Raw genomic sequence first — 51,628 nt, forward strand, 5'->3', positions numbered from 1 at the left:
GAAATGTACGGCGCTGTCGAGACACGAAACCCTCCAGAAAGTGGCTTGAAATGGTGTCCACCAAAAATAGGTGGACACCATGCCGTTATCTGGAAGAAGCGGGGAGATGGGTTCGGCGGACGGTTACTTTGGCCATGAATATTCAGAAGAAACAGGTCAGATCGGCCGAGGGCATCTAAACGGCAGTCGTTCTTGGCCTGCGAGAGGCCGTGGAAAAACCTGCGATGCGCATTTCATCAATCGGATCTGTGAAGCCCTCGCGGGGCGAAGGTTTCAGTAGGACGATGCATCTTCATCGGCCGCAGAGCATATCTGGCGAAAACCTAAATTTCAGGAGAAATCGGTATTTCCCTATATCTAAGCCCTCTGAAAACCACGTGTGACGCGGGGTACCCCTGATATGGAGTCAAATTGACCAGTGTGAAGCCAAAAAAATGGGAGCTTGGCCGAAAACCTGAACTAGAAAGAAAGGGAAATATATGTGGAAAACCGTTGACCAGATCGATGCGGAGTTGGCGGCGCATGATGCGTTCATCATGGGGGGGGTTGGTATCTAGCGTGGTTGCATATCTAGCGGGGTTGGTACGCTGATCCCATCAATCGCCCCAGGAGGCACCCCTCTCATGTCTAACGCTGAACTCGATAACTGGGCAGACATCTACGCTCAGGCCCGGATCGGTGAAGTGGTCAGCATCTCCTTCAGCGAGTTCATCCAGTCTCCCTGGGCACATCTCGCCAGCGCCGGCCAGTAAACGGCCCCCGAGTGTATCGAGGAGGGGTTCCGTCCTCTGCTCCCTGCGCAAGCTGAAGCTTCGCGCCGAATCCAGGGCGACTGGAATGCGCAATCGAGAAAAGCCGCCGGCTCCAAATCGCACCTGGTACTGGTAGCCAGCAACTGAGCTCCCTGCTTACTCCGAACCCGCATGCCCCGGCGACATGGGATTGGGAATAGGCGACTGGAAGCCTGAGTCTGACCCGGCGCTGAAGGTCTGAGGGGGATGGGGATCAGAAAACGATAGGCATATTCGAGACGTCTGTCGTACTCGAACCACTAAGCATGTCAGCTCGCGGTTTCCACTTATCGGACGCAAGGGATCGGACGAAAGCCAGTGAACCTCGTCCGAACTAGTCACTGATGCGCGCGATGAGTGTCGGAACATGACAGCCATCGACATCGTGCGGTTCGAGCAGCGACTGCTGAGAAGTTCAGCTGGGCTTGGCGATGCCTATGAGGCAGATACCTGCATCGTATGCGCTTCATTTTGTGTAAATCGCCCCGACTTTAGCCGAGACTCAATGACCGGCTTCTGGCCGGCAGCTGCCTTTCGGCGGAGTCCGTTTTCGGCCAATAGCAGTCATCGACTGCCTACAAGATCAGAGGCGACTCAAGTGGCACTTATTTCATCCCTCCCCCCCTTGATTTCCAATTCAGCGACCTTATCTGATATCAAAGGGCTATCGAATATCAGTGCTTCTGATATTTCAAGGAGGAGTCGTGGGCAAACAAGAAAAAAACAATCCTGCTAATGGTCGCTACAACACCGACAGCACGACAAAAAATGTCGTATGGATTCAGGCAGCAGGCCATTGTGAACTTTGCGGCACTGACCTCATGCACGACTACCGTGTTGGCAAAACTATGAGATGGGGCGAGGTGGCTCACATACTGCCGGCTAGCCCAAAGGGGCCACGGGCTCAATCAGACCATGACGAAGCCAAGGCCGCATCTCTGACCAACGACACAGCTAACCTCATGCTTCTCTGCCCCGGCTGCCATGACAAAATCGATCGGGATGCTGATGGATATCCGGAAAGCGACCTTAGCGGCCTGCACCAAGCATACCTGGAGCGAGTCCGGCTAGCGGCAACCACTCCTGACGGTGGAAGAGCGATTCCCGTAATTGTCCAAAGCCAGCATTTCGCAACAAACAACGACATCCCCGTTCGTGATCTGTTGGTGGCAATGTCCTCAGAGGGACTGACTGCATTCGATCATCCCATCAAGATCACTTTTCCGGCCCCGAGCCATCGTGGCAGGGATGCCCACTATTGGCAGAGCATTAAGGACAACATTCAGCACGAATTAGAGCAGCAGCTAAAGCGCCGCGGAGGAGCCTATGGTGATGCTCCTGCGCTGGCCGTAGTGGGCGTGGCAGACATACCAGCGTTGATCATGCTGGGGCAGTCCTTAGGTGATCGATCCAAGCGCCTGCTTTTTTCGTTCAACCGCGAACACCAACTACGTTGGCCTGACCAGTCAGCCGAACCTCCCGAGTTTGTATTCACCCCGCCCACGGATGGAGAAGGCCCGCTGGCTCTGGTGTTGTCTATCTCCGCACAAGTCCCAGCTCGCGATGTCGAAGAGGCACTACCTGGTGCACGTATCGCTGAGCTGAGCATCCCAGTGCCCAGCTATGCGATGGTTCAGAATCGTCGCGTGATACACGCGTTTCGCGACGCTCTACAAACGCACTTGAGCCGGCTTGAGGCCATGACTGCAGACACAATCCATGTGTTTGCGGCGATTCCCGCTGCTTTGGCAATTGAGTTCGGGGCCTTGCTTACTACGCAACACCAACACGCTTACCTGATTTTCGATCGAGATAAAGACAACCAAAACAGGTTCACGCCAACACTACAGTTGGGCCACCAAGCCCAGGAGGTTCGTTGATGTCCATGAGCAATGAACAGACCAAGCGCGGAAGCTGGGAGCACTTTCTGCTCCGCGCCGCGAAGGAGATCTCACTGTCTGAAGCACAGTACGAGAAGATCAACGACCGATACTCCCAGCTTGAGAAGATCCTCAACGCTTCCGACAATCCACTACTGGCGGAGGCGCACATTTTTGTCCAAGGCTCCATGCGCCTGAAGACAACGATCAAACCCGTTTCTGGCGCCCCAGAGGATCTGGACACCATCGACGCGGACGCCATTATTTGGCTCCCTCATGCCCAGGGTGCTGGAGCTCAAGAGGTTCTGGATGCCATTGAGGAACGCTTCAAGGCTGGCAGCCGTGTCCAGGAGGAAATCAAGCAACTACGCCGAGGCATCCGGATCATTTATGCTGACGAAAACCCTGGATTCCACATTGATGTCACGCCCGCGCGAGCCATCAATGGGAACTCTCAAGGCAATGGCGAAGGTAAGCTGGAAGTACCGGATCGGGAGACTGGGTGGAAGGCGAGTAGCCCGATCCCCTACTCAAAATGGTTGCAGGTCGCGTCAACGCAAACCATCTCCTTGGCGGAACATATGGCTGTCGCGAAAAGCCAGCGCGCTTTTGATGCCGCCACTCAGGATCCGCTGCCGCAGTATCAGGACTATCTCGATCAAGACCCACTTCGGGCTACGATCAAGCTGCTGAAGCGACATCGGGATGAGTGGGCCATCCGCACCAAAAATACGGATCATCGTCCGATTTCAGCAGTCATCACTACTCTCGCTACCCACGCCTACCTTGATGTGGCGAAAGACTCCCAGTCGACGCCGCTAAGGCCGCTAGATGCCATCCTCGAAATCGTCCGAAGGATGCCGGATCACGTTAAGTACCGGGGCAACGAATGCCAGGTTTGCAATCCGGCAGATAGCGGCGAAAACTTCGCTGAAAAATGGAATAGGCCGCTCGATGGACATCGCTACCGTAGGGCATTCCAAGAATGGCACGAGAATGCCAGCGTATCGGTCTCGCTGGGACTTGAAAGCTTCGAGTCCGCAGAAGCGTTTGCCAAGGCCGTGAACGAAAACTTCGGCATTGGCCCTACCTTCATTTCGGCAGTGAATAGCGAAATTCCGCCCAATTGGACGATGCCTGGCCGGCCTGATGGCACCACCCGAAACGCCATGTTAATGGGCACCATGTTTGGAGGCGTGAGCGGGACTGCGAACTCTCAAGAGGATGTGAAGCCAGTTGGGCGTCTTGGTTGATCAGACGGATACGTCTCTGCAGCGTGGTATAGCCGCGCTGCGACGTGCTCTTGGCGAAGATGCCGCACACGCGCTGCTTCAGCCGGCAGTCGCTCGGACCGGTGAAGCTGCGAGCTACTACTTCCCTCTGCCAGTTGACTATACGGGCACGGAGCGGCGGCTACGCATAAGCTTTCCCAAGAATTTCCCCCGCGGAGGGTTGAGGCTGACAGTCGAGCCTTCGCCGTGGCTTGTATGGCCTCACGCTATGGAAGTCGGGCTCTGCCTACATGGTTTCCAGGAGCGCCCAGTGATGGGCACCCCTGAATACGTGGTGTCGGATAGCCTGGCGCGGTTATGCAAGATCGTAAATTTGTCGCGAATGGGTTCATGTGCGGCTACCCGGGACGCCGAATTTCGTCGCGAAATCACATCGTACTGGTCTAGGCAGCAAGGGCTATCTCTACAGAACCTTATCCTTTTGGATCGCCCTCAAGCTGCCTCGAAGCTGTATGCCCTTAGCGATCCTCGACAAACGTTACCATCTGGCCAAGAAACAGTCTGGCTCGCCACGGATTTGGCATCCTTGAAAAGACACTGCCGGCGGACGATTGGCCGATCTCCAAGGATGCGAGCACCGGAGGCCCCAGGTTTCTACGCAAAGCTTCGGAGCTATCCGGACCTGCGTCTTCCCGCCCCTGAGCTACTGCTCACATGGCTCTTGCCGCATCTTGCTCCTAATGACAGAACGCAGCTGGTAGCTTGGTTCAATGAGCGTGGCTCACTGCCCAACCGCTGGATCGCTTTGGAGCTCCCCGGGGATGCCAGCGCCCCAATCTACTGCCTGAATGTTCGCGCATACGGCCCACAGCTGGATCGAGGATCGAGGTTTTACCTGCGATCAGCGCGGCGCCAGCCTGCAGTTGCAGTCAATCATCCCCCTGTTCTGATCCGAGCAACGACGCTGGATGTGCTGGATCGAACAGAGATTTTGTCCCGTGACCTCAGTGGCGTGGCGCAGAAACTAGAAGGGGCTCGCGTCGTTTGCATCGGGGTAGGTTCATTGGGTAGCACCGTTGCCCTACAGTTGGCGCGTTCGGGTGTTGGTCATCTGACACTCATTGACCCGGACCACTTGGTCTCGGCAAATCTTGGCAGACATGTGCTCGGTGCCGATGATCTCGGTCTCCCCAAGGCAGAAGCGCTTAAGGAGAAAATTCGCAAAGACCTGCCCACTACGGAAGTCGCGGCGTTTGCCACCTTCGCCGAAGTGGTGATGTACAAGAATCCAGAGGTTTTTGATAAAGCGGATCTGGTAGTGGTTACTACCGCGGACTGGCAGTCCGAGGTGGCGCTGTGGGGGGCCAAGTCGAATGGCACCTCCTGGGGTTTACTCCAGGCCTGGAGTGAGCCTCATACACAGGTGGGGCATGTGCTCCTTGCACCACCTGGTGCATTTGATGCTCGGGGCCTATTCACAGACAACGGTGATTTTAAGCACAAGTTCACCGAGTGGCCGGAAGGTGGGGTCGTCGCCCTTCCCGCCTGCGGGGAGAGTTTCATCCCAGGAGGCTCACTTGGGATGGTGAACATTGCGTCGATGGTTTCTCAAGCTGCATTACGAGTGTTGATTGGCAGCATCGGCAGCCCGAGCTGGGTCAGCAGCATCAATAGACCTGATGACGTGGTTACGCGGGGAGGTAACTACCTCGGGCCTGAGCTACCTGCCGGAATGCAGCAGGCTCAGTTGGAGCGCGATTGGCCGGAAGCATCGGACAGAAGTAAATGACGGCGATCGCCTGGCAATGGACCTGGCCCGGGCTAAACACTCCTCTGTTGGTATCGCAGGAGGTTGCGAGCCTGCTGGAGAGCTACAGACAGAAGTACTTTGATGTGGAGCGTGGAGGACAGCTATTCGTCGACCCCTCAGGTGCTGCCGGATTGGTACTGGCCTTGGCGACTCCTCCTCATAAAGATGATCGGGCTGGTAGGACCTGGCTGGATTTGAATGCTCGTCGCTGTCGAAAGGAAATTGCGCAGGCTAACGCCGCAGGTCTCCGTCTGGTGGGGTACTGGCATACGCACCCGCAAAGCATCCCCATGATCTCCCCCGCTGATATCGGGAGTTTTTCCAGGTTCGCGGCGTGCTACACCCAACAGCTGCCGCACCCGCTGGCCATCATCGTGGGCAACTCCAGCAGCCACGAAGGCATAAAGGCTTGGTCTTTCAGGGATGGGCGTTATGTTGAAGCCGTCTGGGGCAGTTGGCCAGATTAGTGGTTACGTGCCGCTGCCAGCATGAGAGCGAAAAGCTCCCCCTGGAATCGTGCGTCGTCCAACGCGTTATGGTTGGGTGCGCTTTGGGGGTTGAAACGAGCGGTCATTTGGGACGATTTAGTTTCCCTCCAGCGGCATCCGGTAACCCCCATGTAATACGCCTTCATGTCGAGTGCGGTGAACCCAAAGGGGTTCGTCCCAGAATACTTGTGGAAGTAGTAGTTGATGAACGACCAGTCAAACGGGGCATTCAGCCCCACGAAAACGACTTTCTGATCTGCCGGACATATCTGGTTCAACCATTGCTCCAGCTTGAGCATCGCAGTCTGTGGGGCTAGCCCTTCGTTTTCGAGCCTGGTGAGGTCAAGGCCAGTTACGGCGACAGCCTCTGGATCGTGTTGTAGGCCGTCTGGCTGGAGCTCGAGATAGATTGACTGAGCGGGCGCTGAGACGACGCAAGCGCCGATGGAAAGCAGGCTATAGATGCCTGGCACCGGCCCCGAAGTCTCGACATCGACGGAAACATAAAGCTCATCGCTCATCATCTTACTCCCTATTTTTCGCACAGTATGCCGAGAGTTGAACAAGGCTAATACCATCAACTCGATGGCGAAGTAGTCGTCGTGGGTGATGCGCTTGAATCACTCAAATTTTATCAATCGCTCGATGACCGCTATTGGCCGGTTAGCGACCACTGCTCTGGCTAGCCATGCTTGCCCTCCCACATGTGGAGGACTTGCCATGAAACATCATTGCTACCTGTAGCCGTCAGCCCTGGAACAAAGGTAAGTTGGTCGGGCAGAAAACCCCACTCCGACTGAGAGATATCTGGGCCATCCGAGTAAGGCTTCAAATTGCAGAAAGATCCCGGGATCTGGCTCTCTTCGATCTGGCCATCGACAGCAAGCTTCGAGCCTGCGACTTAACCAAACTCCGTGTGTGCGACGTTGCTCAGTAAGCGCGTGCGCTTCTACTCCACGGTCGATCTGGTCAATCTGCTGGAGCGCGAAAAACACGACGGCAAAGCCGGGCGGATCGCCCAGGCACTGCTGCGCATGGATCTGGTCATCCTCGACGAACTGGGTTATCTGCCGTTCAGCCAGGCTGGCGGTGCGTTGCTGTTTCACCTGCTGTCCAAGCTGTACGAACACACCAGCGTGGTGATCACCACCAACCTGAGCTTCGCCGAATGGTCGAGCGTGTTCGGCGACGCCAAGATGACCACCGCCCTGCTGGATCGGCTGACCCACCACTGCCACATCGTCGAAACCGGTAACGAGTCCTATCGCCTGCAACACAGTAGCTTGGCGGCCCAGGCCAAGATCAAATCACGGGAGCGAAAGCGTAAGGGCGGCCAAGAACCGGAGGACGATGAGCCGTTCTGATTTCATGGCGACGACGGCCTGCTACATGGCTGCGTGTGGCAGGTCTTAAACAACTGAACTGGGCTAGCGAAGGAGTGGGGGCAACAGCAGCTGCGCTGGTAGACTTATCCACAGTTGCTGGTAACAAAATCAGCAATCCGCCCTGGGTCAAATTTCAATCGGCAGGGTGGGTCAATTTTCCATCAGCGCCAACACCAGTACCTGCAGGAAGACCCGGCGACGGTGCTGAGCATGCTCTGGCACGGCTTCCCGGTGCTGCGGCTGCTGGCCGCCTGGCTCGCGGCGAGCGCCGCGCTGTTCGCGCTGTTCGGCTGGCTGGAGCGCCGCACCCGCGCCGCTCCGGTGAGCCTGGCGAGCGCGCCGGCCCGCCGCGGCGCGAGCTGGCCGGCGCGGTTCGCGGTGTTCGGCGTGTTGCTGGTGGTCAGCGTGGTGGCCGCGCGCGGCACGCTGCGTCAGGGCCCGCCGCTGCGCTGGGGCGATGCCTTCACCACCGCCTCGACCTTCGCCAACCACCTCGGACAGAACGCCACGCTGTCGCTCTACGATGCGGCGCGCAACCGCTTCTCGAGCCATCGCGACAACAGCTGGAAGGCGACACTGCCGGTTGCGGATGCGCAGGCGATCGCCCGCGAGCTGCTGCTGACCGCCAACGACCGGCTGGTGGACGCCGAGCTGGCGCCGGTGCGCCGTGACTTCCAGCCGCCGGCGGACGGCCAGCTGGCGGTGCGCAACGTGGTGGTGATCCTCATGGAGAGCTTCGCCGGCCGCTATGTCGGCGCGCTCGGCAGTGCCGACGGCATCACGCCGAACTTCGACCGCCTGGCCGGCGAGGGGCTGTTGTTCGAGCGCTTCTTCGCCAACGGCACCCACACCCACCAGGGCATGTTCGCCAGCATGGCCTGCTTTCCCAACCTGCCGGGCTTCGAGTACCTGATGCAGACGCCCGAAGGCGGCCATCGCTTCTCCGGCCTGCCGCAGCTGCTCGGTGCGCGGGCGTTCGACGACGTTTACGTCTACAACGGCGATTTCGCCTGGGACAACCAGGCGGGGTTCTTCGGCAACCAGGGCATGAAGCGCTTCGTCGGCCGCAACGACTACGTGAATCCGGTGGTTTCCGACCCGACCTGGGGCGTTTCCGACCAGGACATGTTCACCCGCGCCGCCGAGGAGCTGGGCAAGCTGGATAACGGCGCGCCGTTCTATGCGCTGCTGCAGACGCTGTCCAACCACACGCCGTATGCGCTGCCCGAGCAGTTGCCGGTCGCTGCTGTCGAGGGGCATGGCGCGCTGGATCAGCATCTGACGGCGATGCGTTATTCGGACTGGGCGCTGGGGCAGTTCTTCGACAAGGTGCGTAACCAGCCTTGGTTCAAGCAGACCTTGTTCGTGGTGGTCGGCGACCACGGTTTCGGCGCGCCGGAGGAAGTCACCGAGATGGACCTGCTGCGCTTCCACGTGCCGCTGCTGCTGATCGCCCCGGGCGTCACCGAGCGTTTCGGCAGCCGTCGCGAGGTGGTCGGTACGCAGGTGGACGTGGTGCCGACCATCATGGGCCGCCTCGGTGGCGAGGTGCGTCATCAATGCTGGGGCCGCGATTTGCTCAGCCTGCCGGCGGACGATCCGGGTTTCGGCATCGTCAAGCCGTCGGGCAGCGACCAGACCGTGGCGCTGATCCGCGGTGATCGGGTGCTGGTACAGCCCAAGGAGCAGCCGGCGCGGCTGTATCGCTATCGCCTGGGCGGTGAACCGGCTGGCGAGCGGATCGCCGCTGCCGAGGATCAGCCGCAGCTGCTGCGCCAGCTGCACGCCTACCTGCAGACCGCCACCGCCAGCCTGCTGGCCAACACCAGCGGAGATCGCAGCGGCGAGGGCGAGTCGGAAGCGGTGGCCGCCGAGGTGCCGCTCGCGGTGAAAGCGGCCCCGCCGGCACGGCCGGACAAGGGTTGAGCGCGGCGGTCGATCAGTGTTCCAGCGGCTTGAAGCTGTCGTCGGCGAAGTAAGTGGCGTAGTCGCCCAGCGCGCCGACCACCGTCACCGCGCCGTCGCGCTGACCGGCCGGGGCGCCGCTCATGGCGTCGGCACCGGCGAGCAGCTGGGCGATGATCAGGTGCAGCTGCGCGTCGGCCTCGGCGCTCAGCTTGCAGTTCTCCACCATGTAGGCGACCTGGCCGCGCACCGTCTCGGCCAGTTCGCCGTAGCGGGCGGCGGGCAGACGGTCTTCGTGGATCGCCGGCAGCGCCTGGCGCATATCGTTGTTGATGGTGCCCATTGCCTGGCGCAGCGGCGCGTCGGTGGCCCAGCGCTTGCCGGCATCGAGTTGCAGCGCCGGCGCGCCTTCGCCGTGGCCGTGGTCATGGCTGGTGGCGGCGAGGCTGGTGCCGGCGTGGCCGAGGGTGCCGGCGAGGATGATGGCGAGGGCGAGAGCGTAAGGTTTGCGGATCATCGATAGAACTCCATTGAGCGAGCCGGCGAAGTGCGGCTCCTGATGTTCTAACGCAGGCGCGACGGTTTTGTTCCATCGCGCCGTGCAATCCGTCATTTGCGGTGCAATTGCTCGATGTTGTCGGCGCCGAACGACTGCTGCGTGAGCACCTGGACGAGCCGCGCGCGCTGCTGCGGTTCGAGGATCTCGCGCTCCTGCAGCAGCTGGTCGATGAGCAGGCGCTGCTGTTCGTTCTGCAGTTCGGCGATCTTCGCCTGCTCGGCGTCGATCACCGTGCGGTCCACCTGTTCGGCGAAAATCGCCTCGATCAGCCGGTTGCGGTGTTCGCCGAGGCTGGCGTTGGAGGCGCGCAGGTAGGCCAGGAACGGCGCCTCGGCATCGTGCCAGCGCTGCAGCTGGCTGGCGCTCAGTTGCAGCTCGCGCGACAGCTCGGTCGGTGCGCCGGAGGGAATCGGCAGGCCATCGCGACTGAGTTTCTGCCAGCCGAGGCCGGCGAGCACGCCGACGTTGACCAGCACGGACAGGGCCAGGGCGTTGCGCAGGGTGGTGTTGCTCATTTCAGGTTTACCTTCAGATAGCAGAATTCGGGACGCGCGCAGAGCGCGCCGGGTGGCGCGCTGCCGAGGACGGCGAGCAGGTCGTGGCTGGGTGAGCTGCGCGACGGCTGGCCGGGCAGGGTGTAGCCGAGCAGCAGGCCGAGCAGAACCGACGCCGCGGCACCGATACCCTGCGCCCAGTGGCGCGCCCACCCGCTGCGCGCGGGTGGCGGCGCAAAGGGCCGCTGCAGACGCGCCTGCAACCCGGCCGGCAGCTCCGGACAGGCCAGCGCACGCAAGCCCTGGCCGAGCCCGTCGAGTTCGGCCAGCGTCGCGCGACACTGCGGACAAACCGCCAGGTGGCCGTCGGCGTGGCGCTGTTCGGCGGCGTCGAGTTCGTTGTCGAGGTAGGCGGACAGGATCGCCATGTCCAGATGCTCAGTCATCGAGGGTGCCTCCGTTGGCCTGACGGTAGCCGTGCAGCAGCGCCTCGCGGGCGCGCGCCAGGCGCGACTTGACGGTGCCGGCGTTGAGCTGCAGCGTGGCGGCCAGTTCGTCGTAGGCCAGCCCTTCCACCTCGCGCAGCAGCAGGATCTCGCGCTGTTCGTGGGGCAGGCGGGCCAGCAAGCGTTCCAGCAATGCCAGATCGCGCGCGCTCTGCAGTCGGCTTAGCGGCGACGGCGCCGGATCGACCGGCTCGGCCTGCTCCTCCGGCGCCACGTCGACGTAGCGCTGCCGCTGGCGCAGCGTATCCAGCGCGGCATTGCGCGCGATCTGCAGCAGCCAGGTCTGCAAACGTGCCTCCGGGCGCCATCTGGGCAGTGCCTGGAAGGCGCGGATGAACGTTTCCTGGGTCAGGTCCGCGGCCTCGTCGGCGCTGCCGAGCAGGCGACGGAGGAAGTGGAAGACCCGCGCCTGATGGACGCGCACTAGCGTGCCGAACGCCTGGCGATCACCACGCGCGGCCTGCTGGATGAGGTCCTGTTCGCTGTCGTTCATTAAGCGCTCGTCTGGGTTGACCGCGCAGGGCGCCGCTAAAACCTGCTGCGTTGCCAACGCCTCGGTTTTTACCGGTGCCCGTGCGCTGCCGGCCGGGTTGCCGCAGGGATATAACGCAACGGTTGGCGAAATGTTCCGGCTATTTTTGTCTCAGCGCGGAATCTTCACCCGGTCCTCGTCGAAGTCGCCTTTTTCCGCGTCGCGATGGCAGGCCACGCAGTTGAAGCGGCCGCCGACCGACTCGCGGGCGAACTTGGCTTCGCTGAGCTCGTCGTGTTTGTGCTCGAACCAGCGCGTCTGGCTGATGCGTGGCGGCTCGCCGGCGGTGGGTGACGGCTCCACCGGTAGGCGGTTGGCGGCCGAGGCGCGGACCAGGAAGTCGAGGATTTCCTTTTCCTGCACCGGGTCCAGCGACGCGTTGCTGCCGTAGTGATCGCCCAGGGTGCGCATCTGCTCGCGCCAGGCATCGGCAGGCAGCAGGCCGGGAGAATAGAGCATGTGGCAGGCCGCGCATTCTTCCTTCCACACCAGCGGTGCGTCGCTGGGTACCGTCAGGCGCTTGGGCCGCTTGTAGCCCTTGCGCTCTCGATGGTCGTCGTCATCGGCGAAGCTGAGGCCGGCCAGTACCAGGGTCAGGCCCAGCCCGGCGACGGCAGCGAGGGGTGCGATCTTCATGGCAGGCTCCTTATTTGATGCTGTCGATCCAGCTGATGAAGTCACCTTTTTCCTGCGCGGTGCATTCACGGGCGTAGACGTCGTCGCAGTTGCGGCGGAACCATTTCTCGACCTTCTTCAGGTCGGTGAAGCGCTCGGGGTTGGCTGCCGGCGCCAGCGGATCGACCTTGCGATGCGCCGGCGTCTTGCCGGGCTGACGCGGGTCGGCGGTGTGGCAGGTGGTGCAGCTCATGGTCTTGCCATTGCGCTGCTCCTCGGCGAAGTACAGCGCCTTGCCGCGCTCGGCGGAGAAACCGGCGAAGTTCGGATTCTCCTGACGCGCCTGGGCGGCGTAGCCGGGCAGCAGTGGGTGTTCGGTTTCGGCCAGGGCGGGCAGGCTCAGGCAGCAGGACAGGAGGATGATCCAGCGGGCTTTCATGGTGCGCTCTCCGGTTGGGAATGAGTGCAGCCTAGGCGCGCCGCCTTACGCCAAGCTGAACCGCAGCGGCTGGCGGCGTTCAGTTTCGTTTCAGCTCGCAGGAATACAAAGGCGGCATCCATTCAATGAGGATCGCCGTCGTGGCTGCTTTCAATCGTTTCCGTCTGTTCCACTGGCTGCTGGCCGGTTTCTTTCTTGGCGCCTACCTCAGCGGTGACGACGCCGAGACGCTGCATATCTGGCTGGGCTACGGCCTGGTGGCGCTGTTGGTGTGGCGCCTGCTGATCGTGCCGCTGCGCCTGCGCGGCTTCCCACAGCTGCTGCCGCCGAAGGGCCAGCGGAGCAAGCCGGGCCTGTCGAGCGTCGGCAAGTGGCTGACGGTCGGCGCGCTGGGCAGTTTCGCCATTGCCAGCGTGGTCGGCCTGGGTATGGTCGACAACGGCGATGTGCTGGCCGCCCTGCCGGGCGTGGGGCCGGATGTCTTCGGCGCTGCCAGCGACATCGATTTCATCGGCTGGATGGGCGATGCCGAGGAGGTGCACGAGTTCTTCGCCAACCTGGGGCTGTGGCTGATCGGCCTGCATGTCGGCTATGTGCTGCTGTTCCGCCGCAAGTCGGTATGGCCGATGCTGCGCGGCGTGCCCAAGGCGGGGCCGGCTTCGACTGCACCTTCGGCTTCGACGTCGACACCGGCAACGACGTCGGTCGCGACCGCGTTCGCATCGGCGCCAGCGCCTGCCGCCGGGGAGTTCACCCGTCTGCGCATCGTCTCACGCCAGGCCGAAACCGCCGACAGCTGCTCGTTCACCCTGCAGGTGCCGGCCGCCCAGCGCGCACGCTTTGCCGCGCAGCCGGGGCAGTTCCTCACGCTGAAGGTGCCCGCTGCCGAGCCGGCGCTGCTGCGCTGCTACTCGCTGTCGCAGCGACCGCAGGCGGATGGCGCGCTGCGCATCACCATCAAGCGGGTGCCCGGCGGCCGCGCGTCGAACTGGCTGCTGGACAACCTGCAGGCCGGCGATTGCATCGAGGCGCTGCCGCCGGCCGGCGTGTTCGTGCCGCGCAACCTGGATGACGATCTGCTGCTGCTCGGCGCCGGCAGCGGTATCACGCCGCTGATGGCGATCCTGCAGGCGGCGCTGGTCGAGGGCAGCGGGCAGGTACGGCTGTTCTATGCCAGCCGCGATGCCGCCTCGCTGATCTTTGCCGAGGAGCTGGCCGAGTGGTCTGCGCGTTACCCCGATCGCCTGCAGCTGCGCATCTGGCTCGATGCCGAGCAGGGTGTGCCGAGCGGCCCGGCGATTGCCACGAAGATCGCTGACTGGTCAGCCGCCGACGCCTTCATCTGCGGGCCGCAACCGTTCATGGATGCCGCGGGTGCCGCGCTGGGCGAGCGGGGTGTGGATGCGGCGCGTATCCATCTGGAACGCTTTGCCGCCGCAGCGCCGACGGCCGCACCGGGCGGGCGCCGCAGCCGCCTGCGGGTCGCGCTCGACGGTCGCCGTCACGAGCTGGACGTGCCGCGCGGCGAGGTGCTGCTGGAGGCCATGGAACAGGCTGGCCTGCAACCGCCGAGCGCGTGCCGCTCGGGTGTCTGCGCCGCCTGCAAGTGCCGGGTGGTGGAGGGCAGCGTGAGCATGCGCAGCAACCAGGTGCTGAGCGAAAGCGAGGTGCGTCAGGGCTGGGCGCTGGCCTGCCAAGCCGAACCGCGCAGCGCCGAACTGCAAGTCGAATACTGACGTGTGGGAAAGGCCGCTGGCCGTTTTCCACCCTGCGCATCGGGTGATCGACGGGGCGTAGGGTGGATAACGGCGCAGCCTTATCCGGCAGTACCTGTGCCTCTGGCCGGTGGAAAAAGCGATTGGCCATTTGCCGAGGGTGGAGTGGCGACGGTCACCGATGGATTTGCCGCAGGCCGAGCCGGCGCCGTGGCAGGGGTAGATCTCGATGCGTTCGCCGAGCGGCAGGTAGCGGGTGAACAGCGTGGCGTAGAGCTGCGCTGCCAGCTGCTTGGTGCTGTCCTCGCCGAGCAGGTCGGGGCGGCCGACGTCGAGGTTGAACAGCGTATCGCCGGTGAACAGCGCGAAGGGCGCTTCGCCCTGCTGGCTGTCACGTAGCAGCAGCGAGATGTGCTCGGGGGTGTGGCCTGGCGAGTGCAGCACTTCCAGGCTGACCTGACCCAGTTCCAGCACCTCGCCGTCGTCCACCTGACGCAGCCCGAAGGCGTAGTCCGCCGATGATCTCGGCGCCGCAGCGTTCGGCCAGCGCCTGGGCGCCGGAAACGAAGTCGGCGTGGATGTGCGTCTCGATGGCATAGGCGATGCGCAGGCCCTTGTCGCGCGCCAGGTCGAGGTAGACCTCGACGTCGCGCCGCGGATCGATCACCGCGGCGACGGCGGCCTTGCTGTCGCCCACCAGATAGGAAATCTGCGCCAGACCTTCGGTGTAGATCGACTCGAATACCAGCATGCGTGTGCCTCCGTAATCCGTGAGGGTTACGGATGTGAGCGCCGGTTGGCCGCCGGCGTTCAATCGCAGCGGGTCACTTGCGGACCAGCAGCACCCCGTGGTTTCGTCGGGGATGCGCTCCAGGTTCAGCCCGGCAAACTGGCGCAGGATCGTGGTTTCGTACAGCGCTTCCTCCATCGCTGGATCGCTGTAGCCGAACCAGTTCTGCAGCAGATGCACACGCAGCATCGCCATCAACGGGTAGGCCGGACGGCCACCTTCACCCTTCGGATAATGTGGCTCGATCAAAGCAATCAAGCCCTTCCACGGCACCACCCGATCCATCTCGATCAGGAACAACTCCTTGCGGGTTTGCTTGCGCTTGCCAGCGTACTCGGCGTCGGCGAAGGTCATCTGCTTCATCGGGAAACTCGGTGGGTGGGGTCGCGGTATTTTGCCAAATCAGAAAGTCTTTTTCAGAGTTTCCCTAGGCTGACAAGCCAAGCGCTGGATCGCAACCATCCATCACCTTATCCAGCTAGATCTGCCTCCTCCAATAAGTGCCGCACAAATCCCGGCGGGTGCAGATTTCCGGGAGGTTTGCGCCAGATCAGTTGGAGACGCTTTTCAAGCCCCGGGATGGGAAGAGCTACCAGCGCGCCACTGCGAACTTCGTCTTGTACTGCGGAAGCCATCACCAACGACACGCCGAGTCCCGCCCTCACTGCTTGTTTGACTGCCTCGGTGCTGCCTAGCTGCATACCGCTGCGAGGCACGCCCAGTTCGCCAAAGTATTCGGTCAGAAGCCGTCCGGTACCGCTACCCGGTTCACCTCCCAGCATCGGCAGGTCCACCAGACGATCACGTTCTATGCACCCTGCTTCAGCCAGCGCATGGTCGGGGCTGACGATAAGCACCAGCGGCTCGACCCGCCAGAGGCGGTATTCGAAGTCGGGGTGAGGTAGCCACCATTCCATGATCGCGGCGTCGAGCTGGCCCGCCAGTAGCTGGTCGGCCACATCCGGGTTGGCGGCGATGCGCAGATCCACCTCGCCCCTCTCATTTGCGGTCGTCAGATAGTTGCGCACGAATGGCTGGAGAAGGTAGGTGCCGATGTTGGAGCTGGCCCCGACGCGCTCACGATTGCCATGCAGGGCTTCTAGCGCCCGGGCGTGCATGTCGAGCAAGGCGGTCGCATGCGGCATGAAGGCCAGCGCCCGTGTGGTAGGCTGGCAGCCGCTACGACTGCGCTGCACCAGCGTTACGCCGACCTGCTCTTCAAGCTTCTGCAAGTGCTGCGACACCGTCGGCTGGGCCAGCCCCAACGCCCTCGCCGCGCTCTGAAAACTGCCTGTTTGAACGATCGCTACCAGGCTCTTCAGCCAGACCGGATTCAACATGCGGCAGGCTCGGCCTTGGGCAGACGGTTCGCAGCGTTGATTGGGCGCGCACCTGCCAATACCTGGATGATGTTCTGCGCTGCACAACGTTCAATCTCCAGGCGCACCGCGCGCACTGCCGACCCTATGTGCGGAGTGAACAGCGTATTCGGATGCGCGAGCAGCGCAGGATCGATCAGCCGCGGCCGGTCCGCGCGAGCCCAGTCTTCCATTTCGAATACATCCGCCGCATACCCGCCGAGCTGGCCTCGCTCAAGCGCCGCGAGCACGGCGGCTTCATCCACTACCGAACCACGACAGGGGTTTACAAGCAGAGCGCCCGGCCGTACGAGGGCAAGCAGCTCGGCGTTGACCAGATGCTGGGTATCGGCATTCAAGGGAAGCGCCAGCAGGATGAAGTCCGAGCTGGCGAAGAGTTCGCTGCACGCCACCTGGCGCAGGCCGAGCCGTTGCTCGGTTTGTGTATCCAGAGCCTTCGCCTCGTGGTACTGCAGGGTCGCGCCCCATCCCTGCAAGCGATCAGCCATGGCCAGTCCGATGGCGCCCATGCCAAGGATGCCGACCGTAGCGTTATCCAGCCCCGTGCCGTAGAACTGTGGTTGCCAGCCCTGGAACTCGCCAGAGCGGACGAACGCATCTGCTGCCCGCAGATGCCGCCCCAGCCCCACCGCCAGTCCGATCGCCAGCTCGGCAGTCGGGACCGTCAACAGATCAGGCACGAAGGTCAGCCAGACCCCGCGGGCAGTACAGGCGTCCACATCGAAATTGTCGAAGCCCTTGAGCGCGCAGCCGACTACACGCAGCTCAGGGCAGGCTTGAAGAAAGTCTGCATCGACCCGATCGGGCATGAACGCCATCATCGCCTGAGCATCGCGACAGCGGCGCAGAATTTCCTCGCGCGTCAGCGTGCTGTCGGTCTGGTTGGTCATCAGCTCGCAATGTGGCGCCAGCAGTTGCAGGATCTCATCGTGTACTCGGTGAGTTATAACGAGTTTCGGCAGCATGGTTTGTCCTATTTGAAACGTTTGCGCAGCACGCCACTGAAGGCGTCTACTAGCGTGACCATGGCCAGGATGACCAGCAGGATTGCTGCAACCTCCTGGTACTGCATGATGCGCAGCGAGCCCATGAGTTCGAAGCCGATACCGCCGGCGCCAACCATGCCCATCACGGTGGAGGCGCGAAAGTTGTATTCCCAGCGGTAGATCGCCACGTCGGCGAACTGCGGCGTCACCTGTGGCAAAACCGCGTGCAGCAGCACTTGCATCGGCGTAGCCCCCGCCGCCCGAGCGGCTTCCACCGGCGCTTCGTCGACGTGCTCGATGGCCTCGGCGAAGAACTTGCCGACCATGCCGACCGAATGCAGACCCAGGGCAAGCACGCCCGGCAAGGCGCCGAACCCTACGGCTGCAACGAAGATGATGCCCATGATCAGCTCCGGCACCGACCGCAGGGCATTGAGCAGCACCCGGGCAACACCGAACACAAGGGGGTGCGGCGCCGTATTGCGCGCTGCAACGAAGGCCACCACCAGCGAGAACACCACTGCGATGGCCGTACCGGCGATGCTCATCGCCAAGGTGTCGATCAAGGGGCGAATCCAGCTTCGATAGCCCGAAAAGTCTGGCGGCATGGCCTCGCCTGCCAGGGTCGCGATGGAGGGCAGCCCGTTCAGCAGCGTGGTGGCATCGAGCAGCCCCACGTACCAGCAGGCCAACAGCACCACTCCGAATACAATCGCCACCTGCCCCAGCTGGCGCCACCAACCGAGGCCGAAGCCTCGAAGGATGTGCTCGCGTTGCTCTGCAGGCAGCGCCTGCACGTCGTAATGAGTAGACATATCGGTGCTCACATCGTGGCGAAGTCGAGGCCGAGCAGCGATCCCATGTTGCGGATCACATCGTAGTCGGCGTCGGTGATTGGCGCGAAGGCCTCGGCCTTGAAGTTGCGCAGCACTTCGGGATCGTCGATACCGACGAATACATCCCGCACCTTTGTTTTCAGCTCGGGGCTCAGGTTCGAGCGCATCGCCCAGGGGTACTGGGGGTATTCGCCGCTGTAACCAAGTACTTTCACCTTGCTCGGATCGATTAGGCCACGTTCGGCTACGTGATTGAAAATTACCTCCGACAGCCCACCCGCATCGGCGTTGCCGTTCGCCACGTTGACGGCAACGGCGTCATGCGTGCCCACAAAATGTTGTTCGTAGTCCTGCCCACCCGTCAAATCGGCCGTCTCAAGAAGCACGGTTTTGGGAATCAAATGGCTGGACGTCGATGCCCGGTCACCATAGGCCATCTTCTTGCCCTTAAGGTCGGCATACTCATTCACGCCTGACGCCACATTGGCGATAATCACCGAGCGATAGGTCGGCTTGCCGTCGATGACCATGGCAGCGAAGGGCTCGATGTCGCTTTTGCTTTTGGCCATGACGTAGGACAGCGGACCGAAATACGCCAGGTCGATACGGCCAAAGCGCATCGCCTCAATCATCGAGGAATAGTCGGTGGTTACGATCAGCTGCACCTTCTTGTCCAGATGCTCTTCCAGATAATCCTTCAGCGGCTGGTTACGCTTGATCAGCTCGGAGGCGTTTTCGTCCGGCAGCAGGGCAACCTTTAGCACATCCGGATCGGCATCGGCCGCTAGGGCGGACAAACTTGAAACAGCGGACAGCAAGCAAGTCAATAAGAGCGCGGATAAGCGTTTCATCGGGACATCTCCAGTGAAGGTTCGAGCATGACAGGTGGTTCAGCCGGAGCATTCGCTGGCTGAGTCGTAGAGCGGCCTGCATAGATGCGCTCAAGCTGCGCATCGGTGAGTTCCGAGGGCGCGGCATCGAAAACGATCTGAGAATCGGCCAGCCCGACGACGCGATCGGCGAAGCGGCGGGCATATTCGAGTTGATGCAGCGAAACGATGGCGGTGATGCCGTCTTCCTTGCAGATGTCGCGCAGCAATCCGAGAACACGGACCGAAGTGGCCGGGTCGAGACTGGCTACCGGCTCATCGGCCAGAATGATCGCCGGCTGTTGCGCTAGCGCACGCGCGATGCCTACCCGCTGCTGCTGGCCACCGGACAGTTTGTCCACCCGGCTTAGCGCCTTGTCTGCCAGACCGACCCGAGCGAGGCAACTGAGCGCAATCTCCTGATCGGCACGCGGCAGAGGAAACAGCGAGCGGAGCGTGTTGTGAAAGGCCAGCCGACCGGTAAGCACATTAGCCAGTGCGCTTTGACGTTCGATTAGCTGGTGGTGCTGAAAGATCATGGCGGTACGCCGACGATGCTGACGCAAGGCCGAGCCGCTGCCGAGCTCACCGAGTTCGCTGGTGACACTGCCGCCAGTGGGCGTGACGAGTCGATTGAGACTACGGAGCAAGGTCGACTTGCCTGCGCCCGAGAGACCAAGCAGCACGGTGAACTCACCACGCCGAAATGCAATCGAGGTATCGCGTAGGGCTGTCACGCCGCCTGGATAGACGACGCTCAACCGGTCGACCCGCAGCACGGCGTCCTGTATCGGATGGGGCGTCATTTGATCACCTTTCGCAATATTGCTGGCCGCACAATTGCGGTTCGCGATGCAAAGGGTAGAAATTCCTTGTTAACGCACTGCTTCTAAAGGATGACATTTCGATGAATACTTCGAATCTGCCGTAGCGGGGCGGCAAGCGAAGCCGTGGAAGAACGGGCGCAACGTAGCGTCTTTCTTCACGCGGGATACAGGAGGCTTTGATTGATACTGCTGCGGATTCGCTACAGTAACGTTGGGCCAGAACGTAATGCCATCCAAGCAAGAGAGCGCACACTAGGGAAACACGGTCTGCTCTCGCCGCCTGGATACATCAAGCACAGCTCCGGAGCCAGGACTGCCTTTTCCCGAGCAGGCTGCATACATCAGACCATCTATCCACTCGTCAATACGCTCGTATCGTCAAAGGCTGGGTAAAAGCCATTGGCCTAGATCCTGCCATGTATGGCACACACACGATGAGACGTACGAAGGCATCGCTGATCTATCGCAGGACGAAGAACCTACGGGCGATTCAAATTCTGCTCGGCCATACGAAGCTTGAGAGCACCGTCCGATATCTTGGGATTGAGGTCGATGACGCTCTGGAAATGGCGGAGCAGACCGAGGTCTGACCATATATTGCGACGGTCGAAGTCAGACCGTCGCTAACCGGCCAGAAGCAGTCACTCATCCACTGTGTTCTAGACAGGCCGATCTGCGCTAGAAGCACTGCCGTTGTGTTTGGCTTTCATAACATGGACTACACAAAAGCTCGGGCGGCGTCCACATAGCTGAGCAGATCGCAACTCTTAGGTAGTCTGATATTTTTGATTGTCTATATGGTTGGCGCACGTATACACTAATCAAAGGTGTCATTTTGCCATATCTTGGCGGTTAGGCCTTGATCGCCATGCGTGGAGTGAGAATCGCCTTATGAGATTCATAAGATTTCAAGCGACAAGGCCGAGTGTCAATATTTAAATTTACTTGGTAACCAGCTTCAATCAGAGGGGTACGTTAGTGAGGCTGAATTTAATTATAATTTCTTTAGTGGTGGCCGCTCTCTCAGGGTGTGGGTTAATCCCAAGAACAGGTGAGCCGTCCACAGCTCTTCAGATTGCTGATGCAATGGATATTCCCGCTAAAGACATGTCACGTGAAAAGTACAATAAGTTGCTAGAGAAAAGTGGTGGTAGTTCTGTAAATATGGACTCTATGGTTGCCGGGGCATTATCTCTTGACCCTGCAATGATTATTCTTGGAGGATCGGCTAGCCCTCCGCCATCACAAATGGTTCAAGTCGTAGCCTGGGTTCCTGTTAGTGAAGCTGCCACTGGCGAAGAGGCGGTTAAATTGGTAGAAAATATCAATAAGCGCATCATTCGTAGCTTTTACGATGAAAATTTTAGTGATCAAGATTTTCAGGAAAAATACTTGAAGCCAAAAGTGATTGGGCTTCCCTACGGAGACCTCGGCTTCAAATCTCCTGTACAGCTGTTTCAACTGATGTCTGGATATGTTCCTGAATTACAGCAGGCGCCGTCTTTCATGCGAGCTCAGGAAAAAGTATGGGGGCCTCTATATCTCGGAGCCATAGTCGGAGGAAAGGGGGTGGATAGTTACTCAGAAGCGGCTCCAGAGTGGATCTATATTTACGATCCAGGCAAATATAAAGAGCGCCCAAGGGCCATTTATAACAAGGGAAGGCCAGAGTTATTTGTAGAGCCCGACTAGCATAATAATTTTTGCGGTTTGTTATTTGTGGACTAGGAGCGCTTAGATGCCCAGCATTAGATTTTTTGTAGCTTTGTTTTCATTGTTTGCGCCTGCGATTTCCAATGCCCAGTTAACAGATGAGGTTAGAAGCGAACTAGAGCGACCAGAGGCGAGCGCTACGAATAAATATTATATCGGATTTAAAGTTCCTAAAACCGGGCAGGAAGGCATAAAGGACGGAGATAGGCTTTGGCTTAGACAGAGCGACGGTACATTCAATAAATTTTATGCATATAAAGGATTTATGGAGGTTGATCCTCTGAATAATATTGTTTATTCAGTGGGGGCTAAATTTCATCCGGGATTTCCTGCGGCGCCAGTTGTTACTTATAAGAGAGAGCGAAACCGCAATTTTGATATGGGCATCCAAGAAGTAACTAACATATGTGAGCATGTTGGTCAAAAGCTTGCAGTAGAGATTGTTTCTGGTTTACCTGGACGAATTTATAAATATAGATGTCACCTGGTGCTTAATGATAAGAAAAGGTCGGAACCTGAGCTTGATACCTATAGCTATTATTCTGATCACTTGGACATGGTGATTTTTAATGATTATTTTTGGGAGGGTGAGCCGTCAGTGATACTTAAATTTTACGACCTGGAAATGAAGGTGCATGAAGTAAAGCTGTAAGTCGCCCTTGTTTTGTAGAATTCCAATGGCCGACTTCGGCCGATTCTGTTGAAACAGTTGGCTTCTGAAAGAGCTACTTTTCGGCCGCTCAGAAAGCGCTCGGTTTCGGCGTTGCTACGTAAAAACCAATACAGCTCCGCCTTCTGATCGAACCAGATTTCAACGTCACTCACGCTCTTTCATGGGCCAAAATCGAGATGGGCTCTTCTAAACAGAATCGGCCGGAAACGATTACGGGGCGGCCAGCGTCTATGGAGGTTGCTGAAGGATTCCGCTCTGGCGAAGCCAGCAGCGCCTACCTACTGACCCTACCCACCGCTCGTTAATCACATCGACCCAGAATGGGCGGGCAGTCTCTCCTCATCGAACCGCTGGGTAGTGGGCGAGGTTGTACAGGAACGATGATGGGGGAGTAGTTGGAAGTGATCTTGCCCAGCACGAGTGGACACCCCGTTAAGCGATAAACTGCAACGAGGTGAACCATGGCAAGAACCGCTACCCCGATGAAACAGAACCGTACCCGTCACTCCCAAGCCTTCAAGTGGGCAAGATCATTCTTTACTTGGCCGCCTGTGAAAAACACCCTTTTGTTTCAAAACCTCATCTAAACGCTGCTGGGCGTAGTCTGCTTTTGCCCGTTCTTGTCTTTGAATACCATTAGGGTCATATCGTCCGTTTTCATCATAATTAGCCGGATTCTCCTCTGGAAAATCCTCGAAATAATCAGACCACTCGCCCATTTTGGATCTCCTTTTTTACGGACTAACGAACAAAAAGCACTGGTAGGTTTTTCAGGGTATCCGGATTTTTTGGTTGATTGGCTCATATCATGATGACGGAACCAACCATCAGCTCAGCGGATTACCTGGTTGATGACGACTCTTCTTCACGGCCCCTGCAAGTTTGCAGCAACGCCCAGGTTCGCATGCCGAGATACGCAGTGAGGCTTCGCGATCAACACACCATGCATTCACAATGTCACTGCAAGGTCCGGCATGTCTCTGCTCAGTCCTTACGTCCTGAGCTAGCCCTATACAGCTGTTGTTTGCTCTCCTCGCTGATCCCCGTCAGGATGCCGCAGGCATTGATCTCCCGACCCTCGTTGCAACTCGCCCTCAGTGAAACGAGTTGTTGCTCAAGCGCTTGCAGAGCAGTTATCTGCGACCGCACATGAGAGATGTGGTCATCGAGCATGGCGTTGACGGCGGTACAAGGCTGGCGAGGGTCGTCCTGATAGCTCTGTAGCTCGCGAATCTCTGTCAGTGACAGGTCCAGAATTCGGCAGCGGCGGATAAAGGCAAGCCACTCGCCATGCTTCTCGGTATAGACACGGTAACCATTCTCCTGCCGTTCTGGCGGCGGCAACAGGCCCTGCTGCTCATAGAAGCGGATCGTCTGCGTGTCGATACCCGCTATCTGGGCTAACTGACCAATGCGCATCAGGCTTACTCCTCAACGGATCATCTTTCCCATTGACCTTATAGTAGCTATATAGTTTTTAATACTAGCAATCTATGTTGGTTAACTGGAGCCGTATCGTGAGTAAAGCCTGTGGTGGCCCATGTAGCTGCGATGCAACGCCTGCAGCGGATACCGATATGCCGGTCTCCTCCGAAGCGTCAGGGGAATGGGTCAGCGTGTATGCTGTGCCGAAGATGGATTGTCCCTCAGAAGAACGGATGATCCGCTTGGCGCTGAACGGCTTTGATGAGATTCGAACGCTGTCCTTCGACTTGTCGAACCGCCGATTGGAGGTCGTGCATGACGGCGAGGCTGAGCCCATTACCGCGAAACTGGCGACCTTGGGGCTAGGCGCCTCTCTTCAGGAAACCGTCATTGCCGACCCAGAGACGATCAAGGCCGCTGAGAGCTCGGCAGTCTCTGCTACGCAGGAGTCAGGCACTCTGCGCGTGTTGCTCGGTATCAATGCGATCATGTTCGTGGTGGAAATGACTGCTGGCCTGATCGCCCAGTCTACCGGCCTGATCGCTGATTCCCTGGATATGTTTGCCGATGCAGCCGTCTATGGCCTGGCTCTCTATGCCGTAGGGCGCAGTGCGAAAATGCAGGTACGTGCCGCGCATCTGGCAGGGGTACTGCAACTGATTTTGGCTATCGGCGTACTCGTCGAGGTGGTGCGACGCTTTGTTTTCGGTAGTGAGCCTGAATCGCTGATGATGATGGCGATCGCCTTCGTCGCGTTGATCGCCAATACCGGTTGCCTGCTGTTGATATCCAAGCACCGCGAAGGCGGCGCGCATATGAAGGCAAGCTGGATATTCTCGGCCAATGATGTGGTGATCAACATGGGCGTCATCGCCGCCGGTGCCTTGGTCGCCTGGACGGGGTCCAGCTACCCTGACCTGATTATCGGTACCATCGTGGGCCTGATCGTCCTCAACGGCGCTCGGCGCATCCTGGCGCTCAAGGGGTGAGGCTGCACGGTACGCAGCTATCGATGCCTGGGACACTTGATCGAAGTGGCTGTACAAGCGCGCTAGGCCTGAACGACAGCATATAGCGCGAAGGCTCGGAGCCAGCAAGGTAGCGTATCTAGGAATCAACCAAGGAAGGAAGATGATGGATAGTATCTGGCTGGTACTCGGCCTGGCGCTGTTGCCCGCCTTAGGCAATTTTAGTGGTGGGCTCGCTGCGGAGGCCTCCCGAACTACCGGGCGCCGTCTCAATTACGCCCTTCACGGCGCTGCCGGCCTCGTCATTGCGGTGGTGGCGGTTGAAATCATGCCGCGCGTGCTAGAGAACCTCTCAGCCTGGGTAATCGCCCTCGCTTTCGCGCTGGGCGGCATTGCTTACGTAGGTATCGAGAAGCTCGTTGAGAGTCTCCAGAAGCGACAAGGCCAGCAGGGAGAAGGCGGTCAGACGAGTGTCTGGATGATCTATATCGCCGTATCCATCGACCTGTTCAGCGATGGCCTCCTGATCGGGGCGGGGTCGGCGGTCTCACCGTCGGTCGCGATAATCCTGGCGGCGGGTCAGGTTCTCGCCGATGTTCCTGAGGGCTTTGCGACGATCGCCACCATGAAAGATAAAGGAATCCCTCGTAGCAAGCGGATACTGCTCTCTGCTTCCTTCGCGATTCCTGTGCTCTCGGCAGCCGTCTTTGCTTACTTCGTACTCAGGAACCAGCCGGAGGCATTTAAGCTAGCGGCACTGACGTTCACGGCAGGCCTTCTCACGGTCGCTGCCATCGAAGATATGGTCTCCGAGGCTCACGAGAGCGGTGACGATACGCACATCTCACCGCTGGCTTTCATAGGCGGCTTCGTCCTGTTCGTTCTGGTATCAGCGGGCTTGGAAGGGGTGGTATCGCAAAGCTAACGTACTGCTCCCCAACACAGCCACTGTCGTGCTGGCCGAATACGAAGCAGCTCCCAGCTTACGGCGCACCTAGTCGAGTCCAGAAACATTCACTTTGCCACCCTGGCCAGCCGGCCGAATGAATTGACGCAGCTTGATTAAGCGGAGCAAGAAAGCATGAGCCACAGGGTTGATCCTGGATTCGGAGGCGAGAGAGCATTGGGTGATAAGTGCGCGCTACCCTCTAGCCTATACACGGGCGTGCGCTATAAGCCGCTTCTGACAGGGGGGATGGCTCTACTTGCTGGAGGCGCCATGCCGCTTGCCTTTGCCCCTGTGGGCTGGGCATGGCTTGCGGTGATCGCTCTGGCAACATTTTTTGTCCTGACCGCGCAGTCTTCAAGGCGTCAGGCGCTGTGGTCGGCCTACCTCTTTGGCCTTGGCTACTTCGGCGTGGGTGTCTCCTGGGTCTTTATCAGCATTAGCCAGTACGGCAATGGCCCCGTGGTGGCGGTGTTAGTCACGGCGGCCTTTGTCTCGCTGCTCGCCCTCTTTCCATGGGGCGTCGCGTACCTCGTGCGCTGCCTGCGCCCTGAGATGGATGCAATGGCACTCTGGCTAGGGCTACCTGCGGCATGGGTGCTGAGTGAATGGATGCGCACCTGGTTCTTGACCGGCTTTCCCTGGCTCTTCATTGGCTACAGCCAGACCGACACCACACTTGCCACTATCGCTCCCGTCTTTGGCGTGCTTGGCGTGAGTTTACTGGTGGCACTTCTCGCTGGCGGGCTTGCCTGGGTTGTCCAGGGGCCAAGCCTGCGCCGTGCTGCGGTAGTCGGTGCCGTGTTAGTCGCTACCCTCGCCGGCTTGCAACTGCTGGATCGTGAATGGACGCAGCCAGCCGCTGACCCGATCGATGTCGTCCTCTTGCAAGGAAACATCGCGCAAGACAAGAAATGGGACCCGAGATACCGGGACATCACACTTGAGCGCTATCAGGCGCTTACCGCGCAGCATCTCGGAGCCGATATCGTGATCTGGCCAGAAGCGGCAATCCCGATGTGGCATGACCAGGCCAAAGCATATCTTGCTGAGCTTGAGGCGTTAGCCGATCAGGCAGGCACATCGTTAATGATTGGCGTCCCGGTACGCGAGGCGGAGGGCCGTACCTACAACGCCGTGGTAAGCCTCTCCGATCCCTCAGGCTTCTACTACAAACGCCACCTGGTGCCCTTCGGTGAATATGTTCCGTTTCGGGATCTTTTGGGGTCGGCCCTCGACGTGCTCGGGGCGCCCATGTCCGACTTCACACCGGGACGGGAAGCGCACGTCCTGAATGCAGCAGGGGTGCCCGTAGGGGCACTCATCTGCTACGAGGCGGTCTTTGGTGCCGAAGTCACTGAGCTTCTGCCCGAAGCGCAGTTACTGGTGAATGTCAGCAACGATGCCTGGTTCGGCAGCTCGCTCGGCCCCCTCCAGCATTTCCAGATGGCACGCATGCGTGCCATCGAAACCGGACGTGACCTTCTTCGAGCCACGAACACCGGTATCACAGCAGCCATCAATCATGAGGGCAAAGTGCTCAAGCGTGCTCCGCAGTTCGAAGTGGCCACCCTCAGCGCCGAAGTGACACCGCGAACTGGCGCGCCCCCTTATGTGCGCTGGCGGGATTGGCCTGTTCTTGGCCTGACCGCACTCGGACTCGGCCTGCTCCTGCTCCGTCGAATTCGTCGGCATCATCGGTTGGGTACATGACGCTTGTTATTTAGCAGCGAGCAAATTCTAGATTGGGTCAGGAGGAAGGGGATATGTCTACTTATGGCAGTCGGCTCGCAGAGAAAGCCCACGAGCCGGGAAAGGCGATGCGCTGGCTGTGGCTCTCGCTCCTGTTACTGTTTGTCGATCAGGCGAGCAAGTACCTTGCCAGCACCATGCTAGCGCATGGTGAAAGCGTGCCTGCCGCACCCTTCTTCAATTGGGTCCACCGCCACAATACGGGGGCGGCCTTCAGCTTTCTCGCGGATGTCGGCGGTTGGCAGCAGCCGCTTTTCATCGGACTGGCCCTGGTTATCTCGATATTACTGGTGTACTGGCTTTGGCGTTCACCACGCGTACTGAGTTATCGGCTCGCCCTCAGTGCGATCCTCGGCGGCGCGTTGGGCAATGTCGCAGATCGCTTGCGGTTAGGCTACGTAGAGGATTTTCTCGATTTTCACTATGCCCAGTGGCACTGGCCATCGTTCAACCTAGCGGACGTATGGATCTTCCTCGGTGTCGCCCTCTTTATTTGGGCGGAAATACGACATCAACCAGGCAGCCGCCGCCGCTGAATCGCCTAGCGTCTTCGCTATCGCATGCTTGACTTCCGGAATAGGCGCGTCCTGGGCCTTGATAAGGCGGCACGCCTTCATGAGCCAGCTGTACGTTCCTGATGCACGACTGCTGCCAAGGGCTCTGCTGCATCCTAACCAATCTGGAAGAGCGCACCCTGCTGGACCTGCTACCCGGTCGTCAGCAAGAGAGGGTGACAAGACGCCTCATGAGCATGGCCAACCGCCACCAGGTCGAGATCGTCAGCATGGACATGTGGAAGCCCTACCGCCGCGCCTTCCAGACGGTGCTGCCACAGGCCCGTATCGTGGTCGATAAGTTCCACGTCGTGCGCATGGCCAACGAGGCCTTAGAGAAGATCCGCAAAGGCCTAAGGAAGGAGTTGAAGCCCAATCAGCGCCGGACCCTCAAAGGTGACCGGAAAATCCTGCTGAAGCGCGCTCACGACGTTTCAGACCGCGAACGGCTCATCATGGAGACCTGGACAGGAGCATTCCCCCCAGCTCTTGGCGGCTTACGAGCACAAGGAGCGCTTCTACCATATCTGGGACTGTACCAATCGGCGTGGTGCCGAACAGGCTCTCGCCACCTGGATTGACAACATCCCTCCAGGGGCAGAAGGAGGTTTGGAAGGATCTCGTCAGCGCCGTCAGTGGCTGGCGTGAAGAGATGCTGACCTACTTTGAGACCGACATCCCGATCACCAACGCTTTCACGTAGTCGATAAACCGCCTAGCCAAGGACAAAAACCGTGATGGCCGGGGCTATTCGTTCGAGGTAATGCGAGCCCGGATGCTCTATACCACCAAGCACAAGAAGAAGGCGCCACAAGTCAAGGAATCCCCGTTTCTGGGCAGAGCCACCATGACCTACAACATGGGACTCCCCGAGCCTGAGAAGAACTTCGGTGTCGATCTATCAACCTTCTGGAAGGACTAAGGGTTGGATGGGGCTGGAAGGCCCATCAACCACTTAATCCGGATACCCGTTTTTCAAAAATTACAACTGTGATAAACGCGAAATTCCACCCCAAAAAACCAAAATTTCAATAATTTAGCAGCCTAACATTTAGCCAAATCTTTCAAAATTACCGCCCTATTTTTCCAAACTTTTATATCAATAAAGCGATATTTCCATTTTTTGATATGCCAAATTTTTGCTTAAAATCAACGAAAAGCCTTGTCAATAGGCAAACGAAAATATTTTTTACCATTCAACTCTAAATGCCAAATAGAGTCCGACGCTAAATTTTCAAAATCCGATTTTTTACCCGACCGTTTCGCGTTTTCCGAACGGGCCGAAAACCGTTAGGGTTCGACCCTATTTTTCTTTTGCTCTTCTTAGCGAAGCGACCATCAGCTCAGCCGAGCCACTGCACGGCAAGTTATAAAAAAGCCACCGAAGTGGCTTTCTTATCACGCTAACTCTGCGGCCTTCTCACCAAACCTGTCCCGTATGTCTTCAAACATTCGCTTGCGTCCGGCGTTTTCTTTTCCGTGGTGGAGTCCTAGCATAATGGAATTGAACACGCCAAAGGCGGCAGTACCGGCAAAGTACCCAAACCACGGATTTGATCTTGCCCAGCAACCGTGGACACAGTTTCAAGCACTCATCCGGGCCTCGTAGGCTTGCGGGCTGATGTGCCCCAGCGTGCTATGTCGCCGCTGGCGGTTATAGTCGGTTTCGATGTATTCAAACACGGTTTCACGCATCTGGGCGCGGCTCATGAAGCGCTCGCCATGGATGCATTCGACCTTCAGGCTGTGGAAGAAGCTCTCCGCACACGCATTGTCGTAGCAGTTGCCTTTCGCGCTCATACTGCATCGCAGCTGATGAGCGCGGATTAGACCCTGATAAGCCGTTGAGCAGTACTGACTGCCGCGGTCGCTGTGTACCCGCTGACCGAAAACTGACCCAGTAGAGGCTGTTCTGCTGACTGAAAACTGACCCAGGTGTTCAACTGCTTCTGCTCAATTTTTGAGCAGGAGAACACAGGGTGATCAGTATGGAAATGATGGGCAAAATTCGGCGGATGTATTTCCGCGACAAGCTGTCGCTGCATGAGATAGCCAAGCGCACCGGGCTGGCGCGCAACACGATTCACAAGTGGGTCAGAGCACCTGAGGCCAAGCCGCCGGTCTACCAACGCCGCGCGATCTTTAACAAACTCAGCCCTTTTCACGCCACGCTAGAGCAGGCGCTAAAAGCCGATTCGCTGCGCCCCAAGCAACAGCGGCGCAGTGCCAAGGCGCTGTTGGCGCAAATCAAAGCCGATGGTTATGACGGTGGCTACAGCCAGCTCACCGCGTTTATCCGTGCCTGGCGAGGGGGACAGGGCAAGGCGTCGCAGGCCTTTGTGCCGCTGACCTTTGCTCTTGGCGAGGCGTTTCAGTTTGACTGGAGCGAGGAAGGCTTGCTGGTCGGCGGCATTTACCGGCGTATGCAGGTGGCACATCTGAAGCTGTGTGCCAGCCGTGCGTTCTGGCTTGTGGCGTATCCGAGCCAGGGCCATGAGATGTTATTTGACGCCCATACACGCTCGTTCGGCGCCTTGGGCGGCGTGCCGCGCCGGGGCATCTACGACAACATGAAGACCGCCGTCGACAAGGTCAATAAGGGCAAAGGCCGGGCGGTGAATGCGCGCTTTGCGGTGATGTGCGCGCATTACCTGTTCGATCCGGACTTCTGCAACGTCGCCGCTGGTTGGGAAAAGGGCATCGTTGAAAAGAACGTGCAAGACAGCCGTAGGCGTATCTGGCTAGACGCCCAGGACTGCCAGTTTCACTCCTTCGAGGAACTCAATGCCTGGCTGGGCCAGCGCTGCCGCGCGCTTTGGAACGAGCTGACGCACCCTCAATACAGCGGGCTGAGTGTAGCCGAAGTGCTGGAGTTGGAGCGCGCTGAACTGATGCCTGTGCCAGCGCCATTCGACGGTTACGTCGAGCGGCCTGCGCGGGTCTCCAGCACCTGCCTGGTCAGCGTCGGGCGCAACCGCTACTCGGTGCCGTGTGAGTACGCGGGTAAGTGGGTCAGCAGCCGTTTGTATCCGACGCGAATCGAGGTAGTGGCTGACGACGCGCTGATCGCCAGCCATGTCCGCTTGCTGGATCGCGACCAGGTCAGCTATGACTGGCAGCACTACCTCCCGCTGATCGAACGCAAGCCCGGTGCGCTGCGCAACGGCGCGCCCTTTGCTGATCTGCCGGCGCCGCTGCGTCAGCTTAAGCACGGTCTGGGGCGTCATGCCGGCGGTGACCGGATCATGGCGCAAGTTCTGGCTGCCGTACCGGTCGCCGGGCTCGATGCCGTGCTGGTAGCCGTTGAGCTGGTACTGGAGAGCGGCAGCCTGAGCGCCGAACACATCCTCAATGTCGTGGCACGGCTGACAGCATCCGAACCACCACCCAGCGTCGAAACCCACTTGTCGCTCAAGGAAGCCCCCGTCGCTAACACGGCGCGCTACGACCGCCTGCGTGGCCAGGCCGAGGGGGTCGGTCATGCGTGATTTGATGGCGGAACTCAAGGAGCTGCGCCTGCACGGCATGGCCACGGCCTGGGCGGAGTTAACTGCACAGGGTGAGTCGAACACAGCCTCGTCCAAGTGGCTGCTCGAACACCTGCTGGAACAAGAGCACACAGATCGCGCCATGCGCTCGGTGAGCCACCAGATGAACATGGCCAAGCTGCCGATGCACCGCGATCTGGCCGGCTTCGACTTCAGCGCCTCCAGCGCCGACGCTCGCTTGATCAGCGAGCTGGCCAATCTGAGCTTTACCGACACCGCGCAGAACGTGGTGCTGATCGGTGGGCCAGGCACCGGTAAAACCCACCTAGCCACCGCGCTGGCCGTGTCCGGCATCACCCGGCACGGTAAGCGCGTGCGCTTCTACTCCACGGTCGATCTGGTCAATCTGCTGGAGCGCGAAAAACACGACGGCAAAGCCGGGCGGATCGCCCAGGCACTGCTGCGCATGGATCTGGTCATCCTCGACGAACTGGGTTATCTGCCGTTCAGCCAGGCTGGCGGTGCGTTGCTGTTTCACCTGCTGTCCAAGCTGTACGAACACACCAGCGTGGTGATCACCACCAACCTGAGCTTCGCCGAATGGTCGAGCGTGTTCGGCGACGCCAAGATGACCACCGCCCTGCTGGATCGGCTGACCCACCACTGCCACATCGTCGAAACCGGTAACGAGTCCTATCGCCTGCAACACAGTAGCTTGGCGGCCCAGGCCAAGATCAAATCACGGGAGCGAAAGCGTAAGGGCGGCCAGGAACCGGAGGACGATGAGCCGTTCTGATTTCATGGCGACGACGGCCTGCTACATGGCTGCGTGTGGCAGGTCTTAAACAACTGAACTGGGCTAGCGAAGGAGTGGGGGCAACAGCAGCTGCGCTGGTAGACTTATCCACAGTTGCTGGTAACAAAATCAGCAATCCGCCCTGGGTCAAATTTCAATCGGCAGGGTGGGTCAATTTTCCATCAGCGCCAACAACCGTGGTCTCACCGACCCGGTATGGGGTTGGTTTCTGGTGCACTCGATGTACAGCATCAACGACATGATCTCAACCATGGGTAATCCCCTTGCCCGTGACATCCTGACTGGCAACAACGAGGGTGCCTTCGACGTGGTGGACATCGATTCCACGGTCGACTGCATCATCGGTGGAATGTTGTTTCTGCTGAGGAAGATTCTCGAGGGCGGGCGCCCTGTCAGTGCTGTCGAGAGTATGGTCCAGTACATTTTGCGTGGAATGGGTGTGGCTCATGAGGAAGTCGAAAGAATCATCCATATCGACCTCAATATCCAAAATAATCAGTGAGCTTTGGTGGTGGTGGGCTACTTCATGATTGGTGCCGACATAAAGATTCATCGATAAATTAAACGTTTATAGATGCTGTATAGCCGGAAGCAAATTAAGTAGTGAGAGCCTGAAATCGGTCGGGAAAACTGTGGCCGCCTAGTAAACAGGCGGCCATTTGCTTATGGGTAGGTACTTTCAACCTAAAAAACGAGGCCGAGAGGAACTCCTCTGCCAGTAAAATTCCATTCTGGTCTTTCAGTGATCAAGTAGACCAAGTTGGCTGGCTTGTTCGAGGCAAGCAATTTTCGTAACAGCTCGGGAGTGGTTCTAGTCTTATCGTCCTTGGGAGTGCGAAAAGAAATTTGCACAGAGAAAATATGCGCCGGATAGCCGCCCAATTCCCTCGGAGCAAAACCCTTCACATATTCTGCCTGGCTACGTTGTAGTAGCGCTTGTACGCGTCCATCTTCACCTTTCAGTGTGGGTACTTTCAGGAAAACGTTCCAAGTGCGGGTAACTTCTGCAGGTTCTCGATATTGTGGTAGCGAGGTTATGCTGTTCTCTATGTCATCCCAACAAGCTCTAATGGCACGGTCAGCGTCATAGCCCTCTACAGGCTTAAAGCACAGGATGCTGGAGAATGAATAACGCGGGTCTTTTCGAGAGTTATCTTGTCCTGCAAGGGCACCGGCGAGCATCAATGCCGGCATGCTGCCTTGACCTACCGCTAGATCCGCCAAATTCCCCGATATGTAATTACCATGCTGTGCTTTCGTTGCCTCAGTCTTTGCAGGCGGCATGCTGCGGTACATCTCGGCATATTCGGCGCTCGCCCCATCAGCTGCCGCTTTTGTGAATTGCCCCTGTGGCACTGCTTGCAGGCTGGGGTAGCCGTGCAGTGCCATCACCATCGAGGTTTGGTCTTTATACAGCGATAGATCTTGAATTTTTTTATTGGCATAAAACAGCGTGCCGTAGCTGGGCTGGTGGTAGCCAAGCACGGTGTTTTTATACTTGATGCGTGCTTCGCCAGGCAGGGGAATATAGTTAGTGATGCAGCCTGTGAGAAGGAGTATAGGCATCATGATTTTAGTGAGCTTAATTATCATCTGCTTTCCTTAGAAAAAGGGAGTAAAGGCTTCACGTATTGCCGATAGACTCAGTGTGCGCAGAGCAAGATGCTCATCAGTTGGCGGCAGATTGCGGGCATGAAGTAATGCTTGAGCAATCTGATGAGTTGTGGGATGCCTTGCAGCGCACTTAGCGAGTGATCGCTAGATGAAATTCGAGTCCAACACGTCATTAAGGTTGGTCGTGCCGAAAGCATTTCCTGCTACGTCAACTGCGCCGTCCGGCATCGGAAGGCCGGTGGCTGGATTAATGTCGAATTTGGGTGATTCAAAAAATAAGTCTTGGGCGTGCCGGTCTATAGGTTCGGATTGAATTGAAGGTGTCTCTTCAGTAATCCAATGATCGGCCAAATTATCGAGAAGCACACCGGTTGTCAGTGGGCTGAAGTCTAGCGTGTCATGAATGACTAACGAGCACCCTTGTGTTGGATAAACGATGGTTTTGTAGCCATTGCTAGGCTTATTGCTGAAAAGGCGGCTAAGAAGTCTTCTGCTGAGGTTTTTCATATCCTAATATCTCGCTTGGTAATTTAAGACTCTGAGCCAGAGGTCTCTGGCATTTCCAGTATCCGGCTATTCTGGAAAGTGCAAGTCGAGAGGAGGGGGAGATAAAGCAGTGCTAGCTTTGTCAGTGGCTAAACGCAAGTTGATTTTGAATTATCGCTTGTTGCTTAGCCGCTTTTGAAGGATTCTTTCTTTGAGGTTGATATGTTTGTTTTTTTCTAGCGCTTTGCGATCGAGGTGTTTAGTGATTGGTATTCCAATGGCGGCGATAAGCAGTAGGAGCGTTGGTGCGCCGATAACTACATAAAGTAACGTCATTATTGTCTCTTTTAGTTAGAGGCTGTTGAGCGTTAGCTGCTCAGTGGGTCCGTGCGCGTTACCCGCTAGCGAGTAACGCGGCGCTAATTTTGAGAGTTGCCCATGTGTCCTGAAGGCTTAATTTCCATTAAGCGCGACAGTATCTTGATATGTGTCTGATGTGCGGGTTCACAGGGTGCCTTCTAGCGATAGCTGCGATAAAGCAAGGTGTTGCATTGGTTGCACTTATGCAGTCGTCGCGCATCATTTCTCTCTTCCCAACCAAGTTGGCGAATGCTACGTGATCCGCAGTGATTGCAGGCGAGGCCTAACTTTCTTCCTCCATGCATGGTTTTGCTCATATAGAGCTCTACATCAGGATACCGCAGCCATTTCTGGTGGGACTGTTTTGCGTAGATGCTTTCTTGCTTCCAGAGCCAATAAATGAGCGCGGGAAGCGCCAAAATCAATCCAGTGACTAGAATCATTATTTCCCCTTACCCCGCTTGTCGGGTGAATTGTGTTAGTGACATGGCTAGTATCCATGACTTCCGAGAAGTGCAAGAGCAGTGGCTAGAGTCCAAGTGCATTGTTCGCTAGGTGTCAGATGCCTTGCATCTGCGCGTTGTTGCTTGGCGCTCATCTTGGGGGCATTTCACGAGACTCGAGCGTTGGCACAAACTCTCGTTTGCGCTATTTATGCACGTGCTCCCTGCTCCGGTCGCATCGGGCAAGGAGGAGCCGGAGAGGGGGCCTCGTATCAAATTAACAAGCCGAATGGCTCATAAATCAGGTCGGGCCGTACACCAGCTGTAGCGGCGCTACAATTGAGTACAGCACCAGCGCCTCCGTCCTAGGTAGGAGAGTCCAAATGAAAGATTTTTTCCGTGAGTTTAAGGCTGCAGCTATACAGGCCCCGGTCATCTTTTTCGCTCCGTTGCTTGGTGCAATCCAGGGCACGAAGAAGGAGTGGGCCAGTCAATGCGAGCAGATGACAGTTCGCTCTACTAAAAAGTAGGGAGTACGACGAGATATTTGGCTGCTGGTTTGGGGCAAATTTGGAGCAAAACCCCAGCCTCTTTACACCGCTACTGACCGTCTAGGCAGAATGCAGTGCTGGAAAAACGCGGCCCTGGCCGGTCTCGATGTACATCTGTAAGGGTTCGAATCCCTCATTCACCACCAGCCCAAAATGCTAAAGCTCTGAAGCTGCTCGTCCTCTGGGGGCACGCTGGTTGCCATTGCCATCGGAAGGTGGTTTTGACGATACGTTGCTTAAAAACTGCTAAAGCAAGTTTTTTTGATTTTGTAATTTTTTGATAAATAAAGAAAAATTACAACTGTCAGTCCGATCCATCATCGGCGCGACGGAAAAGCGTCGGGACGGCGGCGTGGGGCGCGTGAGTGCTGGGGTGGCGGCTTCTTGGGGCATCGAATCGTGTCTGTTGCAGCGGGCTGGCCGGCTCCGCCGGCACCATCGCTTGGCATGGTGCGGGCGTGTCGGCATTTCGAGGGCGCGTAGTCTAGCAAGAAAGCCTCTGCCCGAACCGCCGGTTGCCGAAAGACGGTATCAGTGATACGTGGCCGGCCAGGTCAGCGTGAAGCTGTCGTAGGGGGTCGGCTCCAGGCTGCAGCCGAAGCGTGCCGAGTCCCGGCTGAGTACCTGGCGCAGCCAGTCGCGCTCGGTGGCGTCGGGCTGGGTCAGGCGCAGCCGGGCGCGCTTGATCGGCAGCAGTTCCAGGGCGGCCAGCCGGCCGTCGGCATTCAGGCTGGCGAAGTAGAGCAGGCCCAGGTCGCCACGATAGTCGTCATGCCCGTCGATGCCCTCGTAGTCGTTCAGCAGGTCGCCGCAGCCGTAGGCGATCAGCCGCTCGCGGTAGACTTCCAGCGCCTTGACGTGATGCGACGAGTGGCCGTGGATGAGGTCGACGCCGGCTTCGTCGATCAGGTCGCGGGCAAAGCGGGTCTGCTCCTCGTGCAGTCCGAAATCCCAGTTGCTGCCCCAATGCAACGAAACCACCACCAGATCCCCGGGGCGCTTGCGCGAGCGAATGCGTTGGGCGACGCGGCGCAGGGTATGCGTGGACAGGTCGGGCAGCCAGGCGACCCCCGGTTCGTGGGCATCGGCTGCCCAGTCCGGCGGCACGCCGCTGTCGCGCGTGGCGTAGGCGAACACCAGCAGGTTGCGACCGTTGGGCAGGGGCAGGACCGCGGGCGTTTCGGCCGCGCTGTCGTTCGGGCCGGCGCCGGCGTGGCGGATGTGGTGGCTGTCGAGGGTTTCCAGCGTATCGCTGAGACCGTCTTCGCCCCAGTCGAGCACGTGGTTGTTGGCCAGTGAGCAGCAATCGATTTCGGCCACCTCGAGGATGCCCATGTTGCCCGGGTTCATCCGGTAGTGCAGGCCATGCGGGCGGGGTTCGCCACGGCTGGTCAGCGAGGTTTCGAGATTCGTCAGGCGCACGTGCGGCCGTCGCGAGCTGAGTGCGTCCAGGGCGATGCCCCAGGGATAGGCATAGTCGACGGTGCTGGGAATCCTGCCGCTCTTTTCTTCGGCCAGGCGCACATAATCGCCGGCATGCTGCACATAGGGCTCGTATATGTGAGGGTCGCCCCGCCGTGGCAGGATCTGGTCGATACCGCGTCCGCACATCAGGTCACCGGCGAAAAAGAGCTTCGTGAGCATGGCGAACTCCTTCGAACAATCGGGATCGGCCCACCTTCGTAGCACGAGCCCGGTTTGCCCCAACGGCCGGTGGACCCGCTAACCATCACGAGGCTAACCATAGTAGAAGAGCGGTCGGGGCTCATGACCATTGATCCGTTAAGCCGCGGCCGGCGACTGGCGGGCCGCTCAGCGAAGCTCGACGCCGGCGGCGGCCATCTGCGTCAGTGCCGTGGCCACCGAGCCCTGCACGTCGAGGCCGCGACAGGCATCCTTTAGCACTGTCACCGCGAAGCCTTCGCGGCGTGCATCGAGCGCGGAGTAGAGCACGCAGTAATCCAGTGCCAGGCCACAGAGGAAAAGCCGCTCGAAGCCACGCTCGCGCAGGTAGCCGCTCAGCCCGGTGGGCGTGGCCCGGTCGTTCTCGTAGAACGCCGAGTAGGAGTCGATCGATGCGCGATAGCCCTTGCGCAGCAGCAGTTCGGCGTGCGTTGCCCGCAGCTGTGGATGCAGCTCCGCGCCGACGCTGCCCTGGACGCAGTGGTCCGGCCACAGCGTCTGCAGGCCGTAGGGGGCCTCGATCTGCTCGAACGGGCTGCGCCCGGCATGGCTGCTGGCGAAGCTGTGGTGGTTGGCGGGATGCCAGTCCTGGGTGAGCACGACGTGGGCGAAGCGTTCGCACAGCCGGTTGATCGGCTCTATCACGGCCTCGCCGTGGGGAACCGCCAGGGCGCCGCCGCTGCAGAAGTCGTTCTGCACGTCGATGATCAGCAGCAGGTCGCGCTCGTTCGCATCGGGCAGGTACATGGGCATCTCCGCTCGCCTGGATTGGCCACCAAGGAATGTACCGAGCATACACCTTGTAAAACCCGCATCGAGCCCGGCCCGCCCGGTTGGGATATGCTCAGTGCGTTACGATTATCGAGCACTGCGTTCGATAATCGCCTGAGCTGTCTTCGCACGGGAATGAGCCATGGACGAGAAGCGTACCCCCATACTGGCCCCGCCACCGGCCGTGCCGTCGCCGGCCCGACGCATCGAGCAGTTCGCCGGCGATCCCAATTTCATGTCGTCGCTGGCGCGAGGGCTGGCGGTGGTCAACGCCTTCCAGGAACGCAAGCGCCACCTGACCATCGCCCAGATCAGCCACCGCACCGAGATACCGCGCGCGGCGGTGCGGCGCTGCCTGTACACCCTGATGCAGTTGGGCTACGTCACCACCGACGGGCGGACCTATTCGCTGCTGCCCAAGGTCCTGACGCTGGGCCATGCCTACCTGTCCTCGACGCCGCTGGCGGTATCGGCGCAGCCGTTTCTCGACCGCATCAGCGAGCAGCTGCACGAGGCCTGCAACCTGGCCACGCTGGAAGGCGAGCAGGTGCTCTACCTGGCGCGCTCGGCGGTGCCGCAACGGCTGATTTCGGTAGACCTGAGCGTCGGCAGCCGGCTGCCGGCCTATTGCACCTCGATGGGGCGAATCCTGCTGGCGGCCAGAAGCGACGAGGAGTTGCGCGACTACCTGGCCCATGCCGACCTGCAGATGAAGACCAGCCGCACGCTGTACACCCCCGAGGCGCTGCTCGAATGCCTGCAGCAGGTGCGGGCGCAGGGCTGGTGCATCGTCGACCAGGAGCTGGAGCAGGGCCTGCGCTCGATCGCGGTCCCGGTCTACGACTCCACCGGCCACGTGCTGGCCGCGATGAACGTCAGCACCCATGCCGGGCGCGTCTCGGCAAGCGAGCTGGAAAAACGCTTCCTGCCGATTCTCCAGGCGGCCAGCGCCGACCTGAGCAGCCAGTTGTTTCGGTAAAAAGCGTTCGGTCACCGAACGGCCCGGGTGTCGGCCCTTGGTCGAATCTCCTATGCTTCGGACAGCCGATATCACTGGTCGTGAGTCGATTCGCTTGCGCACCGCTTGCCTGTGCGTAACGAGGACGGTGCCGGGCGAAGTCGCAGCGTCGGCGCAACTATAAAAATTATGCGAGTGCCTTGTGATGGATAGTCTGCTGAAAGCCAAGAGCAGGATTTTCGAGCGTGCCGACCCGCATGCCGTTTCGGAATACGTCAACCAGCATGTGGGCTCGCACTGCATTCGCCTGCCGCGCACGGGCAGCCCGCAGGCCAGCCTCAGCCACCGCACGTTCGGCAAGCTCGACCTCTGCCGGATCAGCTACGGCGGCAGCGTCCATGTTTCCTCGCCGGCGCTGGAGACCATCTACCACCTGCAACTGCTGCAGCGCGGGCATTGCCTGTGGAAGGGCAATGGCCAGGAACACTACTTCACCCCTGGCGAGCTGTTGTTGATCAATCCGGACGATCCGGTCGACCTGACCTATTCCGACGATTGCGAAAAGCTCATCGTCAAGTTGCCGGCCTCGGTTCTGCAGACCGCCTGCAGCGAGAACCACTGGCAGGCGCCGAGCAGCGGAGTCCGCTTCACCAACAATCGCTACAACCTGCAGCAACTGGAGGGCTTCGACAGCCTGCTCGGGTTGATCTGCCAGGAAGCCGAGGCCGAGCAGAGCGTGCCACAGATCCAGGAGCAGTACAGCCGTATCATCGCCGGCAAGCTGCTGTTCATGCTCGCCAACAACGTGCGCCGCGAGCCGCTGGGCGACAGCTGCCCGTCGTTCGGGCGCATCAGCGACTACATCGACGAGCATCTGAAAAAGGACATTTCCGTGGAGCAACTGGCCGAGCTGGCCAACATGAGCCTGCGCTCGCTGTACATGCTGTTCGAGCGCAAGGTCGGCACCACGCCCAAGTCCTATATCCGCCAGCGCAAGCTGGAGCAGATCCACGGCCGCCTGAGCGACCCCTCGGCCAAGGTCCGCAACATCACCGAGATCGCCATGGACTATGGCTTCCTGCACCTGGGGCGGTTCTCGGAAAGCTACAAGAGCACCTTCGGCGAGCTGCCCTCCGACACGCTGCGCCGCCACCATTGAGTCCCCCTCGAGCCGCTGTCCGTAACGGATGGCGGTTCCTTTTTTCTTCGTCATCCCTCCGCCGCCCGGTTCCGCACGGCGGGCCTTGCCCTGTTCATCGTGCGACGTCACGCCACATTGCAAAAAGCGGATAGATATCCTGCAGAAAACGGATATTGATGCCGTTCCCCGCGCCGTAGCCTTCATCTCGTGGAAACAATAACAATGGAGGCCCCGGCCATGTCCCTGGGAATCGATTACCTTGATTCGCTGCTCGAAGAAGACCAAGAGAAGGGCATCTTTCGCTGCCGGCGCGAGATGTTCACCGATCCACGCTTGTTCGAACTGGAGATGAAGCACATCTTCGAAGGCAACTGGATCTATCTCGCCCACGAAAGCCAGATTCCCGAGAAGAACGACTACTACACCACCCAGATGGGCCGGCAGCCGATCTTCATCGCGCGCAACAAGGACGGCGAGCTCAACGCCTTCATCAATGCCTGCAGTCATCGCGGCGCGATGCTGTGCCGCTTCAAGAGTGGCAACAAGGCCACCTACACCTGCCCATTCCATGGCTGGACCTTCAACAATTCCGGCAAGCTGCTCAAGGTCAAGGACCCCAAGGAAGCCGGCTACCCGGACAGCTTCGATTGCGACGGCTCGCACGACCTGAAGAAGATCGCGCGCTTCGCGTCCTACCGCGGCTTCCTGTTCGGCAGCCTGCGCGAGGATGTCGCTCCGTTGGAAGACTTCCTCGGCGAATCGAAGAAGATCATCGACATGGTGGTCGACCAGTCGCCGGAAGGCATCGAGGTCCTGCGCGGCGCTTCCACCTACGTCTACGAAGGCAACTGGAAGCTGCAGGCCGAGAACGGCGCCGACGGCTACCACGTCACCGCCGTGCACTGGAACTACGCCGCCACCCAGCAGCAGCGCAAGCTCAAGGAGGCCGGTGACGACATCCGCGCCATGAGCGCCGGCGGCTGGGGCAAGAAGGGCGGCGGTTTCTACTCCTTCGAGAACGGCCATCTGCTGCTCTGGACCCGCTGGGACAATCCCGAGGATCGTCCGTTGTACGCCCGTCGCGAGGAAATGATCGCCGAGTTCGGCCAGGCCCGCGCCGACTGGATGATCGAGAACTCGCGCAACCTCTGCCTCTACCCGAACCTGTACCTGATGGACCAGTTCGGCTCGCAACTGCGCATCGCCAAGCCGCTCTCGGTGGACAAGACCGAAGTCACCATCTATTGCATCGCGCCCAAGGGCGAGAGTGCCGAGGCCCGTGCGCGGCGCATCCGCCAGTACGAGGATTTCTTCAACGTCAGTGGCATGGCCACTCCCGACGACCTGGAAGAGTTCCGCGCCTGCCAGCAGGGCTTCGCCGGCCAGGCGATGGAATGGAACGATATGTCCCGCGGCGCCAGGCACTGGATCGACGGTGCCGACGCCGGCGCCCGGGAAATCGATCTGCAGCCGCTGATGAGCGGCGCGCGTACCGAGGACGAAGGGTTGTTCGTCCTGCAGCACCACTACTGGCAGCAGCAAATGCTCAGGGCGGTGAAAGCCGAGAACGAACGACTGATCCACGTGGAGGGCGCGTGAATGACCATCTCCTACGAAGCCGCGCGTGACTTCCTTTATCGCGAAGCGCGCTACCTCGACGACAAGGACTGGGACGCCTGGCTGGAACTCTACGCCCCCGATGCCAGCTTCTGGATGCCGGCCTGGGACGACCGCGACCAGCTGACCGAGGACCCGCAGAGCCAGATCTCGCTGATCTGGTACGGCAACCGCAGCGGCCTGGAGGACCGAGTCTTCCGCATCCGCACCGAGCGTTCCAGCGCGACCATCCCGGACACCCGGACCTCGCACAACATCAGCAACCTGGAGCTGCTCGAGCAGGCCGATGGCCTCTGCCGGCTGCGCTTCAACTGGCACACCCTGAGCTTCCGCTACAAGACCGTCGACCACTTCTATGGCACCAGCTTCTACACCCTCGATGTGCGTGGCGAGAACCCGCTGATCAAGGCCAAGAAGGTCGTGCTGAAGAACGACTACATCCGCCAGATGATCGACGTGTACCACCTGTGAGGGCGCTGCCATGACCTACAAGATCGCACTGAACTTCGAAGACGGCGTGACCCGCTTCATCGAGAGCAACATCGGCGAAACCGTGGCCGATGCCGCCTACCGCCAGGGCATCAACGTCCCACTGGACTGCCGCGACGGCGCCTGCGGTGCCTGCAAGTGCTTCGCCGAAGCCGGCCGCTACGACCTCGGCGACGACTATATAGAAGATGCGCTCAGCGAGGACGAGGCCGGGCAGGGCTACGTGCTGACCTGCCAGATGCGCGCCGAGAGCGATTGCGTGATCCGCGTGCCAGCCTCCTCGCAGGTATGCAAGACCGAGCAGGTGTGCTTCGAAGCGGCCATCAGCGACGTGCGCCGGCTGTCCGAAAGCACCATCGCACTGTCGCTCAAGGGCGATGCGCTGAGCCAGCTGGCGTTCCTGCCGGGACAGTACGTCAACCTGCGCGTGCCCGGCAGCGACCAGACCCGCGCCTACTCGTTCAGTTCGCTGCCCAAGGATGGCGAAGTCAGCTTCCTGATCCGCAACGTACCGGGCGGCCTGATGAGCAGCTTCCTCACCAACCTGGCCAAGGCCGGCGACAACCTGACGCTGGCCGGGCCTCTGGGCAGCTTCTACCTGCGCGACATCAAGCGGCCGCTGCTGCTGCTCGCCGGCGGTACGGGGCTCGCGCCGTTCACCGCCATGCTGGAGAAGATTGCCGAGCAGGGCAGCGAATATCCGCTGCACCTGATCTACGGCGTGACCCACGACCACGACCTGGTGGAACTGGACAGGCTGGAAGCCTTCGCCGCGCGCATTCCCAACTTCAGCTACAGCGCCTGTGTCGCCAGCCCGGACAGCGCCTATCCACACAAGGGCTACGTCACCCAGCACATCGAGCCCGGACACCTCAACGACGGCGAAGTGGACATCTACCTCTGCGGTCCGCCGCCGATGGTCGAGGCGGTCAGCCAGTTCATCCGCCAGCAGGGCCTGCAACCGGCGAACTTCTACTACGAGAAATTCGCCGCCAGCGCCTGAGCACAAGCCGTGCACGGCCCTGTAGGAGCGGGCTCGCCCGCGAAAAGGGCGCGGTCATCGACAGTAAAAGCCTCGCCCCCGAGGGTGGGCCTCCCACAAAAACAGGCGGTGCACACCGAACCGGTGGGAGGCGCGTCCTCGCGGCGAACGGGTAGCGCAAATCAGGTAAGAGGTTGGGAAGATGAACGAGCGTTTCCATAACAAAGTCGCCGTGATCACCGGCGCCGCCCAGGGCATCGGCCGCCGCGTGGCCGAGCGTTTCGTCGAAGAGGGCGGCCGGCTGGTGGCGGTGGACCGCTCCGAACTGGTCCACGAGCTGGCCGACCAGCTGTGCGGGCAGGGCGGCGAGGTGCTGACATTGACTGCCGACCTCGAACGGTTCGCCGACTGCCATCGGGTGATGGACGCCGCCAAGGCGCGCTTCGGCCGCCTCGACATTCTGGTCAACAACGTCGGCGGCACCATCTGGGCCAAGCCATTCGAGCATTACCGGGAGCACGAGATCGAGGCCGAGGTGCGCCGCTCGCTGTTCCCCACGCTGTGGTGCTGCCATGCCGCCTTGCCGCACATGCTGGAACAGGGCGCTGGCGCCATCGTCAACGTGTCCTCGATCGCCACCCGCAGCCTCAACCGCGTGCCCTACGGCGCGGCCAAGGGCGGCGTCAACGCGCTGACCGCCTGCCTCGCGTTCGAGAACGCCCAGCGCGGCATCCGCGTCAACGCCACCGCCCCGGGCGGCACCGAGGCGCCGCCGCGGCGCATCCCGCGCAACGGCGCCGAGCAGAGCGCGCAGGAGAAGGCCTGGTACCAGCAGATCGTCGACCAGACCGTCGAATCCAGCCTGATGAAACGCTACGGCAGCCTCGACGAGCAGGTCGGCGCGATCCTTTTCCTCGCCTCCGACGAAGCCTCCTATATCACCGGCGTGACCCTGCCGGTGGGCGGGGGCGACCTGGGGTGACGTTTCACCTGTAGGAGCCGGCTTGCCGGCGATCAGCCGTTCCCCGGCTCCTGCGCAAACATCGTCAGCCGCTTCGACGCGTGTTCACAACAACAATAAAAGAGAGAGCCTTGCCATGCGCAAAGTAGACGTCCACGACATCATCGATAACGCCCGCTTCAGCGGGTTCCACTGGCTGGTCATGTGCCTGTGCGCGCTGTTGCTGATCTTCGACGGCTATGACCTGTTCATCTATGGCGTGGTCCTGCCGGTGATCATGAAGGAGTGGGGCCTGACCCCGCTGGAGGCCGGTGCGCTCGGCAGCTACGCGTTGTTCGGCATGATGTTTGGCGCGCTGGTGTTCGGCACCCTGGCCGACCGCATCGGCCGCAAGAAGGGCATCGCCATCTGCTTCCTGCTGTTCAGCGGGGCCACGGTGCTCAATGGCTTTGCCAGCACGCCGGCCGAATTCGGCATCTTCCGTTTCCTCGCCGGCCTCGGCTGCGGCGGGCTGATGCCCAACGTGGTGGCGCTGATGAACGAGTACGCGCCGAAGAAGCTGCGCAGCACGCTGGTGGCGGTCATGTTCAGCGGCTATTCGCTGGGCGGCATGTGCTCCGCCGGGCTGGGCATCTACATGCTGCCGCGCTTCGGCTGGGAGGCGATGTTCTTCGCCGCTGCCGTGCCGCTGCTGCTGTTGCCGCTGATTCTCTGGAAACTGCCGGAGTCGGTGGGTTTCCTGGTGCGCCAGGGCCGCATCGAACAGGCGCGCGCGCTGCTTAATCAGGTCGACCCGGGCCAGCAGCTGGGCCGCAACGACGAGCCGGTGCTGGTCGAGGCGAAGGGCAAGAGCTCCTCGGTGCTGGAGCTGTTCCGCCATGGTCGTGGTGTGCGCACGCTGTCGCTCTGGGTGGCGTTCTTCTGCTGCCTGCTGATGGTCTACGCGTTGGGCTCCTGGCTGCCGAAACTGATGGCCAACGCCGGCTACAGCCTGGGCTCGAGCTTGTCGTTCCTGCTGGCGCTGAACTTCGGCGGGATGGCCGGGGCGATTCTCGGCGGCTGGCTGGGCGACCGCTTCAACCTGGCCAAGGTGGTCGTGGCGTTCTTCGCAGTATCGGTGGCATCCATCAGCCTGCTGGGTTTCAAGTCACCGATGCCGGTGCTCTACACGCTGATCTTCATCGCCGGCGCTACCGTCATCGGTACGCAGATCCTGCTCTACGCCGCCGCCGCACAGTTCTATGGCCTGTCGATCCGCTCTACCGGACTCGGCTGGGCGTCGGGTATCGGCCGCAACGGCGCCATCGTCGGCCCGCTGCTGGGTGGGGCGTTGCTGGGCATCGAACTGCCGCTGCAAGCGAACTTCATGGCATTCGCCATACCGGGCGCCATCGCCGCCCTGGCCATGGCTATCTTCGCCGTCTCCAGCAAACGCAGCGACATCGGCGCGCCGGCGGTGCTGTCGGCAGCCAAAGTCTGATCACCGAAGAATCTGACACCAGGAACCGCTATGAACCACACCCTGATCGAGCGCATCGAGGCAGTCATCGTCGACCTGCCGACCATCCGGCCGCACAAGCTGGCGATGCACACCATGCAGCAGCAGACACTGGTGGTCATCCGCGTGCGCTGTGCCGACGGCATCGAGGGCATCGGCGAAGCCACCACCATCGGTGGCCTGGCCTACGGCAACGAGAGCCCGGAAAGCATCAAGCGCAACATCGACAGCCACCTGGCGCCGCTGTGGGTCGGCCAGGATGCGGCCAATATCAATGCCGCCATGCTGCGCCTGGACAAGGCAGCCAAGGGCAACACCTTCGCCAAGTCCGGGTTGGAAAGCGCCTTGCTCGACGCCCAGGGCAAGCGCCTCGGGTTGCCGGTCAGCGAACTGCTCGGCGGCCGCGTGCGCGACAGCCTGGAAGTCGCCTGGACCCTGGCCAGCGGCGATACCGCGCGGGATATCGAGGAAGCCGAGCACATGCTCGATAGCCGTCGCCACCGCATCTTCAAGCTGAAGATCGGCGCCAACCCGGTGAACGATGATCTCCGGCACGTGATCGCCATCAAGCGGGCACTGGGCGAGCGTGCCAGCGTGCGTGTCGACGTCAACCAGTACTGGGACGAGTCCCAGGCCATCCGTGCCTGCCAGGTCCTCGGCGACAACGGCATCGACCTGATCGAGCAGCCGATCTCGCGGATCAACCGTGCCGGCCAGGTGCGCCTGAACCAGCGCAGCCCGGCGCCAATCATGGCCGACGAGTCCATCGAGAGTGTCGAGGACGCCTTCAGCCTGGCGGCCGCCGGCGCGGCGAGCGTGTTCGCCCTGAAGATCGCCAAGAACGGCGGGCCGCGTGCCGTGCTGCGCACCGCGCAGATCGCCGAGGCGGCGGGCATCGCGCTGTATGGCGGGACCATGCTGGAAGGTTCGATCGGCACCCTGGCATCGGCGCATGCCTTCGTCACCCTGAACCGGCTGACCTGGGCCACCGAGCTGTTCGGCCCGCTGCTGCTGACCGAGGAAATCGTCAGCGAAGCGCCGCTCTACCGCGATTTCCAGTTGGAAGTGCCGCCTACCCCCGGCCTCGGCCTGACCCTGGATGAAGAGCGCCTGGCGTTCTTCAGCCGTAAATAAGAGGAGAACCCGACATGCTCTTCCACGTGAAGATGACCGTGAAACTGCCGCCGGACATGGACCTGGCCAGCGCTGCCCGGCTCAAGGCCGACGAGAAGGAACTGGCCCAGCGCCTGATGCGCGATGGCACTTGGCGCCACCTTTGGCGAATCGCCGGACAGTACGCCAACTACAGCCTGTTCGACGTCGCCAGCGTGCAGGAACTGCACGACACCCTGACGCAGCTGCCGCTGTTCCCCTACATGGAGATCGAGGTGCAAGCGCTCTGTCGCCATCCCTCGTCGATCCGCGAAGACGACACCTGATTCTGGGGCCGTGGCGCCCCGCTAGCCAATCCCATAACGACAAGTACAAGACGAGGCCTGAGCCATGACTGTGAAAATCTCCCACACCGATGCCATTCAGGGTTTCTTCAAGGAAGCCGCCGGCTACGCCAACGACAACGGTAGCAGCCGCATGAAGACGGTGATCAAGCGCATCCTGTGCGATACCGCGAAGATCATCGAGGATCTGGAGATCACCCAGGACGAATTCTGGAAGGCGGTGGACTACCTCAACCGCCTCGGCGGTCGCAACGAGGCGGGGTTGCTGGTGGCCGGCCTGGGCCTGGAGCACTACCTCGATCTGCTGCAGGACGCCAAGGACGAGGAGGCCGGCCTCGTCGGCGGCACGCCACGAACCATCGAAGGCCCGCTGTACGTGGCCGGCGCGCCGATCGCCCAGGGCGTGACCCGTATGGATGACGGCAGCGAAGATGATGTCGCCACCCCGATGTTCCTGCAGGGACAGGTCACCGACACGGACGGCAAGCCGGTCGCCGGTGCCACGGTGGACCTCTGGCACGCCAATACCCAAGGCAACTATTCGTACTTCGACAAGAGCCAGTCGGACTACAACCTGCGTCGGCGCATCGTCACCGACGAAAATGGCCACTACCGCGCGCGCAGCATCGTGCCGTCCGGCTACGGCTGCTCGCCGGATGGCCCGACCCAGGAGGTCCTGGATCTGCTGGGCCGGCATGGGCAGCGCCCCGCCCATATCCACTTCTTCATCTCCGCGCCGGGCCATCGTCACCTGACCACCCAGATCAACCTGTCCGGCGACCAGTACCTGTGGGACGACTTCGCCTATGCAACGCGCGATGGATTGGTCGGTGACATTCGCTTCATCGAGGATGCCGAGGCCGGCCGTGAGCGCGGCGTGCAGGGGCGTTTCGCCGAAGTGGATTTCGATTTCCAGCTACAGCGGGCGCCGGCACCGGAAGCCGAGCAGCGCAGCAAGCGTCCGCGCGCGCTGCAGGGCGCCTGAAGATCGCCGGTCGGTGGTGCATGCCGTGCCACCGTCGCCCGATACCTACAACAATAGCGGTCCGGACACCGTCACGGATCGCCTGGCCTGTCTTGCGAGGCGACATGAAAGCATTGCTGAAGGACTTCTCGCTCTCCGCCGTGGTCGCCGGTTTTATCGCGACCGTGATCTCCTATGCCGGCCCGCTGGTGATCATTTTCCAGGCCGCCAAGGCCGGGAACATGCCACATGACGTGCTTTCGTCATGGATCTGGACGATCTCCATCGGCAGCGGCGTACTCGGCATCCTGCTCAGCCTGCGCTACAAGGTGCCGATCGTCATCGCCTGGTCGGCACCCGGCTCGGCGCTGCTGGTGACCCTGCTGCCCGAGATCACGCTCAACGAGGCGGTCGGCGCCTATATCGTCAGCAGTCTGGTGGTGCTGCTGGTCGGTCTGTCCGGCGCGTTCGACCGGATCATCAACCGGCTGCCGGCCGCCATCGCCGCCGGCATGCTCGCCGGAATCCTGTTCCGCTTCGGCACCGGGCTGTTCGTCTCGGTCAGGGAGCAACCGTGGCTGGTGTTGGCGATGTTCGCCACCTATCTCGTGTTCAAGCGGGGCATGCCGCGCTATGCGGTGCTCGCGGTACTGGTCGTCGGTGTGGCGATCGCCATCGCCTCGGGCGAGCTGCGCAGCGATGCGCTGGTGATCGGACTGGCGACACCGGTGTGGATCGCGCCGGAGTTCAGCTGGCAGGTGATGTTCAACATCGCCTTTCCGTTGATCATGGTGGCACTGACCGGGCAGTTCGTACCCGGCATGGCGGTGCTGCGCAACGATGGCTACGGTACGCCGGCCAGCCCGCTGATCAGCAGCAGTGCGCTGGGCTCGCTGCTGCTGGCGCCGTTCGGCTGCCACGGGCTGAACCTGGCGGCGATCACCGCAGCGATCTGCACCGGCAGGGAGTCCCATGAAGATCCGGCCAAGCGCTACGTGGCCGGCGTGTCCGGCGGTGTGTTCTACCTGCTGCTGGGCCTCTTCGGCGCGACGCTGGTGTCGATCTTCAGCGCCTTTCCCGCCGCGCTGATCGCCGCGCTGGCCGGCCTGGCCCTGCTGGCGGCCATCGGTGGTGCGCTGAGCAGCGCGATGGCCGTAGCGCAGGATCGCGAGGCCGCGCTGATCACCTTCCTGGTCACCGCGTCGGGGATGTCCTTCCTTGGTCTGTCGGCGGCGTTCTGGGGGCTGATCTTCGGTATCGCCGCGCACCTGCTGCTGGGGCTGCGGCCTACACCGGGGCCTGCGGCAATACCTCGACCAACCTGCGCCGAAGAAGAACAGCCGGCCCGCTGAATCCGTCGGCTTAGCGATTCATTCGACCACTGCTTTTTCACCGGCTCATTCCGGGGGAGCGGTTGCGTGCACCCAAAACAACAACAAGAGACGAGCCACATGATTCAGAAACCAATGTTCACCCGGATCACCCTCACCCTCGGCATCGCTTGCATGCTGTCGGATGCGATTGCCGCCGAGAGCGGCTTCATCGGGGATGCCTCCGCGACGCTGCAGGCGCGCAACTATTACTTCAGCCGCGATTTCTCGGACATCGTCGGCCCCAACCAGCAATCCAAATCCGAAGAGTGGGCGCAGGGGTTCGTCCTCAAGGTGAACTCCGGCTATACCCAGGGGCCGATCGGGTTCGGAGTCGATGCCATCGGCATGCTCGGCATCAAGCTCGACAGTGGCGGTGGCCGGGTCAATACCGGCCTGCTGCCGACCGGCAGTGATGGCAAGGCGCAGGATGACTACAGCCGGCTGGGTGCCGCGCTCAAGGTGCGGCTGTCGCAAACCGAACTGAGGATCGGCGAGCTGACGCCGAACCTACCAGTGCTCGCCTTCAGCGATATTCGCCTGTTGCCGCCGACCTACCAGGGGGCCAGCATCGTCTCCAACGAAGTCGCCGGACTGACGCTGCAAGCCGGCCAGTTGCGCTCCGGAAGCCTGCTGAACGAGGCCGGCGACGGCGAGATGTTTGCCAAGCTCGGTCATACGCCGCAACTCGGCGCCGGCTTGAGCAGCGACCGCTTCAACTATGGTGGTGCGGACTACACCTTCAACGACAAGCGCACCTCTGTGGGTATCTGGTATGCGCAGCTGGAGGATATCTACGACCAGCGCTTCTACAGCTTCAAGCACAGCCAGCCAATGGGCGACTGGGTGCTGGGTGCCAATATCGGTTTCTACGATTCGCAGGAGGATGGTGACCGGCTGCTTGGCGCTATCGACAACCGGGCGGCGTTCACACAGCTCTCGGCCAAACGTGGCGGCCATACCTTCATGATCGGCTATCAGGCCATGTTCGGCGACGACGCGTTCCCGCGGGTCTTCAATAACATCGCACCGCTGGGCAACGAAGTGCCGACCTATGAGTTCGCCGGTGCCGACGAACGTTCCTGGCAGCTGCGTCATGACTACGATTTCGCCGCATTGGGCATTCCCGGGTTGGTGACCACGGTGCGTTACATCAAGGGCGACAATGTCGATAGCGGCCTGGGCTTCGAAGGCAAGGAGTGGGAGCGCGATCTGGACATCGGCTATACCGTGCAGAGCGGTCCGCTGAAGAACGTCGGTATTCGCGTGCGCAACGTGGCGGCTCGCTCGAACTATCGCAGCGACATCGATGAGAATCGTCTGATTCTGAGCTATACGCTCAGGTTGTTCTGACAGACTGCCTGTAGAACGGAAGGTGCGCATTGCCCGGACTATTTCCGCTCCGTTGGAAATAAATGGTTGACGGGGGAAATCAGGTCCCTATAATGCGCACCACTTCCGGCGCAGTCCTCAAGAAAAACCTCTTGTAAATCAAAAGGTTAGCGAAATAATGAGGTTGCACTGGCGGCGAATTCGAGTAGAATGCGCCGGGCTGGCAGGGGCGGTGGTTGAGTCCTGTCGGTGCTTCGGTCGGGTCGATCGAAAGCGGTTGAAAGAGGTGGTTGACAGCGAGTTTGAACGCTGTATGATTCGCCTCCCGCTGACGAGAGATGCAAGTTGATCGAAGGCGGCAAGCGGTTGAGTAGAAAAGAAATTTTCGAAAAACAGCTTGACAGCGAGAAAGGCTGCTGTAGAATGCGCGGCCTCGGTTGAGACGAAAGACTTGATCGAAACGCTCTTTAACAACTGAATCAAGCAATTCGTGTGGGTGCTTGTGAATGTAAGACTGGTAGTCGCAAGATTATCAGCATCACAAAGCAACACTCGTGAATTCGAGAGTTACTCTTTC

The 51,628-nt window shown here is 60.1% G+C and carries 50 protein-coding genes and 6 pseudogenes; 34 read left to right on the forward strand and 22 right to left on the reverse strand.

Annotated elements, in window-relative coordinates:
• The first annotated feature begins 623 nt into the window (after positions 1 to 623).
• Positions 624 to 752 carry a hypothetical protein gene (locus CXK94_RS22750; RefSeq protein WP_256046320.1) on the forward strand — a complete coding sequence of 43 codons (129 nt, stop codon included), beginning with the start codon at positions 624 to 626 and terminating at the stop codon, positions 750 to 752.
• Between the two features lie 253 nt (positions 753 to 1,005).
• Here CXK94_RS22750 and CXK94_RS22860 read toward each other — a convergent pair.
• Positions 1,006 to 1,113, reverse strand: a pseudogene (locus tag CXK94_RS22860) (hypothetical protein); the annotation flags it as partial.
• A 382-nt stretch (positions 1,114 to 1,495) separates the two neighbouring features.
• Here CXK94_RS22860 and CXK94_RS21190 point away from each other — a divergent pair.
• The 4 genes from CXK94_RS21190 to CXK94_RS21205 all read left to right on the forward strand — a co-directional run bounded on the left by CXK94_RS21190 (position 1,496) and on the right by CXK94_RS21205 (position 6,180).
• Positions 1,496 to 2,671 carry an SAVED domain-containing protein gene (locus CXK94_RS21190; protein WP_049325064.1) on the forward strand — a complete coding sequence of 392 codons (1,176 nt, stop codon included), beginning with the start codon at positions 1,496 to 1,498 and terminating at the stop codon, positions 2,669 to 2,671.
• On the forward strand, positions 2,671 to 3,924 hold the full coding sequence (locus CXK94_RS21195) for a nucleotidyltransferase domain-containing protein (protein WP_049325063.1): 1,254 nt from the start codon (positions 2,671 to 2,673) through the stop codon (positions 3,922 to 3,924). The genes CXK94_RS21190 and CXK94_RS21195 overlap by 1 nt, the downstream gene beginning before the upstream one ends.
• Before the next feature lie 949 nt (positions 3,925 to 4,873).
• Entirely contained in the window at positions 4,874 to 5,692 is an 819-nt protein-coding gene (locus CXK94_RS22755) for a ThiF family adenylyltransferase (protein WP_239664542.1), read from the forward strand.
• Complete coding sequence (locus CXK94_RS21205) at positions 5,689 to 6,180, forward strand: Mov34/MPN/PAD-1 family protein (RefSeq protein ID WP_049325061.1); 492 nt, start codon at positions 5,689 to 5,691, stop codon at positions 6,178 to 6,180. The genes CXK94_RS22755 and CXK94_RS21205 overlap by 4 nt, the downstream gene beginning before the upstream one ends.
• On the opposite strand, the gene CXK94_RS21210 is transcribed toward CXK94_RS21205, so the two are convergent.
• Positions 6,177 to 6,725 carry a 3'-5' exonuclease gene (locus tag CXK94_RS21210; RefSeq protein WP_049325060.1) on the reverse strand — a complete coding sequence of 183 codons (549 nt, stop codon included), beginning with the start codon at positions 6,723 to 6,725 and terminating at the stop codon, positions 6,177 to 6,179. The two genes, CXK94_RS21205 and CXK94_RS21210, sit on opposite strands and share 4 nt — an antisense overlap.
• Positions 6,726 to 6,928: 203 nt before the next feature.
• On the opposite strand from CXK94_RS21210, the pseudogene CXK94_RS21215 reads away from it, so the two are divergent.
• From CXK94_RS21215 to CXK94_RS21225, 3 genes and pseudogenes are all read left to right on the forward strand, one after another.
• A pseudogene (locus CXK94_RS21215) lies at positions 6,929 to 7,132 on the forward strand (integrase); the annotation flags it as partial.
• A pseudogene (istB, locus tag CXK94_RS21220) lies at positions 7,131 to 7,565 on the forward strand (IS21-like element ISPst3 family helper ATPase IstB); the annotation flags it as partial. The pseudogenes CXK94_RS21215 and istB (CXK94_RS21220), both read left to right, overlap by 2 nt.
• Before the next feature lie 231 nt (positions 7,566 to 7,796).
• A complete protein-coding gene (locus CXK94_RS21225; RefSeq protein WP_234455018.1) occupies positions 7,797 to 9,512 on the forward strand; it encodes an LTA synthase family protein in 1,716 nt (571 codons plus the stop codon).
• 13 nt (positions 9,513 to 9,525) lie between these two features.
• Here CXK94_RS21225 and CXK94_RS21230 read toward each other — a convergent pair whose 3' ends face one another.
• The 6 genes from CXK94_RS21230 to CXK94_RS21255 all read right to left on the reverse strand — a co-directional run bounded on the left by CXK94_RS21230 (position 9,526) and on the right by CXK94_RS21255 (position 12,636).
• Positions 9,526 to 10,008, reverse strand: coding sequence for a hypothetical protein (locus CXK94_RS21230; protein WP_033937765.1), 483 nt, complete (start codon positions 10,006 to 10,008; stop codon positions 9,526 to 9,528).
• A 92-nt stretch (positions 10,009 to 10,100) separates the two neighbouring features.
• Positions 10,101 to 10,565: a periplasmic heavy metal sensor gene (locus tag CXK94_RS21235; RefSeq protein WP_049324565.1), complete on the reverse strand. Its 465-nt coding sequence runs from the start codon at positions 10,563 to 10,565 to the stop codon at positions 10,101 to 10,103.
• Positions 10,562 to 10,990, reverse strand: a complete 429-nt coding sequence (locus tag CXK94_RS21240; protein WP_049324566.1) for an anti-sigma factor family protein — start codon at positions 10,988 to 10,990, stop codon at positions 10,562 to 10,564. The genes CXK94_RS21235 and CXK94_RS21240 overlap by 4 nt, the downstream gene beginning before the upstream one ends.
• Complete coding sequence (locus CXK94_RS21245) at positions 10,983 to 11,543, reverse strand: RNA polymerase sigma factor (protein ID WP_049324567.1); 561 nt, start codon at positions 11,541 to 11,543, stop codon at positions 10,983 to 10,985. The genes CXK94_RS21240 and CXK94_RS21245 overlap by 8 nt, the downstream gene beginning before the upstream one ends.
• 150 nt (positions 11,544 to 11,693) lie before the next feature.
• Positions 11,694 to 12,218 (reverse strand): diheme cytochrome c, encoded by a 525-nt coding sequence (locus CXK94_RS21250; RefSeq protein WP_003302071.1) that lies wholly within the window; start codon positions 12,216 to 12,218, stop codon positions 11,694 to 11,696.
• A gap of 10 nt (positions 12,219 to 12,228) precedes the next feature.
• On the reverse strand, positions 12,229 to 12,636 hold the full coding sequence (locus CXK94_RS21255; protein WP_003302072.1) for a DUF1924 domain-containing protein: 408 nt from the start codon (positions 12,634 to 12,636) through the stop codon (positions 12,229 to 12,231).
• 140 nt (positions 12,637 to 12,776) lie between these two features.
• On the opposite strand from CXK94_RS21255, the gene CXK94_RS21260 reads away from it, so the two are divergent.
• Together CXK94_RS21260 and CXK94_RS22760 are read left to right on the forward strand one after the other, a co-directional pair.
• Positions 12,777 to 14,372: a 2Fe-2S iron-sulfur cluster-binding protein gene (locus CXK94_RS21260; protein ID WP_034064884.1), complete on the forward strand. Its 1,596-nt coding sequence runs from the start codon at positions 12,777 to 12,779 to the stop codon at positions 14,370 to 14,372.
• 189 nt (positions 14,373 to 14,561) lie between these two features.
• Positions 14,562 to 14,750, forward strand: a complete 189-nt coding sequence (locus CXK94_RS22760; protein ID WP_225030852.1) for a hypothetical protein — start codon at positions 14,562 to 14,564, stop codon at positions 14,748 to 14,750.
• Here CXK94_RS22760 and CXK94_RS22830 read toward each other — a convergent pair.
• From CXK94_RS22830 to phnC, 7 genes and pseudogenes are all read right to left on the reverse strand, one after another.
• Positions 14,743 to 15,102 carry an MBL fold metallo-hydrolase gene (locus CXK94_RS22830; protein WP_230357762.1) on the reverse strand — a complete coding sequence of 120 codons (360 nt, stop codon included), beginning with the start codon at positions 15,100 to 15,102 and terminating at the stop codon, positions 14,743 to 14,745. The genes CXK94_RS22760 and CXK94_RS22830 overlap by 8 nt on opposite strands.
• Before the next feature lie 96 nt (positions 15,103 to 15,198).
• A pseudogene (locus tag CXK94_RS21270) lies at positions 15,199 to 15,504 on the reverse strand (IS5/IS1182 family transposase); the annotation flags it as partial.
• A 107-nt stretch (positions 15,505 to 15,611) separates the two neighbouring features.
• A complete protein-coding gene (locus tag CXK94_RS21275) occupies positions 15,612 to 16,481 on the reverse strand; it encodes a LysR family transcriptional regulator (RefSeq protein WP_003118428.1) in 870 nt (289 codons plus the stop codon).
• A complete protein-coding gene (ptxD, locus tag CXK94_RS21280; protein ID WP_003118429.1) occupies positions 16,475 to 17,485 on the reverse strand; it encodes a phosphonate dehydrogenase PtxD in 1,011 nt (336 codons plus the stop codon). Before ptxD ends, CXK94_RS21275 begins: the two co-directional genes overlap by 7 nt.
• Before the next feature lie 8 nt (positions 17,486 to 17,493).
• Positions 17,494 to 18,321, reverse strand: coding sequence for a phosphonate ABC transporter, permease protein PhnE (gene phnE, locus CXK94_RS21285; protein ID WP_010466252.1), 828 nt, complete (start codon positions 18,319 to 18,321; stop codon positions 17,494 to 17,496).
• Positions 18,322 to 18,329: 8 nt separating this feature from the next.
• Positions 18,330 to 19,193 (reverse strand): phosphate/phosphite/phosphonate ABC transporter substrate-binding protein, encoded by an 864-nt coding sequence (gene phnD, locus CXK94_RS21290; protein ID WP_010466255.1) that lies wholly within the window; start codon positions 19,191 to 19,193, stop codon positions 18,330 to 18,332.
• The gene (gene phnC, locus CXK94_RS21295; protein ID WP_003118432.1) at positions 19,190 to 20,017 is read right to left on the reverse strand and encodes a phosphonate ABC transporter ATP-binding protein; all 828 of its coding nucleotides are present in this window, start codon (positions 20,015 to 20,017) and stop codon (positions 19,190 to 19,192) included. Before phnC ends, phnD begins: the two co-directional genes overlap by 4 nt.
• A 272-nt stretch (positions 20,018 to 20,289) precedes the next feature.
• Between phnC and CXK94_RS21300 the strand changes: the two are divergent.
• The 3 genes and pseudogenes from CXK94_RS21300 to CXK94_RS22345 all read left to right on the forward strand — a co-directional run.
• Positions 20,290 to 20,628, forward strand: a pseudogene (locus tag CXK94_RS21300) (tyrosine-type recombinase/integrase); the annotation flags it as partial.
• A 388-nt stretch (positions 20,629 to 21,016) separates the two neighbouring features.
• On the forward strand, positions 21,017 to 21,730 hold the full coding sequence (locus tag CXK94_RS22340) for a hypothetical protein (protein ID WP_135265874.1): 714 nt from the start codon (positions 21,017 to 21,019) through the stop codon (positions 21,728 to 21,730).
• A 46-nt stretch (positions 21,731 to 21,776) separates the two neighbouring features.
• The gene (locus CXK94_RS22345; protein ID WP_125482550.1) at positions 21,777 to 22,403 is read left to right on the forward strand and encodes a hypothetical protein; all 627 of its coding nucleotides are present in this window, start codon (positions 21,777 to 21,779) and stop codon (positions 22,401 to 22,403) included.
• A 551-nt stretch (positions 22,404 to 22,954) separates the two neighbouring features.
• Here the strand turns inward: CXK94_RS22345 and CXK94_RS21310 are convergent.
• Both CXK94_RS21310 and cadR read right to left on the reverse strand, forming a co-directional pair.
• On the reverse strand, positions 22,955 to 23,143 hold the full coding sequence (locus CXK94_RS21310) for a hypothetical protein (protein WP_080977921.1): 189 nt from the start codon (positions 23,141 to 23,143) through the stop codon (positions 22,955 to 22,957).
• A gap of 265 nt (positions 23,144 to 23,408) precedes the next feature.
• Positions 23,409 to 23,843, reverse strand: coding sequence for a Cd(II)/Pb(II)-responsive transcriptional regulator (cadR, locus tag CXK94_RS21315; RefSeq protein WP_008175821.1), 435 nt, complete (start codon positions 23,841 to 23,843; stop codon positions 23,409 to 23,411).
• Positions 23,844 to 23,941: 98 nt separating this feature from the next.
• Here cadR and CXK94_RS21320 point away from each other — a divergent pair, with 98 nt between their 5' ends.
• The 5 genes and pseudogenes from CXK94_RS21320 to CXK94_RS21340 all read left to right on the forward strand — a co-directional run.
• Complete coding sequence (locus CXK94_RS21320) at positions 23,942 to 24,838, forward strand: cation transporter (protein WP_008928737.1); 897 nt, start codon at positions 23,942 to 23,944, stop codon at positions 24,836 to 24,838.
• Between the two features lie 142 nt (positions 24,839 to 24,980).
• Positions 24,981 to 25,742, forward strand: a complete 762-nt coding sequence (locus tag CXK94_RS21325) for a ZIP family metal transporter (protein ID WP_009686175.1) — start codon at positions 24,981 to 24,983, stop codon at positions 25,740 to 25,742.
• Positions 25,743 to 26,036: 294 nt separating this feature from the next.
• Positions 26,037 to 27,476: an apolipoprotein N-acyltransferase gene (gene lnt / locus CXK94_RS21330; RefSeq protein ID WP_009686176.1), complete on the forward strand. Its 1,440-nt coding sequence runs from the start codon at positions 26,037 to 26,039 to the stop codon at positions 27,474 to 27,476.
• Positions 27,477 to 27,529: 53 nt separating this feature from the next.
• A complete protein-coding gene (lspA, locus tag CXK94_RS21335; protein WP_008930575.1) occupies positions 27,530 to 28,051 on the forward strand; it encodes a signal peptidase II in 522 nt (173 codons plus the stop codon).
• A gap of 128 nt (positions 28,052 to 28,179) precedes the next feature.
• Positions 28,180 to 28,991 (forward strand): annotated as a pseudogene (locus tag CXK94_RS21340) (ISL3 family transposase); the annotation flags it as partial.
• A gap of 662 nt (positions 28,992 to 29,653) precedes the next feature.
• Here CXK94_RS21340 and CXK94_RS21345 read toward each other — a convergent pair.
• A complete protein-coding gene (locus CXK94_RS21345) occupies positions 29,654 to 30,004 on the reverse strand; it encodes an IS3 family transposase (RefSeq protein WP_411848266.1) in 351 nt (116 codons plus the stop codon).
• Positions 30,005 to 30,057: 53 nt separating this feature from the next.
• On the opposite strand from CXK94_RS21345, the gene istA reads away from it, so the two are divergent.
• The 3 genes from istA (at position 30,058) to CXK94_RS21365 (ending at position 32,876) form a co-directional block, all read left to right on the forward strand.
• Positions 30,058 to 31,557, forward strand: coding sequence for an IS21-like element ISPst3 family transposase (gene istA, locus CXK94_RS21350; protein ID WP_102895794.1), 1,500 nt, complete (start codon positions 30,058 to 30,060; stop codon positions 31,555 to 31,557).
• The gene (gene istB / locus CXK94_RS21355) at positions 31,550 to 32,353 is read left to right on the forward strand and encodes an IS21-like element ISPst3 family helper ATPase IstB (protein ID WP_003459721.1); all 804 of its coding nucleotides are present in this window, start codon (positions 31,550 to 31,552) and stop codon (positions 32,351 to 32,353) included. Before istA ends, istB (CXK94_RS21355) begins: the two co-directional genes overlap by 8 nt.
• A 166-nt stretch (positions 32,354 to 32,519) precedes the next feature.
• Positions 32,520 to 32,876, forward strand: coding sequence for a hypothetical protein (locus tag CXK94_RS21365; protein WP_325162802.1), 357 nt, complete (start codon positions 32,520 to 32,522; stop codon positions 32,874 to 32,876).
• Between the two features lie 182 nt (positions 32,877 to 33,058).
• Here CXK94_RS21365 and CXK94_RS22350 read toward each other — a convergent pair whose 3' ends face one another.
• Positions 33,059 to 33,967, reverse strand: coding sequence for a hypothetical protein (locus CXK94_RS22350; RefSeq protein ID WP_049324903.1), 909 nt, complete (start codon positions 33,965 to 33,967; stop codon positions 33,059 to 33,061).
• Between the two features lie 165 nt (positions 33,968 to 34,132).
• Entirely contained in the window at positions 34,133 to 34,495 is a 363-nt protein-coding gene (locus tag CXK94_RS22355) for a hypothetical protein (protein WP_125482551.1), read from the reverse strand.
• 1,165 nt (positions 34,496 to 35,660) lie between these two features.
• On the opposite strand from CXK94_RS22355, the gene CXK94_RS22505 reads away from it, so the two are divergent.
• Positions 35,661 to 35,807 carry a hypothetical protein gene (locus CXK94_RS22505; protein WP_160312630.1) on the forward strand — a complete coding sequence of 49 codons (147 nt, stop codon included), beginning with the start codon at positions 35,661 to 35,663 and terminating at the stop codon, positions 35,805 to 35,807.
• A 552-nt stretch (positions 35,808 to 36,359) separates the two neighbouring features.
• Here CXK94_RS22505 and CXK94_RS21370 read toward each other — a convergent pair.
• Positions 36,360 to 37,472: a CapA family protein gene (locus CXK94_RS21370; protein WP_102895796.1), complete on the reverse strand. Its 1,113-nt coding sequence runs from the start codon at positions 37,470 to 37,472 to the stop codon at positions 36,360 to 36,362.
• A 168-nt stretch (positions 37,473 to 37,640) separates the two neighbouring features.
• Entirely contained in the window at positions 37,641 to 38,258 is a 618-nt protein-coding gene (gene pncA / locus CXK94_RS21375) for a bifunctional nicotinamidase/pyrazinamidase (protein WP_102895797.1), read from the reverse strand.
• A gap of 166 nt (positions 38,259 to 38,424) precedes the next feature.
• Between pncA and CXK94_RS21380 the strand changes: the two genes are divergently transcribed.
• From CXK94_RS21380 to CXK94_RS21435, 12 genes are all read left to right on the forward strand, one after another.
• Positions 38,425 to 39,261 carry an IclR family transcriptional regulator gene (locus CXK94_RS21380; protein ID WP_102895798.1) on the forward strand — a complete coding sequence of 279 codons (837 nt, stop codon included), beginning with the start codon at positions 38,425 to 38,427 and terminating at the stop codon, positions 39,259 to 39,261.
• 184 nt (positions 39,262 to 39,445) lie between these two features.
• Positions 39,446 to 40,399, forward strand: a complete 954-nt coding sequence (locus tag CXK94_RS21385; RefSeq protein WP_102895799.1) for an AraC family transcriptional regulator — start codon at positions 39,446 to 39,448, stop codon at positions 40,397 to 40,399.
• 219 nt (positions 40,400 to 40,618) lie between these two features.
• A complete protein-coding gene (gene benA / locus CXK94_RS21390; protein WP_102895806.1) occupies positions 40,619 to 41,980 on the forward strand; it encodes a benzoate 1,2-dioxygenase large subunit in 1,362 nt (453 codons plus the stop codon).
• On the forward strand, positions 41,981 to 42,469 hold the full coding sequence (gene benB, locus CXK94_RS21395; RefSeq protein WP_037039160.1) for a benzoate 1,2-dioxygenase small subunit: 489 nt from the start codon (positions 41,981 to 41,983) through the stop codon (positions 42,467 to 42,469).
• 10 nt (positions 42,470 to 42,479) lie between these two features.
• Positions 42,480 to 43,490, forward strand: a complete 1,011-nt coding sequence (benC, locus tag CXK94_RS21400) for a benzoate 1,2-dioxygenase electron transfer component BenC (protein ID WP_102895800.1) — start codon at positions 42,480 to 42,482, stop codon at positions 43,488 to 43,490.
• A 181-nt stretch (positions 43,491 to 43,671) separates the two neighbouring features.
• Positions 43,672 to 44,451: a 1,6-dihydroxycyclohexa-2,4-diene-1-carboxylate dehydrogenase gene (locus tag CXK94_RS21405; protein WP_102895801.1), complete on the forward strand. Its 780-nt coding sequence runs from the start codon at positions 43,672 to 43,674 to the stop codon at positions 44,449 to 44,451.
• 115 nt (positions 44,452 to 44,566) lie between these two features.
• The gene (locus tag CXK94_RS21410) at positions 44,567 to 45,910 is read left to right on the forward strand and encodes an MFS transporter (RefSeq protein ID WP_102895802.1); all 1,344 of its coding nucleotides are present in this window, start codon (positions 44,567 to 44,569) and stop codon (positions 45,908 to 45,910) included.
• Between the two features lie 30 nt (positions 45,911 to 45,940).
• Positions 45,941 to 47,062, forward strand: coding sequence for a muconate cycloisomerase family protein (locus CXK94_RS21415; protein ID WP_102895803.1), 1,122 nt, complete (start codon positions 45,941 to 45,943; stop codon positions 47,060 to 47,062).
• A 14-nt stretch (positions 47,063 to 47,076) separates the two neighbouring features.
• Positions 47,077 to 47,367 carry a muconolactone Delta-isomerase gene (gene catC, locus CXK94_RS21420; RefSeq protein ID WP_037039149.1) on the forward strand — a complete coding sequence of 97 codons (291 nt, stop codon included), beginning with the start codon at positions 47,077 to 47,079 and terminating at the stop codon, positions 47,365 to 47,367.
• A 64-nt stretch (positions 47,368 to 47,431) separates the two neighbouring features.
• Positions 47,432 to 48,370, forward strand: coding sequence for a catechol 1,2-dioxygenase (gene catA, locus CXK94_RS21425; RefSeq protein WP_102895804.1), 939 nt, complete (start codon positions 47,432 to 47,434; stop codon positions 48,368 to 48,370).
• Positions 48,371 to 48,474: 104 nt separating this feature from the next.
• Positions 48,475 to 49,701, forward strand: coding sequence for a benzoate/H(+) symporter BenE family transporter (locus tag CXK94_RS21430; protein WP_102895805.1), 1,227 nt, complete (start codon positions 48,475 to 48,477; stop codon positions 49,699 to 49,701).
• A gap of 99 nt (positions 49,702 to 49,800) precedes the next feature.
• Positions 49,801 to 51,072, forward strand: a complete 1,272-nt coding sequence (locus tag CXK94_RS21435) for an OprD family porin (RefSeq protein ID WP_177325802.1) — start codon at positions 49,801 to 49,803, stop codon at positions 51,070 to 51,072.
• Positions 51,073 to 51,628: the final 556 nt, after the last annotated feature.

It is taken from the genome of Stutzerimonas stutzeri (assembly GCF_002890915.1).
GTDB lineage: Bacteria > Pseudomonadota > Gammaproteobacteria > Pseudomonadales > Pseudomonadaceae > Stutzerimonas > Stutzerimonas stutzeri_AF.

Bases quoted from the DNA above. Each gene is read 5' to 3' on its own strand.
- CXK94_RS21205 (WP_049325061.1), top strand. From the start codon at position 5,689: ATGACGGCGATCGCCTGGCAATGGACCTGGCCCGGGCTAAACACTCCT.
- phnC (WP_003118432.1), bottom strand. From the start codon at position 20,017: ATGACGCCCCATCCGATACAGGACGCCGTGCTGCGGGTCGACCGGTTG.
- pncA (WP_102895797.1), bottom strand. From the start codon at position 38,258: ATGTACCTGCCCGATGCGAACGAGCGCGACCTGCTGCTGATCATCGAC.
- CXK94_RS21225 (WP_234455018.1), top strand. From the start codon at position 7,797: ATGCTCTGGCACGGCTTCCCGGTGCTGCGGCTGCTGGCCGCCTGGCTC.
- phnD (WP_010466255.1), bottom strand. From the start codon at position 19,193: ATGAAACGCTTATCCGCGCTCTTATTGACTTGCTTGCTGTCCGCTGTT.
- CXK94_RS21195 (WP_049325063.1), top strand. From the start codon at position 2,671: ATGTCCATGAGCAATGAACAGACCAAGCGCGGAAGCTGGGAGCACTTT.
- CXK94_RS21255 (WP_003302072.1), bottom strand. From the start codon at position 12,636: ATGAAAGCCCGCTGGATCATCCTCCTGTCCTGCTGCCTGAGCCTGCCC.
- CXK94_RS21250 (WP_003302071.1), bottom strand. From the start codon at position 12,218: ATGAAGATCGCACCCCTCGCTGCCGTCGCCGGGCTGGGCCTGACCCTG.
- benB (WP_037039160.1), top strand. From the start codon at position 41,981: ATGACCATCTCCTACGAAGCCGCGCGTGACTTCCTTTATCGCGAAGCG.
- CXK94_RS22830 (WP_230357762.1), bottom strand. From the start codon at position 15,102: ATGCTGGTATTCGAGTCGATCTACACCGAAGGTCTGGCGCAGATTTCC.
- CXK94_RS21380 (WP_102895798.1), top strand. From the start codon at position 38,425: ATGGACGAGAAGCGTACCCCCATACTGGCCCCGCCACCGGCCGTGCCG.
- CXK94_RS21435 (WP_177325802.1), top strand. From the start codon at position 49,801: ATGATTCAGAAACCAATGTTCACCCGGATCACCCTCACCCTCGGCATC.
- CXK94_RS22750 (WP_256046320.1), top strand. From the start codon at position 624: ATGTCTAACGCTGAACTCGATAACTGGGCAGACATCTACGCTCAGGCC.
- lnt (WP_009686176.1), top strand. From the start codon at position 26,037: ATGCCGCTTGCCTTTGCCCCTGTGGGCTGGGCATGGCTTGCGGTGATC.
- CXK94_RS22345 (WP_125482550.1), top strand. From the start codon at position 21,777: ATGCCCAGCATTAGATTTTTTGTAGCTTTGTTTTCATTGTTTGCGCCT.
- catA (WP_102895804.1), top strand. From the start codon at position 47,432: ATGACTGTGAAAATCTCCCACACCGATGCCATTCAGGGTTTCTTCAAG.
- phnE (WP_010466252.1), bottom strand. From the start codon at position 18,321: ATGTCTACTCATTACGACGTGCAGGCGCTGCCTGCAGAGCAACGCGAG.
- CXK94_RS21310 (WP_080977921.1), bottom strand. From the start codon at position 23,143: ATGGGCGAGTGGTCTGATTATTTCGAGGATTTTCCAGAGGAGAATCCG.
- benA (WP_102895806.1), top strand. From the start codon at position 40,619: ATGTCCCTGGGAATCGATTACCTTGATTCGCTGCTCGAAGAAGACCAA.
- benC (WP_102895800.1), top strand. From the start codon at position 42,480: ATGACCTACAAGATCGCACTGAACTTCGAAGACGGCGTGACCCGCTTC.
- CXK94_RS21405 (WP_102895801.1), top strand. From the start codon at position 43,672: ATGAACGAGCGTTTCCATAACAAAGTCGCCGTGATCACCGGCGCCGCC.
- istA (WP_102895794.1), top strand. From the start codon at position 30,058: ATGGAAATGATGGGCAAAATTCGGCGGATGTATTTCCGCGACAAGCTG.
- CXK94_RS22350 (WP_049324903.1), bottom strand. From the start codon at position 33,967: ATGATAATTAAGCTCACTAAAATCATGATGCCTATACTCCTTCTCACA.
- CXK94_RS21325 (WP_009686175.1), top strand. From the start codon at position 24,981: ATGATGGATAGTATCTGGCTGGTACTCGGCCTGGCGCTGTTGCCCGCC.
- CXK94_RS22355 (WP_125482551.1), bottom strand. From the start codon at position 34,495: ATGAAAAACCTCAGCAGAAGACTTCTTAGCCGCCTTTTCAGCAATAAG.
- CXK94_RS21235 (WP_049324565.1), bottom strand. From the start codon at position 10,565: ATGAGCAACACCACCCTGCGCAACGCCCTGGCCCTGTCCGTGCTGGTC.
- istB (WP_003459721.1), top strand. From the start codon at position 31,550: ATGCGTGATTTGATGGCGGAACTCAAGGAGCTGCGCCTGCACGGCATG.
- CXK94_RS21245 (WP_049324567.1), bottom strand. From the start codon at position 11,543: ATGAACGACAGCGAACAGGACCTCATCCAGCAGGCCGCGCGTGGTGAT.
- CXK94_RS21430 (WP_102895805.1), top strand. From the start codon at position 48,475: ATGAAAGCATTGCTGAAGGACTTCTCGCTCTCCGCCGTGGTCGCCGGT.
- CXK94_RS22505 (WP_160312630.1), top strand. From the start codon at position 35,661: ATGAAAGATTTTTTCCGTGAGTTTAAGGCTGCAGCTATACAGGCCCCG.
- ptxD (WP_003118429.1), bottom strand. From the start codon at position 17,485: ATGCTGCCGAAACTCGTTATAACTCACCGAGTACACGATGAGATCCTG.
- CXK94_RS21275 (WP_003118428.1), bottom strand. From the start codon at position 16,481: ATGTTGAATCCGGTCTGGCTGAAGAGCCTGGTAGCGATCGTTCAAACA.
- CXK94_RS21385 (WP_102895799.1), top strand. From the start codon at position 39,446: ATGGATAGTCTGCTGAAAGCCAAGAGCAGGATTTTCGAGCGTGCCGAC.
- cadR (WP_008175821.1), bottom strand. From the start codon at position 23,843: ATGCGCATTGGTCAGTTAGCCCAGATAGCGGGTATCGACACGCAGACG.
- CXK94_RS21210 (WP_049325060.1), bottom strand. From the start codon at position 6,725: ATGATGAGCGATGAGCTTTATGTTTCCGTCGATGTCGAGACTTCGGGG.
- CXK94_RS21415 (WP_102895803.1), top strand. From the start codon at position 45,941: ATGAACCACACCCTGATCGAGCGCATCGAGGCAGTCATCGTCGACCTG.
- CXK94_RS21410 (WP_102895802.1), top strand. From the start codon at position 44,567: ATGCGCAAAGTAGACGTCCACGACATCATCGATAACGCCCGCTTCAGC.
- CXK94_RS21240 (WP_049324566.1), bottom strand. From the start codon at position 10,990: ATGACTGAGCATCTGGACATGGCGATCCTGTCCGCCTACCTCGACAAC.
- CXK94_RS21370 (WP_102895796.1), bottom strand. From the start codon at position 37,472: ATGCTCACGAAGCTCTTTTTCGCCGGTGACCTGATGTGCGGACGCGGT.
- CXK94_RS21230 (WP_033937765.1), bottom strand. From the start codon at position 10,008: ATGATCCGCAAACCTTACGCTCTCGCCCTCGCCATCATCCTCGCCGGC.
- lspA (WP_008930575.1), top strand. From the start codon at position 27,530: ATGTCTACTTATGGCAGTCGGCTCGCAGAGAAAGCCCACGAGCCGGGA.
- catC (WP_037039149.1), top strand. From the start codon at position 47,077: ATGCTCTTCCACGTGAAGATGACCGTGAAACTGCCGCCGGACATGGAC.